Origin of the sequence: Ilumatobacter fluminis (genome assembly GCF_004364865.1) — a bacterium.
Classification (GTDB): domain Bacteria; phylum Actinomycetota; class Acidimicrobiia; order Acidimicrobiales; family Ilumatobacteraceae; genus Ilumatobacter; species Ilumatobacter fluminis.
Genome location: NZ_SOAU01000001.1, coordinates 2,070,884 through 2,126,770, shown reverse-complemented (window position 1 = coordinate 2,126,770; position 55,887 = coordinate 2,070,884). Strand labels below are relative to the sequence as shown.

At 68.9% G+C, this 55,887-nt stretch carries 62 protein-coding genes (2 of these 62 only partly in view); 16 read left to right on the top strand and 46 right to left on the bottom strand.

Going from position 1 to position 55,887, the window contains the following annotated elements; all coding sequences use genetic code 11:
• The 5 genes in view from BDK89_RS09645 to BDK89_RS09625 are tightly spaced (at most 29 nt apart) and all read left to right on the top strand, a layout consistent with a single transcriptional unit that may run on beyond the window.
• Positions 1–386 carry the 3' portion of a YqgE/AlgH family protein gene (locus BDK89_RS09645; RefSeq protein WP_208294019.1) on the top strand. Its footprint begins 184 nt before the window's first position, so 386 of the gene's 570 nt are visible here — the last part of the coding sequence; its start codon lies beyond the left edge, outside the window; its stop codon occupies positions 384–386.
• Between the two features lie 29 nt (positions 387–415).
• On the top strand, positions 416–1,036 hold the full coding sequence (locus BDK89_RS09640; protein ID WP_133868755.1) for an HD domain-containing protein: 621 nt from the start codon (positions 416–418) through the stop codon (positions 1,034–1,036).
• Between the two features lie 21 nt (positions 1,037–1,057).
• Complete coding sequence (locus BDK89_RS09635) at positions 1,058–1,471, top strand: YciI family protein (RefSeq protein ID WP_133868754.1); 414 nt, start codon at positions 1,058–1,060, stop codon at positions 1,469–1,471.
• Complete coding sequence (locus tag BDK89_RS09630) at positions 1,434–2,696, top strand: RNA polymerase sigma factor (RefSeq protein WP_133868753.1); 1,263 nt, start codon at positions 1,434–1,436, stop codon at positions 2,694–2,696. The genes BDK89_RS09635 and BDK89_RS09630 overlap by 38 nt, the downstream gene beginning before the upstream one ends.
• A 10-nt stretch (positions 2,697–2,706) precedes the next feature.
• Positions 2,707–3,105, top strand: coding sequence for a VOC family protein (locus BDK89_RS09625; RefSeq protein WP_133868752.1), 399 nt, complete (start codon positions 2,707–2,709; stop codon positions 3,103–3,105).
• A gap of 26 nt (positions 3,106–3,131) precedes the next feature.
• Here BDK89_RS09625 and BDK89_RS09620 read toward each other — a convergent pair whose 3' ends face one another.
• Positions 3,132–3,311 carry a hypothetical protein gene (locus BDK89_RS09620; protein ID WP_166657491.1) on the bottom strand — a complete coding sequence of 60 codons (180 nt, stop codon included), beginning with the start codon at positions 3,309–3,311 and terminating at the stop codon, positions 3,132–3,134.
• Between BDK89_RS09620 and BDK89_RS09615 the strand changes: the two genes are divergently transcribed.
• A complete protein-coding gene (locus BDK89_RS09615; RefSeq protein WP_133868750.1) occupies positions 3,310–4,113 on the top strand; it encodes a hypothetical protein in 804 nt (267 codons plus the stop codon). The two genes, BDK89_RS09620 and BDK89_RS09615, sit on opposite strands and share 2 nt — an antisense overlap.
• An 8-nt stretch (positions 4,114–4,121) precedes the next feature.
• Here BDK89_RS09615 and BDK89_RS09610 read toward each other — a convergent pair whose 3' ends face one another.
• Entirely contained in the window at positions 4,122–6,449 is a 2,328-nt protein-coding gene (locus tag BDK89_RS09610) for an ATP-binding protein (protein ID WP_166657490.1), read from the bottom strand.
• A 28-nt stretch (positions 6,450–6,477) separates the two neighbouring features.
• On the bottom strand, positions 6,478–7,434 hold the full coding sequence (locus BDK89_RS09605; RefSeq protein ID WP_166657489.1) for a phosphate/phosphite/phosphonate ABC transporter substrate-binding protein: 957 nt from the start codon (positions 7,432–7,434) through the stop codon (positions 6,478–6,480).
• A 106-nt stretch (positions 7,435–7,540) separates the two neighbouring features.
• Here BDK89_RS09605 and BDK89_RS09600 point away from each other — a divergent pair, with 106 nt between their 5' ends.
• Positions 7,541–7,945 (top strand): VOC family protein, encoded by a 405-nt coding sequence (locus BDK89_RS09600; protein WP_133868747.1) that lies wholly within the window; start codon positions 7,541–7,543, stop codon positions 7,943–7,945.
• 45 nt (positions 7,946–7,990) lie between these two features.
• Positions 7,991–9,160 carry a hypothetical protein gene (locus BDK89_RS09595; RefSeq protein WP_133868746.1) on the top strand — a complete coding sequence of 390 codons (1,170 nt, stop codon included), beginning with the start codon at positions 7,991–7,993 and terminating at the stop codon, positions 9,158–9,160.
• Here the strand turns inward: BDK89_RS09595 and BDK89_RS09590 are convergent.
• Genes BDK89_RS09590 through pheS form a run of 3 tightly spaced genes read right to left on the bottom strand, consistent with a single transcriptional unit; the run spans position 9,132 to position 12,915 of the window.
• A complete protein-coding gene (locus BDK89_RS09590; protein WP_133868745.1) occupies positions 9,132–9,518 on the bottom strand; it encodes an ACT domain-containing protein in 387 nt (128 codons plus the stop codon). The genes BDK89_RS09595 and BDK89_RS09590 overlap by 29 nt on opposite strands.
• A gap of 1 nt (position 9,519) precedes the next feature.
• Positions 9,520–11,886, bottom strand: coding sequence for a phenylalanine--tRNA ligase subunit beta (gene pheT, locus BDK89_RS09585; protein WP_133868744.1), 2,367 nt, complete (start codon positions 11,884–11,886; stop codon positions 9,520–9,522).
• A 15-nt stretch (positions 11,887–11,901) separates the two neighbouring features.
• A complete protein-coding gene (gene pheS, locus BDK89_RS09580; protein ID WP_133868743.1) occupies positions 11,902–12,915 on the bottom strand; it encodes a phenylalanine--tRNA ligase subunit alpha in 1,014 nt (337 codons plus the stop codon).
• 241 nt (positions 12,916–13,156) lie between these two features.
• Between pheS and BDK89_RS09575 the strand changes: the two genes are divergently transcribed.
• Complete coding sequence (locus tag BDK89_RS09575; RefSeq protein WP_133868742.1) at positions 13,157–14,662, top strand: peptidoglycan-binding protein; 1,506 nt, start codon at positions 13,157–13,159, stop codon at positions 14,660–14,662.
• Positions 14,663–14,670: 8 nt separating this feature from the next.
• Here the strand turns inward: BDK89_RS09575 and BDK89_RS09570 are convergent, their stop codons facing one another.
• Genes BDK89_RS09570 through infC form a run of 4 tightly spaced genes read right to left on the bottom strand, consistent with a single transcriptional unit; the run spans position 14,671 to position 16,636 of the window.
• Entirely contained in the window at positions 14,671–15,402 is a 732-nt protein-coding gene (locus tag BDK89_RS09570; protein ID WP_424955299.1) for a TrmH family RNA methyltransferase, read from the bottom strand.
• A gap of 10 nt (positions 15,403–15,412) precedes the next feature.
• The gene (gene rplT, locus BDK89_RS09565) at positions 15,413–15,766 is read right to left on the bottom strand and encodes a 50S ribosomal protein L20 (protein ID WP_133868740.1); all 354 of its coding nucleotides are present in this window, start codon (positions 15,764–15,766) and stop codon (positions 15,413–15,415) included.
• Positions 15,767–15,797: 31 nt separating this feature from the next.
• The gene (gene rpmI / locus BDK89_RS09560; RefSeq protein WP_424955285.1) at positions 15,798–15,986 is read right to left on the bottom strand and encodes a 50S ribosomal protein L35; all 189 of its coding nucleotides are present in this window, start codon (positions 15,984–15,986) and stop codon (positions 15,798–15,800) included.
• Positions 15,987–15,994: 8 nt separating this feature from the next.
• The gene (gene infC, locus BDK89_RS09555) at positions 15,995–16,636 is read right to left on the bottom strand and encodes a translation initiation factor IF-3 (RefSeq protein ID WP_133868738.1); all 642 of its coding nucleotides are present in this window, start codon (positions 16,634–16,636) and stop codon (positions 15,995–15,997) included.
• Positions 16,637–16,887: 251 nt separating this feature from the next.
• Between infC and BDK89_RS09550 the strand changes: the two genes are divergently transcribed.
• A complete protein-coding gene (locus BDK89_RS09550) occupies positions 16,888–17,232 on the top strand; it encodes a DUF1844 domain-containing protein (protein WP_133868737.1) in 345 nt (114 codons plus the stop codon).
• A 25-nt stretch (positions 17,233–17,257) separates the two neighbouring features.
• Here BDK89_RS09550 and BDK89_RS09545 read toward each other — a convergent pair whose 3' ends face one another.
• Genes BDK89_RS09545 through hisG form a run of 3 tightly spaced genes read right to left on the bottom strand, consistent with a single transcriptional unit; the run spans position 17,258 to position 18,658 of the window.
• Complete coding sequence (locus BDK89_RS09545; protein ID WP_208294018.1) at positions 17,258–17,581, bottom strand: MGMT family protein; 324 nt, start codon at positions 17,579–17,581, stop codon at positions 17,258–17,260.
• Positions 17,582–17,585: 4 nt separating this feature from the next.
• Positions 17,586–17,783, bottom strand: a complete 198-nt coding sequence (locus BDK89_RS09540) for a cold-shock protein (RefSeq protein ID WP_133868736.1) — start codon at positions 17,781–17,783, stop codon at positions 17,586–17,588.
• A 2-nt stretch (positions 17,784–17,785) separates the two neighbouring features.
• Complete coding sequence (gene hisG / locus BDK89_RS09535) at positions 17,786–18,658, bottom strand: ATP phosphoribosyltransferase (RefSeq protein WP_133868735.1); 873 nt, start codon at positions 18,656–18,658, stop codon at positions 17,786–17,788.
• Between the two features lie 102 nt (positions 18,659–18,760).
• Between hisG and BDK89_RS09530 the strand changes: the two genes are divergently transcribed.
• Entirely contained in the window at positions 18,761–19,174 is a 414-nt protein-coding gene (locus tag BDK89_RS09530; protein ID WP_133868734.1) for a cytidine deaminase, read from the top strand.
• Positions 19,175–19,186: 12 nt separating this feature from the next.
• Here BDK89_RS09530 and BDK89_RS09525 read toward each other — a convergent pair whose 3' ends face one another.
• Genes BDK89_RS09525 through def form a run of 4 tightly spaced genes read right to left on the bottom strand, consistent with a single transcriptional unit; the run spans position 19,187 to position 22,150 of the window.
• Positions 19,187–19,684 (bottom strand): MogA/MoaB family molybdenum cofactor biosynthesis protein, encoded by a 498-nt coding sequence (locus tag BDK89_RS09525; RefSeq protein ID WP_133868733.1) that lies wholly within the window; start codon positions 19,682–19,684, stop codon positions 19,187–19,189.
• Positions 19,681–20,793 carry a transcription antitermination factor NusB gene (locus tag BDK89_RS09520; RefSeq protein WP_166657488.1) on the bottom strand — a complete coding sequence of 371 codons (1,113 nt, stop codon included), beginning with the start codon at positions 20,791–20,793 and terminating at the stop codon, positions 19,681–19,683. The genes BDK89_RS09525 and BDK89_RS09520 overlap by 4 nt, the downstream gene beginning before the upstream one ends.
• The gene (locus BDK89_RS09515) at positions 20,790–21,605 is read right to left on the bottom strand and encodes a methionyl-tRNA formyltransferase (RefSeq protein WP_133868731.1); all 816 of its coding nucleotides are present in this window, start codon (positions 21,603–21,605) and stop codon (positions 20,790–20,792) included. The genes BDK89_RS09520 and BDK89_RS09515 overlap by 4 nt, the downstream gene beginning before the upstream one ends.
• Positions 21,602–22,150 carry a peptide deformylase gene (gene def / locus BDK89_RS09510; protein ID WP_133868730.1) on the bottom strand — a complete coding sequence of 183 codons (549 nt, stop codon included), beginning with the start codon at positions 22,148–22,150 and terminating at the stop codon, positions 21,602–21,604. Before def ends, BDK89_RS09515 begins: the two co-directional genes overlap by 4 nt.
• On the opposite strand from def, the gene BDK89_RS09505 reads away from it, so the two are divergent.
• Positions 22,149–22,763 (top strand): class I SAM-dependent methyltransferase, encoded by a 615-nt coding sequence (locus BDK89_RS09505; protein ID WP_133868729.1) that lies wholly within the window; start codon positions 22,149–22,151, stop codon positions 22,761–22,763. The two genes, def and BDK89_RS09505, sit on opposite strands and share 2 nt — an antisense overlap.
• Here the strand turns inward: BDK89_RS09505 and BDK89_RS09500 are convergent.
• The 15 genes from BDK89_RS09500 to BDK89_RS22100 form a co-directional block, all read right to left on the bottom strand.
• Entirely contained in the window at positions 22,740–23,096 is a 357-nt protein-coding gene (locus BDK89_RS09500; RefSeq protein ID WP_133868728.1) for an HNH endonuclease, read from the bottom strand. The genes BDK89_RS09505 and BDK89_RS09500 overlap by 24 nt on opposite strands.
• Positions 23,097–23,112: 16 nt before the next feature.
• Entirely contained in the window at positions 23,113–24,822 is a 1,710-nt protein-coding gene (locus BDK89_RS09495; RefSeq protein ID WP_133868727.1) for a primosomal protein N' family DNA-binding protein, read from the bottom strand.
• A 22-nt stretch (positions 24,823–24,844) separates the two neighbouring features.
• Positions 24,845–26,032, bottom strand: a complete 1,188-nt coding sequence (metK, locus tag BDK89_RS09490) for a methionine adenosyltransferase (protein ID WP_133868726.1) — start codon at positions 26,030–26,032, stop codon at positions 24,845–24,847.
• Between the two features lie 33 nt (positions 26,033–26,065).
• Positions 26,066–27,265: a bifunctional phosphopantothenoylcysteine decarboxylase/phosphopantothenate--cysteine ligase CoaBC gene (coaBC, locus tag BDK89_RS09485; protein WP_133868725.1), complete on the bottom strand. Its 1,200-nt coding sequence runs from the start codon at positions 27,263–27,265 to the stop codon at positions 26,066–26,068.
• A 21-nt stretch (positions 27,266–27,286) separates the two neighbouring features.
• A complete protein-coding gene (gene rpoZ / locus BDK89_RS09480; RefSeq protein ID WP_208294017.1) occupies positions 27,287–27,598 on the bottom strand; it encodes a DNA-directed RNA polymerase subunit omega in 312 nt (103 codons plus the stop codon).
• 43 nt (positions 27,599–27,641) lie between these two features.
• Positions 27,642–28,214, bottom strand: coding sequence for a guanylate kinase (gene gmk, locus BDK89_RS09475; protein WP_166657487.1), 573 nt, complete (start codon positions 28,212–28,214; stop codon positions 27,642–27,644).
• On the bottom strand, positions 28,207–28,515 hold the full coding sequence (gene mihF / locus BDK89_RS09470; protein ID WP_133868723.1) for an integration host factor, actinobacterial type: 309 nt from the start codon (positions 28,513–28,515) through the stop codon (positions 28,207–28,209). Before mihF ends, gmk begins: the two co-directional genes overlap by 8 nt.
• A gap of 4 nt (positions 28,516–28,519) precedes the next feature.
• Positions 28,520–29,440 (bottom strand): dihydroorotate dehydrogenase, encoded by a 921-nt coding sequence (locus BDK89_RS09465; RefSeq protein ID WP_133868722.1) that lies wholly within the window; start codon positions 29,438–29,440, stop codon positions 28,520–28,522.
• The gene (gene carB / locus BDK89_RS09460) at positions 29,437–32,724 is read right to left on the bottom strand and encodes a carbamoyl-phosphate synthase large subunit (protein ID WP_133868721.1); all 3,288 of its coding nucleotides are present in this window, start codon (positions 32,722–32,724) and stop codon (positions 29,437–29,439) included. The genes BDK89_RS09465 and carB overlap by 4 nt, the downstream gene beginning before the upstream one ends.
• Positions 32,724–33,845 carry a glutamine-hydrolyzing carbamoyl-phosphate synthase small subunit gene (gene carA / locus BDK89_RS09455; RefSeq protein ID WP_208294016.1) on the bottom strand — a complete coding sequence of 374 codons (1,122 nt, stop codon included), beginning with the start codon at positions 33,843–33,845 and terminating at the stop codon, positions 32,724–32,726. Before carA ends, carB begins: the two co-directional genes overlap by 1 nt.
• Before the next feature lie 730 nt (positions 33,846–34,575).
• On the bottom strand, positions 34,576–35,871 hold the full coding sequence (locus BDK89_RS09450) for a dihydroorotase (RefSeq protein WP_133868720.1): 1,296 nt from the start codon (positions 35,869–35,871) through the stop codon (positions 34,576–34,578).
• Positions 35,872–36,097: 226 nt separating this feature from the next.
• Entirely contained in the window at positions 36,098–37,036 is a 939-nt protein-coding gene (locus tag BDK89_RS09445) for an aspartate carbamoyltransferase catalytic subunit (RefSeq protein ID WP_133868719.1), read from the bottom strand.
• A gap of 11 nt (positions 37,037–37,047) precedes the next feature.
• Positions 37,048–37,497, bottom strand: a complete 450-nt coding sequence (gene pyrR / locus BDK89_RS22110) for a bifunctional pyr operon transcriptional regulator/uracil phosphoribosyltransferase PyrR (RefSeq protein WP_243839248.1) — start codon at positions 37,495–37,497, stop codon at positions 37,048–37,050.
• Between the two features lie 131 nt (positions 37,498–37,628).
• Positions 37,629–38,264: a histidine phosphatase family protein gene (locus tag BDK89_RS22105; protein WP_208294015.1), complete on the bottom strand. Its 636-nt coding sequence runs from the start codon at positions 38,262–38,264 to the stop codon at positions 37,629–37,631.
• Entirely contained in the window at positions 38,261–38,971 is a 711-nt protein-coding gene (locus BDK89_RS22100; protein ID WP_208294014.1) for a hypothetical protein, read from the bottom strand. Before BDK89_RS22100 ends, BDK89_RS22105 begins: the two co-directional genes overlap by 4 nt.
• Before the next feature lie 30 nt (positions 38,972–39,001).
• Between BDK89_RS22100 and BDK89_RS09430 the strand changes: the two genes are divergently transcribed.
• On the top strand, positions 39,002–40,711 hold the full coding sequence (locus BDK89_RS09430) for an N-acyl-D-amino-acid deacylase family protein (protein WP_133868717.1): 1,710 nt from the start codon (positions 39,002–39,004) through the stop codon (positions 40,709–40,711).
• Between the two features lie 15 nt (positions 40,712–40,726).
• Here BDK89_RS09430 and BDK89_RS09425 read toward each other — a convergent pair whose 3' ends face one another.
• From BDK89_RS09425 to BDK89_RS22665, 8 genes are all read right to left on the bottom strand, one after another.
• Positions 40,727–42,937 (bottom strand): hypothetical protein, encoded by a 2,211-nt coding sequence (locus BDK89_RS09425; RefSeq protein ID WP_133868716.1) that lies wholly within the window; start codon positions 42,935–42,937, stop codon positions 40,727–40,729.
• Positions 42,934–44,397 carry a hypothetical protein gene (locus tag BDK89_RS09420; RefSeq protein WP_133868715.1) on the bottom strand — a complete coding sequence of 488 codons (1,464 nt, stop codon included), beginning with the start codon at positions 44,395–44,397 and terminating at the stop codon, positions 42,934–42,936. Before BDK89_RS09420 ends, BDK89_RS09425 begins: the two co-directional genes overlap by 4 nt.
• 39 nt (positions 44,398–44,436) lie before the next feature.
• Positions 44,437–44,844 (bottom strand): transcription antitermination factor NusB, encoded by a 408-nt coding sequence (gene nusB, locus BDK89_RS09415; RefSeq protein WP_133868714.1) that lies wholly within the window; start codon positions 44,842–44,844, stop codon positions 44,437–44,439.
• Positions 44,845–44,857: 13 nt separating this feature from the next.
• Positions 44,858–45,421 (bottom strand): elongation factor P, encoded by a 564-nt coding sequence (gene efp / locus BDK89_RS09410; protein WP_133868713.1) that lies wholly within the window; start codon positions 45,419–45,421, stop codon positions 44,858–44,860.
• A complete protein-coding gene (locus BDK89_RS09405) occupies positions 45,394–46,518 on the bottom strand; it encodes a M24 family metallopeptidase (protein WP_133868712.1) in 1,125 nt (374 codons plus the stop codon). Before BDK89_RS09405 ends, efp begins: the two co-directional genes overlap by 28 nt.
• Positions 46,515–46,967, bottom strand: a complete 453-nt coding sequence (gene aroQ, locus BDK89_RS09400) for a type II 3-dehydroquinate dehydratase (protein WP_133868711.1) — start codon at positions 46,965–46,967, stop codon at positions 46,515–46,517. Before aroQ ends, BDK89_RS09405 begins: the two co-directional genes overlap by 4 nt.
• Positions 46,968–47,315: 348 nt before the next feature.
• Entirely contained in the window at positions 47,316–48,587 is a 1,272-nt protein-coding gene (locus BDK89_RS09395) for an HNH endonuclease signature motif containing protein (protein ID WP_133868710.1), read from the bottom strand.
• Positions 48,588–48,748: 161 nt separating this feature from the next.
• Positions 48,749–48,961: a type II toxin-antitoxin system prevent-host-death family antitoxin gene (locus tag BDK89_RS22665; protein ID WP_424955298.1), complete on the bottom strand. Its 213-nt coding sequence runs from the start codon at positions 48,959–48,961 to the stop codon at positions 48,749–48,751.
• A gap of 32 nt (positions 48,962–48,993) precedes the next feature.
• Here BDK89_RS22665 and BDK89_RS09385 point away from each other — a divergent pair, with 32 nt between their 5' ends.
• From BDK89_RS09385 to BDK89_RS09375, 3 genes are read left to right on the top strand one after another with little or no spacing between them, the layout of a single operon-like run.
• A complete protein-coding gene (locus BDK89_RS09385) occupies positions 48,994–49,938 on the top strand; it encodes an aldo/keto reductase (RefSeq protein WP_133868709.1) in 945 nt (314 codons plus the stop codon).
• Between the two features lie 40 nt (positions 49,939–49,978).
• The gene (locus BDK89_RS09380; RefSeq protein ID WP_133868708.1) at positions 49,979–50,644 is read left to right on the top strand and encodes a DUF2975 domain-containing protein; all 666 of its coding nucleotides are present in this window, start codon (positions 49,979–49,981) and stop codon (positions 50,642–50,644) included.
• A gap of 1 nt (position 50,645) precedes the next feature.
• On the top strand, positions 50,646–50,849 hold the full coding sequence (locus BDK89_RS09375; RefSeq protein WP_133868707.1) for a helix-turn-helix domain-containing protein: 204 nt from the start codon (positions 50,646–50,648) through the stop codon (positions 50,847–50,849).
• A gap of 34 nt (positions 50,850–50,883) precedes the next feature.
• Here BDK89_RS09375 and BDK89_RS09370 read toward each other — a convergent pair whose 3' ends face one another.
• From BDK89_RS09370 to ruvX, 6 genes are all read right to left on the bottom strand, one after another.
• Positions 50,884–51,438 carry a GNAT family N-acetyltransferase gene (locus BDK89_RS09370; protein ID WP_133868706.1) on the bottom strand — a complete coding sequence of 185 codons (555 nt, stop codon included), beginning with the start codon at positions 51,436–51,438 and terminating at the stop codon, positions 50,884–50,886.
• Positions 51,435–52,451, bottom strand: coding sequence for a 3-dehydroquinate synthase family protein (locus tag BDK89_RS09365; RefSeq protein WP_133868705.1), 1,017 nt, complete (start codon positions 52,449–52,451; stop codon positions 51,435–51,437). Before BDK89_RS09365 ends, BDK89_RS09370 begins: the two co-directional genes overlap by 4 nt.
• The gene (gene aroC, locus BDK89_RS09360; protein ID WP_133868704.1) at positions 52,448–53,617 is read right to left on the bottom strand and encodes a chorismate synthase; all 1,170 of its coding nucleotides are present in this window, start codon (positions 53,615–53,617) and stop codon (positions 52,448–52,450) included. The genes BDK89_RS09365 and aroC overlap by 4 nt, the downstream gene beginning before the upstream one ends.
• A gap of 129 nt (positions 53,618–53,746) precedes the next feature.
• Positions 53,747–54,562 (bottom strand): shikimate dehydrogenase, encoded by an 816-nt coding sequence (aroE, locus tag BDK89_RS09355; protein WP_133868703.1) that lies wholly within the window; start codon positions 54,560–54,562, stop codon positions 53,747–53,749.
• Entirely contained in the window at positions 54,562–55,773 is a 1,212-nt protein-coding gene (mltG, locus tag BDK89_RS09350) for an endolytic transglycosylase MltG (RefSeq protein WP_133868702.1), read from the bottom strand. The genes aroE and mltG overlap by 1 nt, the downstream gene beginning before the upstream one ends.
• A protein-coding gene (gene ruvX / locus BDK89_RS09345) for a Holliday junction resolvase RuvX (RefSeq protein WP_208294013.1) crosses the window boundary here: on the bottom strand, positions 55,737–55,887 show its 3' end. Its footprint extends 296 nt past the window's final position; the window shows 151 of its 447 coding nt (coding positions 297–447); its start codon lies off the right edge, out of view; it ends in the stop codon at positions 55,737–55,739. The genes mltG and ruvX overlap by 37 nt, the downstream gene beginning before the upstream one ends.

Genomic DNA, 55,887 nt, shown 5'->3' with positions numbered 1-55,887 from the left:
TCCAGTCCGACCCGGCGACCGTGTTCGACGGCGGCCCGGTCGAGCCCAACGCGCTGATCGCACTCGCGCTGTCGAACGAACCGCTCGACGAGCCGAACGACGAGCTCGCCCCGATCTCGGGCCGCGTCGCATCGGCCGACCTGTCGACCGACCCCGCGTTCGTCGCCGGCCAGGTCTCGGCAGTGCGCGTCTTCCGGGGCTACGCCGGCTGGGGCCCCGGGCAGCTCGAGGGCGAACTCGAAGCCGGCGCCTGGCTGATCCTCGATGCCGAACCCGACGATCTGTTCGACGATCACCCCGATCTGCTCTGGCGCACCGTGCTGCGCCGCCAGCCCGGTCGCCTCGCCTGGCTCGCCGAAGCCCCCGACGACCTCAGCGCCAACTGACCTCTCCCCCACCCGTGTAGGTTCGCAGGGTGCGATCGCAGGACTGGTTGGGCGGGCTCGACGAGCGGTTGCGGCGACAACTCGGGTTCTTGATCGAGATCGACCGGCTGAAGACGGTGCTCCGCGGCACCCGGATCGCCGACGAGTCACGGCGCGAGAACACCGCCGAGCACTCCTGGCACCTGGCGCTGTTCGCACTCGTCCTCGCCGAGCACGCCGATGACGCCGTCGACACACTGCGGGTCGTCCGGATGCTGCTGATCCACGACATCGTCGAGATCGACGCCGGGGACACGCCCGTGTTCGGCGGCACACCGGCCGCCGAACAGGCCGAGCGGGAGCAGCGGGCGGCCGATCGACTCTTCGGGCTGCTCCCCGACGACCAGGTCGACGAGTTCCGATCGTCGTGGGACGAGTTCGAGGCCGCCGAGACGCCCGACGCCCGGTTCGCAAAGGCGCTCGATCGGCTCCAGCCGAGTCTGCTGAACCACGTCGTCGGCGGCGGCACCTGGACCGACTACGGCGTCGACGAAGCAACCGAGCGTGCCACGACCCGCCGCGTCGCCGACGCCGCTCCCGCGCTGGGCGACGCGCTCGAGGCAGCGATCGCCGACGCGGTCGCCAACGGCTGGCTCCGCCCGAATTCCTGAACCGGCTGTCGAATCGGTGATGTGCTGCGCGTCATGCTGGTGTCGGCGACGGTCGCCGGCAACGAATCAAGGAGCCTCACCATGAAGTACTTCGTCTTGCTCGCCGGCTACGGCGAGATGCCCGACTGGGACACGTTGACACCGGACGAGCAAGAGGCCGGCATGGCCCAGCACGTCGCTTTCGACGAAGCCTGCGCCGCTCGGCCGGGCGTCGAGATCGTGAGCGCCGAGGCGCTCGGCGACGGTTCGACCGCCACCACACTGCGGACGCGCGACGGATCGATGACCGTCACCGATGGCCCGTTCGCCGAGGCTGCCGAACAGATCGGCGGGTACTACCTGCTCGATGCGCCCGACCTCGACACGGTGATCGACCTGTGCCGCATCCTGCCCGCGTATGACATCGACATCCGGCCGGTCCCCGATCTCGGCTGACGAAGCGCTCGCCGCGCTCCAGCGCGACGAGTGGGGACGTCTGCTGTCCCTCCTCGTCGCGCGCACGCGCCGCCTCGACCTCGTGGAGGACGCGCTGGCCGAGGCATTCGCCAGAGCCGCCGAACGATGGCCCGACCGGGGTATCCCCGAGTCGCCGATGGGGTGGCTGTACACCACCGCCCACCGACTGGTGATCGGTCGCCTCCGGTCGGAGGCGGTCGCCGGACGCAAGGCGCCACTCCTGGCGGTGCGGGCCGACTGGTCGCCGCCGACGGAGCCGGGCGACGACCTCCCCGACGAGCGACTCCACCTCATCCTGCTGTGCTGCCACCCGGCACTCGCACCGGAGTCCCGGTCGGCCCTGGCATTGCGGCTGGTGATCGGCACACCGACCGACGAGATCGCCCGCCTGTTCCTCGTTCCGACACCGACGATGGCGGCGCGCATCACGCGGGGCAAGAGGAAGATCGTCGCCGCCGGCATCCCACTCGGCGCGCCGGTCGCCGACGAGTTGGTCGCCCGCCTCGACGAGGTCTGCCGGACGATCTATCTCGCCTTCACCGCCGGGTACACGCCCGGCACGGGCCCTGATCTCCTCCGAGCCGATCTCGCAGGTGAAGCGGTCCATCTGGCCGCGGTGCTGGCCCACGTGTGCCCGGACGCAGCGCAGGTACGGGCGCTGCGAGCGTTGCTCCTCCTCCAGCACTCACGCCGCGACGCCCGGGTCGCCGACGGCCGCTTGGTCACCCTCGGCGAACAGGATCGATCACTCTGGCACCGGGACGACATCGCCACCGGCCTCGCAGTGCTCGACACCGTCGACGCGGCCGACGGCTACGCCGAGCAGCTCCGCCTCGAAGCCCGGATCGCGGCCGAACACTGCCGAGCAGCATCGCCCGACGACACCGACTGGTCGGCGATCGCCGCTCGGTACAGCCGACTCGAGGAACTCACGGGCTCGCCGATCGTCGGGCTGAACCGGGCGGTCGCGGTCGCCGAGGCCGACGGGGCCCGGGCGGGCCTGACGGTGCTCGCCGGGCTCGACGAGTCGCTGCGAGGTCATCATCGCTACGCCGCGGTGTGCGGCGAGCTCGCAGCACGCGCCGGCGACACGGCACTGGCCGTTGCGTCGTACGAGGCCGCCATCGAACGATGCGAGAACGAGGTCGAACTCGCCCACCTTCGCCGCCGACTCGCCGAACAGCGGCTCGACGACGTGCCGTAGTGTCCGCAGCGTGCACATCGCGAACACGACACTGATCGTCCGGGACTACGACGCTGCCATCCGGTTCTTCGTCGATGCGCTGGGGTTCGAGCTGGTCGAGGACGCACCGTCGACCACCGACGACGGTCGGCCGAAGCGTTGGGTCGTCGTGCGACCGCCGGGTGCCGAGACCGGTCTGCTGCTCGCACTGGCCGACGGCGACCAGCAAGAAGCTGCGGTCGGGCGACAGTGGTCGGGCCGCGTCGGTCTGTTCCTCCATGTCGACGACTTCGACGCCGCCCACCGACACATGCTCGAACACGGTGTGACGTTCGACGAAGCGCCGCGCGACGAGCCGTACGGACGCGTGGCGGTCTTCCGCGACCTGGAGGGCAACCCCTGGGATCTCCTCGGGCCGACGCCCACCTGACGTCTCGCAGCGGCGCCGTCGTGACATCATCGACGGATCGACACACACCGCAGCAGATCGACCACTCGCCGTCGCCGGATGGCGCTCGCCGCCGCCTCGACCCTGCTCATCGTGCCGGCCTGCAGCGACGACGCCGCCGAGCAGACGGGGCCGTCGTCCTCGGCCGACGCGACGACGGACGGACCTGCGACGAGCGAACCCGTCATGACCACGACGACCCCCACGACGACCAGCGACACCACGACCACGGCGCCGACGGCATCGACGTCACCGGGCACGATCGTTGCGCCCACCAGCGTCCAGGTCGACACGACGGGTCCGCCCGACCAACGACCGATCGCCGCAGTCGTGGCGGTCGGTGCCGGCGGCTGCCGCGTCGCGACCGCCATCGGTGAACTCCGCAACGCCGACCTCGTCATCCCGGACGACGTCGGCGCCGAGGTCGGCGACCTGATTCTCGGCTCGGGCACCCTGACGGATGGGGTGATGCCGGGCGGCTGCACCGGGGTCAGCGAGACACTGACCTTCGAGACGATCGACGTCGTACGGAGCATGGACGAGCAGGCCGAGCCGGATGTCGCCGAGCTGCTGGCGGTCGAGTTCGATCGTCCGTGGGAATGTGGACGCGGCTTCGCGATGTCCGACGAGCAGCAGCGCTGGGCGATCGGAATCGAGCCGGTCGCCGGCAACGTCACCGAGTCGCGCGGCACGGTCATCACCCTCCCGAGCGAACAGTTCGGCGTCAGCGTGCTCTACGGCGTGGACCTCGCAGCGGGCAACTGCGACACCGGTCGCGAGCCGTTCGCCCGTTCGCCGCTCTGGCTGGCGATCTGGCCGGTCACGTCCGGCTCGTTCCTGTATCCGGAAGCGACGATCATCTGCGACGGATCGAGCGTTTCCACCGAACTCGTCGATGCCGTGGTCGAGACACCGGACGGACCGGTCGAACTCCCGCCGATCGAGATGACGAACCCCGCCTTCGCCTGCGGCCCCGGCTGGGACGACTGAACCGGCGGTCAGCCCGAGGTGGACGATGCCACCACGTCGCCGACGCGGATGAGTTCTCGCTCGATCGACGCGATCAGATCGTCGGCGCCGGCGCAATCCCCGGCGCGACCCATCGCCTCGAGTCGAGCAGCGTCGTCCCCGATCGTGGTGATGGCGATGGCACGGGCTCCGCCTTTGAGGGCGTGTGCCTCCAACCGCAACGACTCGGCGTCGCCACCGCCGACCGCAAGCCGGATTGCAGCGAGACGTTCGACGGCATCGGCCTGGAAGACCGGCAGGAGCAGAGCGAGGAGCGGCTCCGCGTCCTCGCCCAGCAGTCGCACGAGTTCTTCCCGGTCGATGACCGAGCAGTCGTCGATCTCCGCCCGGTCATCGATCGGCAACGATGCAATGTCGTCCATCGGTCGATCGAGTTCGTCGTTGATCGTCGGTGGCGTCGGGCCGCGCGAATCGACGGCGATCGCGAGCGGCGGAGTCGACTCGATGATCGCTGCGACCCGTGCCAGCTCGATCGGCTTACTGAGATAGTCGTCGAGGCCGGCGGTCAGGTATCGCTCGCGGTCGCCCTCGAGGGCGTGCGCGGTGCATGCGACGATCCGAGGGCACTGCTCGGCGGGAAGCAACGACTTGATGCGCTGCGTGGCTTGGACCCCGTCGAGTCGTGGCATCTGGACGTCCATCAGCACCAGGTCGTACCCGCCGGCGAGCACCATGTCGATGGCTTCGACGCCGTCAGCGGCGACGTCGACCGAGTAGCCGAGGCGAGCGAACATGCGGGTCGCCACGAGCTGGTTCACGGTGTTGTCCTCGGCCACGAGGACCCGGATGGGATGGCGACGTGCGAGCCCGCGGTCGATCTCGGCGACCGAAGGCGCCGTTCGATCGGTCGCAGTGTTCGCCGCCGGGAGCGCCACGTCGAACGAGAAGCTCGCCCCGTCGCCGATCGCACCGGTGGCTCGGATCTCGCCGTCCATCATCTCGACGAGACGTTGGCTGATGGCCAGACCCAGCCCGGTGCCTCCGAACTGTCGGGTCGTCGTGCTGTCGGCCTGTCGGAACGGTTCGAACAGCGAGTCTGCCTGGTCGGGGTCGAGCCCGATTCCGGTGTCGGTGACCACGAAGCGCAACCGGTCACCGGCGGTCTCGACGGAGATGCGGACACTGCCGCGATCGGTGAACTTGACGGCGTTCCCGACCAGGTTGACGAGTACCTGGCGGGTGCGACCCTCGTCTCCCAACACCACACGAGGAACGTCTGCAGCCACGTCGGTCTCGACCGACACCCCCTTCTCTCGCGCTGCAGCGACGAACAGATCGGTCGTACTGTCGACCAGTTCGCGCACGTCGAATGGCTCGACGTCCAGTTCGAGCCGATTGTTCTCGAGCTTGGAATAGTCGAGGATCTCGTTGAGCATCTCCAGCAGGGCTTCGCCGCTGCGATGCATCGTGGTCACGAGTTCGCGCTGATCAGCCGTCAGGTTCGAGTCGAGCAGCAGCTCGCTCAACCCGAGCAGTGCGTTCAACGGCGTCCTGATCTCATGGCTCATGTTGGCGAGAAAGTCGGACTTGACCCGGTCGGCACGCTCGGCGTCGTCGCGGGCGCGTTCGAGACCGACGAGGGTGCCCTGCAACTCGCGGGCCATTTCGTTGAACGCACTCTGCAGCACGCCGATCTCGTCGCGTCGGTCGACGCCGATGCCCTCGTGGAACTCGCCGGCGGCGAGCGCCTGCGTCTTGTGCGTGAGGTCGCGAAGCGGGTGGCGGATCTTGCGACGGAAGATGACCGTGGTGGCGATGAGGACCAGTGCCAGGACGATCCCCGCGGCGACCGATGCGTCGCGGACGAAACGGCGTGCGTTCTCTCGAGCCGGTTCGATCGAGTACAGCACACGAACCTCGCCGAGCTGCGCTCCCTGGCTGACGACCGGTTGCACCACCTCGCGAACGTCGGCATCGACGACGAGGGCGTCTGCCAGCGTATTGCTGTCGGGACCGGCACCCGCATCGAGCATGTCGACGATCCGCTGATCGTCGCGATCGATGAACCTGGTCATCGTTGTGCCGTCGTTGTCGGTGAAGACGACGTGAACGGTCGACGGGTCCTCGATCGCGTTGCGAACGAGTGTCTCCAGCGTCAGGAAGTCGCGGAAGAAGATCGCTTCAGCGCTGACCGACGCGAGAAATCGGGCCTGCGATGCGGAGCGCTCGCCGAGCAGATCGGTCTCGTGGTCGTAGTTCCGAGCTCCGATGAACGCGACGGCGCTCGCCATCACGACGACGAGCAAGGCCGCCAGGAGCAGGAACGACCTGACGCCGACGCTTCGAGTGATCGGCACACCGTCGAAGGACAGGCGTGAAGGCTGTTCAGTCGGCGGCATCCCACGACCGCAGTTCGAGTTCGACGACGAGCCGGTCGAGCGGCCCGTAGTCCGGCGGTGCGACGAAACCGGCAGCGTTCGCGTTCGCGAGCGCCGGATGGCCGGCTTCAATGGTCAACAGCGCGTCGGCGACGGCGGCCGCTACGTCGCCGTCGGTCTCGGCGAGGGCCGCGACGGGCCACTCCGGGTAGAGCGGGGTCGTGTGCGGGTACGGATAGTCGCCTTCGTGCCGGTCGAGGATTCGCACGTCATCGAGCGAGGCGAGCGTCCCCTCGGCGACCATCCGTTCGAGCTGCCCGGTCCGGACGAATCCGGCGTCGACGTCTCCGGTCAGTACGGCGAGCACGATGTTGTCCTGCGATGGAGTCTCCGTGAAGCGTGCGAACTCCGACGTGTCGATGCCGGCTTCGCGCAGGTGCATCACCTGGAAGTTGCACCCGGCCGCTGCGGTCTCGAAGGCCACGCACGTCACGTCGGCACCCCGCAGGTCGTCGAGCGTCTCCATGTCGCTGTCGGCCCGCACGATGATCAGCCCGCCGAACTCCGGGCCGGTGCCGACCCGATCGATCGTGGCGAGGAACTCCGTGTCATACAGGCGTTGCACCTGGACCGACGACAGTGGGTTCGAGAGGACGAAGTCGATCTCGCCATCGGCCACGGCCTCGAACAACTCGTCCTGGGCGAGCGGCACCAGCTCGAACGGTCGCTGGAGTTCGTCTTCCAGATAGTCGACGATCGGCCCGTACTGCCCGTTGGCGGCGACGGCGCTCCGGATGGCGAGCACACCCACGCGCACGGCATGGTCGTCACGGACGCTCGAGACGGAAAAGACGGTGGTCGCCGGAGCCGAATCGGCGACGTCGCCGTCGCCGGTCCCGCATGCGCCCGTCAGCGCGATCGAGGCGCCGACGGCCACCGCGAGCACAAACGTCCGACCGATCATGCACGCGAAGGTACGGACCATTTCTCAAGCCCGCCTCAAGGCGGGTTCATGCCGACGGCAACCGGCGTCACGACCGCCCGACTACGGTCGGGCGATCGTCGCGTTCTTGTACCTGCACTGCTCCGACCTCGGCGAGGTTCGTCGCTGCTACACCGACGTCGTCGGCCTGTCGGAGATCTTCGTCTCGATCGAGGACGGCGTCGTGGGGTACCGGGTCGGCGACCTCCAGATCACGATCGAGGAGCGATCCGACGTCGAGCCGGCGGCGTCGGGCTGGGCCAAGCAACTCGGGTGGGACGGCGGCACGGCGACAGCCCCGTCGTGGGGCATCGAACTCGACGCGGCGTCGTTCGTTCGCGCCGTCGACGCTGCGACCGCGGCGGGGATGCCATGCCACCGGGCGGAGCCGCAATGGGTCGGGTACTGGAGCTTCCCGGTGCGAGACCCGATGGGCAACACCGTCGAACTCAGCACGACGGACCGCAACGCCTGGTCGGCCGATACCGAGTAGCCCGGAACCGCTCCGCGTCGGATGCCGTCGACCAGACTGTGGCCGATGGAGTCACCCGAGGCGCTGATCGAGCGGACCAACCGCTGGTTCATTCGACGCGGGCTCCCCCACGCGATCGACGGCTACTCGTCGACCGAGGACGTCCTGACCCGTACCTGGCCGTTCCAGCTCTTCGTGATGTTCGTGGAGCTGTTCACCGCCTTCAACGATCGGGTGTCCGGCTGGGCGCAGTTCGCCGTGTTCGTCGCCGGACTCGGCGTGCTCATCGGCGGGTTCGTCGCCGTCAACCTCGTTCGTCGGCGACCACCGCTCGCGCTTCCCGACGACATCGGCGCCTGGGAGGTCGCGGTCTACCTGTTCGGGCCGGCCGTGCTGGTGACGGTCGTCGCCGACAACGGCTGGCAGGAAGGGCTCACGGTGATCGCCCTCAACGCCGCACTGCTGCTGATCGCCTATGCGATCACCTCGTACGGCCTCGTCCCGGCGCTGCGGGTGGGAGCGGTCCAGGCGGCACAGCAGGTCGGGACCATCACGGCGCTGTTCGCTCGGGGTCTGCCGATCATGCTCCTGATCACGGCGTTCGTGTTCCTGAACGCCGAGGTGTGGCAGGTCGCCCACGACTTCGTGCCCGCGTACTTCGTGATCGTGATCGTGCTGCTGGTCGGCCTGGCGGCGCTGTTCCTCGGGCTGCAGGTTCCGGGCGAGGTCGGCGCGCTCGCCCGCTTCGGCGACTGGAACGAGGTGTTCGGGCTCGTCGGCCAGACGAGCGCGCCCATCGACCAGCTCCCGTTCGACGACCTCGACCGCACCACGCCGGTCGACGCTCCGCCGCTCACCCGGACCGAGGTCGTGAACGCCGGGCTGCTCCTCATGATCTCGCAGCTGGTGCAGGCGGTGCTCGTGGGCCTCGTGTCGGCGGTGTTCTACGTCGGGTTCGGTCTGCTGGCCGTCCGGGAGACGACGATTCTCCAGTGGACCACCACCGACGAGCTCGATCCGATCGTGCGGTTCGACTTCCTCGGCGGCGAGATGGTGCTCACGTGGGAGCACCTTGCGGTCGCGGCGTTCATCGGGGCCTTCGCCACCTTGCAGTTCGCGGTGTCGAGCATCAACGACGCCGCCTACCGAGAGCAGTTCCGCGGCGACACCGAGAACGACGTCCGTGAGGTGTTCGCCGCCCGGGCACTCACCCGGCGAGCGATCGCAACACGCTGACCGCCTCGTCGGCCCGGTCGGCGGGCACGAGGAGATGGTCGTGGTGGTAGCCCGCGAGCACGTTGCACGGGATGCCCGCCTCGCCGAGCACGGCCGAGAAGGCCGCCGTCAGTCCGACCGCTTCGAGCGCCGAATGGACGGTGAGCGTGAGCCAGGCCGCCTCGAAGTCGACCGGCGCCCCGGCGGCGTCGGCCTGTTCGGTGGTGACGACGTAGGTCGGTCCTTCGTCCTCGTGGATCGTGGCAGCAGCGTCGGCGGCGAGGGTCGGCCACTCCCCCGTCACGAACGCGAACCGGCCCGGGCGCTGCACGACGTCGAGCGTCGCCAGCATCCGGGCCAGATCGGTCTCTCCGGGCATCTCAGCCGCGCAGTTCGGCGCCCAACTTGGTGGCCGCAGCCACCGCGCCGCGTCGGACCTCGGCGATGTCGGCGTCGGTGAGGTTGCGGTCGTCGGCCTGCAGCCGCACCCGGTACGCCAGACTGCGTCGACCGTCGCCGAGCGACTCACCTCGGAACACGTCGAACAACTCGATGTCGACGAGCAACGCGCCGGCGCCCTGCCGGATCGCCTTCTCGAGCTTCTCGGCCGGCACGTCGTCGGACAGGATGAAGGCCAGGTCGAGGTCGCTCGACGGGTACTTGCTCACCGGCTTCCACTGGGCCGGCTTCGGCTCGCGACCGAGCACCTCGTCGAGGTCGAGCTCGAGGATGGCGACCCGCTCGGTCACCTCGAAGCGCTGGAGCACCGCCGGGTCGACCTCGCCGACGGCGCCGGTCGGGTCCTTGCCCGCCTGCAGCGTCGCCGAGCGGGTGGCGTGGAGTCCGGCCGGGACGCGTCCCTGGTCGACGCGGGCGCCCACACCGAGGGCCGTCGCGATCTCGCGCCACACCGCCATCGCTGCCGGGGCTTCTTCGCCGGCGAGCACCACGCACAGCGCTTCGTACTCGTCGGGCAACTCGCCCGAACCGGGCGGGTAGACGTGGCCGATCTCGAACAGCTTCACGCCGGTCGCACGGTGCGACTCGTTGTAGGCGATCGCCTCCAGGAGACCCGGCCGGAGCGAGGTGCGTAGGACGCTCTCTTCGACGACGAGCGGGTTCGTGATGCTGATCGTCGGGCCGTCGAGGCCGGCCTTCGCCAGCGTGTCGGGCGCGAGGAACGGGTTCGGCATCGCCTCGGAGATCCCCAATCCGAGGAGCACTTCTCGCAGGAGCCGCCGACGCTGCTGCTTGACCGACAGGGCGCCGTGCACGGTCGACTTCGGAACGGTCTTGCCGACCCGCTCGTAGCCGTAGTGGCGTGCCACCTCCTCGATCACGTCGATCTCCTCGGTGGAGTCGGGCCGCCACGACGGGATCGCAACGGTCCGGGTGTCGCCCGAGCCCGACACCGTGAACCCGATCGGGTCGAGCAGCGGTGGCAGGTCGTCGGCGGTCAGTTCGGTGCCGAGCACTCGGTTGACCTCGCTGATGCGCAGCTCGGTCGAACGCTCCTGCGGCGGGAGCCCGGGGCCGCGCTCGTCGGCTTTGCCGGCGTGCACCACGAGGTTCGGGCACGTTTCACCCAACAGTTCGGCGAAGCGAGCGTGCGCGGTGTCGATGATGTACGGGTCGCAGCCGCGCTCGTATCGGGCCGAGGCCTCGGTGCGCAGACCGAGACGGCTCGACGTCTGCAGCACCGTGAGCGGGGTGAACCAGGCGATCTCGTGCGCCACGACCGTGGTCGTGTCGGAGATCTCGGAGTCGAGGCCGCCCATCACACCGCCGATACCGATCGGAACATCATCGGCGTCGCAGATCAGCACGTCGGCCTCGGTGAGCGTGCGGGTCTCTCCGTCGAGTGTGACCATCTGTTCGCCTTCGCTCGCGACACGGATGCGGAACCCGCCGCCGCCCAAGGTCTCGAGGTCGTAGGCGTGGGTCGGCTGGTTCAGCTCGAGCGTCACGTAGTTGGAGGCGTCGACGACGTTGCTGATCGGTCGCATGCCGGCCGCCAGCAGCCGGCGCTGCATCCAGTCCGGGCTCGGTCCGACCTCGACGCCGCTCATGACCACGCTCGTGAAGCGACCACAGCGGTCGCCGGACACGAGCTCGACCGGCGCGGTCCGCTCGGGTCCCCACTCGGGTTCGGGCGGGGTGGGCGGTCGGAACTCGATACCCATCTGGGCGGCGACGTCGCGGGCGATGCCCACGTAGCCCCAGCAGTCGGGTCGGTTGCGCGTGAGGTCGAGGTCGAACAGCACGTCGGGTCGGATCCCGAGCACCTCGCCGTACGGCACACCGAGTTCGGTGTCGGCGGGGAGGATCAGGATGCCCGAGTGATCGGTGCCGAGACCGAGCTCGTCGGCTGCGCAGAGCATGCCCTCGGAGTCGATCCCGAGGATGCCGCGTCGTTCGATCGTCATCCCGTTCGGCATGGTGGTGCCGAGGGTGGCGAGCGGGACGACATCGCCGACCTGCATGTTGAACGCACCGCACCACACGTGGCGCTCGGAGCCGTCACCGGCGTCGACGTACACGCGCTGGACCTTCGCCGCGTCGGGATGTTGCTCGAGTCGGAGCACGCGTGCCGAGACGACCCCGTCGACGGTGGCGCCGACGCGATCGATGTCTTCGACCGCCAGCCCGAGCGCGGTCATCGTGTCGGCGAGACGCTGCACGGCGTCGTCGTCGGTCGGGTCGGCGAAGTCGCCGTACTCGTTGAGCCAGGAGAGAAGAACCTTCATGTCGCTGTCGTCTCCTCAGAACTGCGCGGCGAAGCGGATGTCATCGGCGTACATGTCTCGCAGGTCGGCGACCTGGTGGCGCATGACCGCCATGCGGTCGATGCCGAACCCGAACGCGAACCCGCTCCACTCGGTGGGGTCGAGTCCACCGGCTCGCAGCACGTTCGGGTGCACCATGCCGCACCCTCCGAGTTCGAGCCACGATCCGTCGGGGCGCTGCACGTCGAACTCGGCCGAGGGTTCGGTGAACGGGAAGTAGCTCGGGCGCAGGCGCGACGAGAATCCGGGTCCGAAGAACGCATGGGTGAACGCCTCGATGGTGCCGGCGAGGTCGGCGAGGGTGATGTTGCGATCGATGACCAGGCCCTCGATCTGGTGGAACACCGGCATGTGAGTGGCGTCGGGCGTGTCGCGGCGGAACACACGACCGGGCGCCACGATGTAGATCGGCGGCTCCTGCTCGAGCATCGTGCGGATCTGGACCGGTGAGGTGTGCGTGCGCAGCACGGTCCGCCCCTCGGAGCCTCCCTCGGGTGCGTAGTCGACGAACAAGGTGTCGAACTCGCCGCGGGCGGGGTGCCCTTCGCCCATGTTGAGTGCTTCGAAGTTGTGCCAGTCGGTCTCGACCTCGGGACCTTCGGCGACCTGGAAGCCGAGTCCGATGAACACATCCTCGAGTCGTTCCCATGCCTGGGTGACGAGGTGTGCATGCCCACGGGTCGGCGCGGTGACGTACTCGGTGAGGTCGAGTCGCTCGGCGGCGACCTTCGCCTGGAGAGCAGCGACGCCCAGTTCACGCTGGCGCGTCTCGAGCGCAGCGGCGACGGCCTGCAACGCCTCGTTGACCGCCTGACCGGCCGCCTTCTTCTCGTCGACGGTCTCGAGCGAGCCGAGTTGCCGCTTGAACGCGGCGATCTCGCCCTGCTTGCCGAGCAGTGAGCTGTCGAGCGCGGCGATCGCTTCCAGCGAATCGGCCTGCTCGACCTGGGAGAGCGCCGCTGCTTGGGCGGCGCGGATGTCGTCGATCACGGGAGTCCTTTCAAACACGACGAACGAACGGTCTGGGCAGTGGTCATCCCCGGCCGGACTCGGGTGGGCGCGCGTTCGTGAAGCGTCACCGTCCCCAGGCGGTCCGCCCGGGGCACGGAAATCGCAGCGCTGCCATCACGCCGGACAGGCTACGCGACGGCGCCCCCCGTGACCAACCGTTTCGCGCCGCGCGCCCCGACGTGCCGTGGTGGACCCCGCCCGAGGTCGTATCGTCGCAGGCGTGCGGTGGATCTCGGGGCTCGACGCCAGGCAGCGCGTCATCGGCGCAGTCGGCGTCGTCGCCGCGCTGATCCTGACGATCGGGGTCGTCGTCGCAACGAGCAGCGACTCCGGCGACACGATCGCCGCCGACGACGGCGTGCCGGCCACGTCGAGCACACCGTCGACCACCCAGCCGATCGTCCAACCGACGTCGCCCACCGTCACGGCTCCGGTCACCACCCGAGCGACCACGACGACCAGGCCGACCGTGCCCGTCGTGAGCGCCACACCGGCATCGAGCACGACGTCGACGTCGTCGACCACCACGACGACGATCGACCCGGCGCTGCTCCTGCCGACCCTGCGCGAGGGCGACACGGGGCCCGAGGTCGTCCTGCTCCAGCGGATGCTGATCACCACGACCGGCGCCGCCATCGCACCCGACGGCACCTACGGCCCCGACACCGTCGTCGCGATCACGAACTTCCAGAAGCTCTTCGGTCTTCCCGAGACCGGCGAAGCCGACCACGAGACCCGGCAGCTGTTGCGATACGTCGACGGTGGCCGCTCCAACGCCCTCCCCTCCTGGCCGATCCCGTCGCTGGGTAACGGCGGCGCCGACGGCTGCCAGGTGACGGTGGTCGGCGACTCGTTGATGGCGGGCGCCGAATCGCTCCACGAGCGGGCGCTCGGCGCGATCGGCTGCGCATCGGCGGTCGACGGCGAGGGCGGGCGCTCGCTCGCCTACGGGTGGCAGTGTCGTGAGCGTCAGACCGACGGCAGTCGCCCACTCCTGATGTACCCGGAGCCGATTCCGGGCAACGACACGTGCGCTCCGTCTGGCCTCACCCTGTTGGCGCTGTGGGGGCAGGCCAACGCCCTCGGCGACATCGTGGTCGTCGCGCTCGGCACCAACGACGCCGGCCTGTACTCGCCGACTTCGTGGGAGCGGCACTGGAACGAAGCGCTCCGCCTCACGGGGAACCGACCGGTGATCTTCGTCAGCACCCGAGCCCGTGCCGGGACGTCGAACGTCGCCGGGCAGGATGCTTACTCGGCGGCGTTGCGGACCTGGTGCAACCGGCAGCCCCGCTGCCACCTGGCCGACTGGGCGCTCACCATGTCGGCGAACGATTGGTCGAACTACTACGACCACGTCCACCTCCGTACCGCGGGCACCCAGGCTCGAGCCGACTTCATCGCCGCGGCCGCACGGGCCTTGTTCGCCGGCGATCCGATCCCGAACCCGAGCCCGATCAACGTGCCGACCCCGAACCTGCCACCGGCGACCACGACGACGACCACTGCGCCGCGCACGACGACCACGATTCCGGCACGGACGACCACGACGACGACCGCTCCGGCCACGACGACCACGGTCGCACGAGCTACGACGACCACCACCACGACCACGGCGGCGCCGACGACCACGCGACCGCCAGTCACCACCTCGACGACGGTGGCGCCGACGACGATCGTCACGACGACGACGCTCGCACCGACGACCACGCTGCCGCCGGGCTGATCGGGCCGCTAGCGCCGGCGGGTCGCCTCGAAAGCGAGCAGCGTCGTCGCCATGGCGACGTTCAGACTCTCGGCGCGACCCCGGTGTTCGATCCGCACCCACTGATCGATCGGAGCGTCGTCGGGCAACCCGTGCGCCTCCGAACCCATCACGATCGCAACACGCCCGCTCCAGTCGGTATCGGTGTGCGGTTCACCCTGGTGCGACGAGGTGCCGACGAGGCGCAGACCGGCGTCTCGGACGGCGGCCAGGTCGGCCTCGACCACCGGAATGTGGAACAGCGCGCCGGCTGCGGCGCGCACCACCTTCGGGTTGAACGGGTCGACCGAACCGGGTGTGAGCACGACGGCGTCGACGCCGGCCGCCTCGGCCGAACGCACGATGGTGCCGAGGTTGCCGGGGTCGTTCAGGCGGTCGGCGACGATCACGGTCCGGGCGTCGGCCAGCGACGCCGCACGATCGGGCATCTTGACGACGGCGACGTTGGGCTGGGGTCGCTCGGTGGAGGCGACGCGTTCGAGCACGCCGTCGGCCAGCTCGAACGCCGTTGCGCCACTGACCGGTCCGGCGTCGGGCGCCACGAACTCGACGAGGACCTCCCATCCGGCGTCGAGCGCCTCACGGATCAGGACCTCGCCCTCGACCGCGAACGCACCGGCGTCGGAACGCGAACTGCGGCGCCCGATCAGGCGCCGCAGTTCTTGGACCTTCTGGTTCTTGAAGGTGAGTTGTTCGCGCAGGACGCGTTCCTTACAACGCAGCCTTGGCCTGGGCGACGAGGCCCGAGAATGCGGCCGGGTCGGTGACGGCGAGATCGGCGAGGATCTTGCGGTCGACCTCGATGCCGGCGGCGTTGAGGCCGGCGATGAAGCGGCTGTAGCTCATGTCGTTCTGGCGGCAAGCGGCGTTGATCCGCTGGATCCAGAGACGACGGAACTCGCCCTTCTTCGCACGCCGGTCACGGAATGCGTACTGGCCGCTGTGGAGCAGCTGCTCGTTGGCCGCACGGTACGAACGGCTCTTGTTGCCGTAGTAGCCGCGGGCCTGCTTCAGAACCTTCTTGTGGCGCTTCTTGGCAGCCACACCGCGCTTGACGCGTGCCATCGTGGATCAGTCTCCTTCTCGGGTCTCGGTATCAGCGCTCACCCAGGAGGCGCTTGATCTTCTTCTCGTCGGCCACGTGCACGTCGGCGTCGCGGTCGAGGCGGTGCTTCCGGCTCGAGGACTTGCCCTCGAACTTGTGCTGGTTGTTCTGCTGCTCGTGGCGCAGCTTGCCCTTGCCGGTCTTCTTGAACCGCTTCGCAGCGGTCTTCGAGGTCTTCATCTTCGGCATCATTCGTCTCCTGATTGTGCGGGGGGCTCGGCCGCCTCGTCGGCTGCCGATTCCTGGGCGGCTTCCTCGGCCGCTGCTTCCTTGGCAGCCTCCTCGGCCGCCTTGCGCTGGGCGTCGATCGCCTTCTTGTCGGGTGACAGCACCATCGACATGCTGCGACCTTCCATCCGGGCCTGGTTCTCGACCTTCGCGATCGGGCCGACGCCCTGGATCACGTCGTCGAGGATCTTGCGACCCAGTTCGGGGTGGGCCATCTCGCGGCCACGGAACTGGAGGGTGACCTTCACCTTGTGTCCCTCTTCGATGAACTCGACGAGGTGACGCATCTTGGTGTCGAAATCACCCTTGCCGATCTTCGGACGGAACTTGACTTCCTTGATCGAGATGTTCGTCGACTTCTTGCGCGCCTCTTTGGCCTTCTGCGCTTCTTCGTACCGGAACTTCCCGTAGTCCATGATCCGGCACACGGGCGGATTCGCCTGTGGTGCCACCTCGACGAGATCGAGGTCGAGGCCACGCGCCATGCGCAGTGCCTCGGGGACCGGCTTGATACCGAGCTGATCGCCGTCGGGGCCGATCAGGCGGACCTCACGGGCCCGGATTCGATCGTTGACTCGGTGTTGATCGCTCTTGCCAGCTATGACTGATCACTCCTGCGCAATGGGTTCCTCCCAATGTTGTCGGTCGTTTGGTCGTGCTCGACGCGAAGTCGCTTCGGATCGTTGCGGAGCAGACCAGCCAGGAGACCTGGAGGGTCGTGATCGTCATCGACCCGGACGCACCTGATGATCGCCTCGAGGGTGATCTGGTGGCCGGGTGGGAGCCCGAGGGCCCCACTTCGCCTCAATTGTGGCCGGTCGCCGAAACGACCGACCTCGGTAGGGTATCGCAGGTGACCGACGAAACCGACCTCTCCCCCGACGGCGCCGAATCGACCGCCGAGATCGAAGCCGCGATGGCCGAAGCCCGGGCCCGCCTCGCCGAGGTGCCCGCCGAGGTCGTCGTCGTCAACCACATCATGGGGCTCTACGAGCTGGGCGCCATCCATCTGTCGTCGCAAACACCCGATCTGGTCGCCGCTCAGCTGGCGATCGACTCGATGGCACTCCTGGTCGAGGGTCTGGGCGAGCGTCTCGGTGACGACGCCCAGACGATGGCCGACGCGCTCGCCAACATCCGCATGGCGTTCGTGAGCGTCAAGGCCCAGACGGGCCAGTCGGCGACGAACGACGACTGAGTGTCGCGGCGTCAGCGGCGCCGGGTCAGGCGCCGAACCGTCCGTGTGGGGCCGACACCACCCGCCCGTTGCGGGTGATGACGTCTTCCTCACGCAACAACTCGATCTGTTCGGCTTCGTGGCCGGGCACAAGTCGTCCCGCGGCGTTGACCACCCGCCACCACGGCACCTCGTGGTCGGTGGTCTGGAGGATGCGACCGACGAGACGTGACTGCTTCGGGTAACCAGCGACGGCGGCGACGTCGCCGTAGGTGGTGACCTCGCCCTGCTGGAGCGCCATCAGCACGTCGACGATCCGACGCTCCCGCACGACGACCGGGTCGGGTTCGGTGTCGTCGTCGGCGTTCACGACGTCAGAGCTTGGCGACGTGGCCGGCCTGCAGGGTGCCGAACTTCGGGAGCGGCTGGAAGCTGACCGGCTGGCCGACGTCGATCGTGCGGGTGCCGTCGGCGATCTCGATCACGTGGAACAAGAAGGGGGCGCCGTCGTCGGACGTGACGGTGCCGAGCCCCTTGGCCTCGTCGAACTCGGTGACGGTGCCGCGCAACATCGCTACTTGACGATCTTCGTGATCGGGATCTCGAGCAGGTCGGAGGCACCGGCCGCACGCAGATCGGGGATCAGGAGGTTGATGCCGCGCTTTTCGACGACGGTCTCGATCGCGTAGTCGCCGTTGGCGAGCTGGTTGACCGTCGGCGACTTGGCCGACGGCAGCACGTCGAGCACGGCGTCACGGTCGGCGGCCGACACGTTGACCTTCAACAGCACCTTGCCGCGGGCGTCGAGCGCGCCGTTCAGCAGGGTCATGATGTCGTCCATCGCCGCCCGCTTCTCGGGGTCGGCGAAGGCGGCCGGGTTGGCGACGACCTCGGTGTAGCTCGTGAGGATCGTGTCGATCACCTTGAGGCCGGCCGCGCGGAGCGCACGGCCCGTCTCGGTGATGTCGACGACGCAGTCGGCGATGTCGGGGATCTTGGCCTCGCTGGCGCCGTACGACAGGCGCACGTCGGCGTCGACGCCGCGGTCGGCGAAGAAGCGGCGCGTCAGCTCGGGGTACTCCGACGTGACCCGAACGCCGTCGGGCAGGTCGGCGACGCTGGTGACCTCGCTGTCGCCGGCCACGGCGACGACGACCCGGACCGGCTTGGAGGTCGCCTTGGAGTACTTCAGTTCGCCGAGGCTCTCGACCTGCGCTCCGGTCTCTTCGACCCAGTCACGACCGGTGATCCCGATGTCGAACAGTCCTTCGGCGACGTAGGTCGGGATCTCCTGCGGCCGCAGGATTCGGACCTCGTCGACCCGGGGATCTTCGATGATCGCCTTGTAGTCGACCGACGAGTTCCGGGACACGTTCAGGTCGGCGGCGTCGAACAGCTCGAAGGTCGCCTTCTCGAGCGACCCCTTCGGGAGGACCAGCTTCAGCACGTGGACCGAGGCTAGCGACGCCCGCACGACTTCTCCCATGAGGTTTGGTCGACGGCGGTCTCCGACCGTTTCCGTCCCGGCGCCCCGGGGTACCGTCGAGCCGTGTCCGACAACGATGGCTCCCAGTCGCTCGACGCCGAACTGATCGACGTCGCCCGAACCGCCCGGGAGCGTGCGTACGCCCCCTACAGCAAGTTCCGGATGGGTGCCGCCGTGCGCACCTACGACGACGAGATCATCCCGGGAGCGCTCGTCGAGAACGTGTCGCTCGGTCTGGCGATGTGTGCGGAACGGGTGGCGCTGTTCGGCACCGTCACCACCGGACACAAACCGGTCCGCCTGGCACTCGTGTCACCGCGGACCGACGGCACGCTCACGCACCCGTGTGGTGCCTGCCTCCAGGTCGCGCTCGAACTGGGCGGGCCGGGTGTCGAGGTCGTCGTGGTCGACCCCGACGGCGAGTCGGCGACGTCGACCGTCGGTGAACTCCTCCCCTGCGGTCCGCACCGCTCGTGAGACCGCCCGGGCTCAGTGCTCGGTCGGATCGCTCGCCAGCAGTCTGAGCGCGTGCGGCAACACGTCGATGACGGCATCGATCTGCTCGATCGTCCCCTTCGGGCTGCCCGGCGTGTTGCAGACGATCGTTCGACCCCGGATGCCGGCGACACCACGTGACAGCCGGCCGAACGGGCTGACGAGACGCATCGCCTCGGCGAGTCCGGGTGCGTCGCGCTCGATCACCCGTGCCGTGCCCTCGGGTGTCTGATCGCGCGGCGCGAAGCCGGTACCGCCGGTGGTGACGATCAGCCCGGCGAATCCGTCGCTCATCTCGGTCAACGTCGACGCGACGGCGTCGGCGCCGTCGGCCGTCACCCGATGGTCGACGACCTCGAACCCGTTCGCAGCGAGATGGGCTGCGAGGCCACGTCCGCCGGTGTCGTCACGGCTGCCGTGGAACACCCCGTCGCTGACGGTGAGCACCTTGGCGCGGAGGGGCGTCGAGTCGGTGTCGTGAGCGTGGCTCATGCCGGGCGACGGTACCGGACGAGCACCATGCCGTCGGTGTCGGCATCGTGTGGCAGGACGCGCCAGCCGTGACCGAACGGTCGCCACGAACCGACCGGCGGGGGTCGGTCGTCGACCTCGAAGCCGTCGGGCGTCGCATGGTCGATCGACTCGGCTGCGGTGAGCGTGCAGACGCTGTACACCAGCCGGCCGCCGGGGCGGACCAGCCGTGCCGACGCGGCGAGGATGCGGTGCTGCAGCTCGACCAGATCGTCCACGTCGGACGGCTGCAGCCGCCAGCGCGCGTCGGGTCGTCGGCGAAGCGCGCCGAGCCCGCTGCAGGGAGCGTCGATCAGGACGGCGTCGAACGAGGCGGGTGCGAACGACGGCTGCGTCGCGTCCTCGACCACACAGTCGATGTCGAGGCCGAGCCGTTCGGCGTTCGCTGCCACGAGTGACACCCGGTTCGCCCGGACATCGGCGGCGGTGACGACCGCGCCGGCGCCAGCCAGGGCGGTTGCCTTGCCGCCCGGAGCAGCACAGGTGTCGAGCACCCGCTCCCCTGGCGCGACCTCGACGGCTGCCGCGACCCACTGTGACGACGGGTCCTGGACGTAGCCGTCGTCGCGCACGCTGACGGTCGCCGGCTCGTTCATCCGGATCAACGACGCGAGCGCGTCGTCGCGGCCGAGTTCGTCGGTGAGGCGATCGACGATCCAGTCGGGATAGCTCAGCCGCGCCGCTTCGGAGGGCCACACCATGTCGGTCGACGACACCTTGCGCAACACGGCGTTGACGAAGCCGCGAGTCCGACGCGGCGCGAGGCCGACGGTCTCCGACACGGCCGCATGGGGCGCGACGTCGCCGAACACCAACTGGTACGCGCCGAGGCGCAGGAGCGTGCGGGTCGCGTCGTCGGGCGGGCTCGTGATGAAGCGGTCGACGAGGGCGTCGCACGCCCGACGCATCCGCGTGGTGCCGTAGACGAGGTCGGTGGCGAAGCGTCGATCCTGCTCGTGGAGTTCGGAGCGGTCGAGCATCGCCCCGAGCACGATGTTGGCGTAGGCGCCGTCGCCGTCGATCCGGCGGAGCGCGTCGAACGCGACGCGACGTGCGCTGGGCGCGCTCACTCGAACCACTCGCCGTCGGCCGGGCGGGCACCGTTGCGCCACGCCTCGTAGTCCATCCGCGGCTTGCCTTCGGGTTGCACCGTCACCGGGACGAGTTCGCCGTCGACGATGTTCGCCGCGTGGATCTTGAAACGGGCACCGCGGAACGTCGTCCACGCACCACCGAGGCGGATCAGCCGGTGCGTCTGCTCGACCGGTGCGCTCCAGTCGATGCGGAGCTCGGCGGGGTCGATCTTGGCGGCGTATGTCGTCTCGCCCGTCTGCGGCTCGGGCTCACCGAGTCCGGAGGCGAGGCGATCGACGAGGAGCCGGGTACCGACGTCGACCAACTCGTGCCGGAGTTCGTCCGCGGTGGTGTCGGCGCCGATCGGCACCTCGACGCAGTCGTAGACGCCTCCGGTGTCGAGCCCTTCTTCGAGCTGCATCAGGCAGACGCCGGTGACGTCGTCGCCCTCCAGCAGCGCTCGCTCGACGGGCGCCGCACCGCGCCAGCGGGGCAGCAACGAGAAGTGCAGGTTCACGAAGTCGAGTTCGGAGAGCACGTGCGGCTTGATCAGTCGGCCGTACGCCACCACGACGCCGAGGTCGACGGGGTGCTCGGCGTGGACGGCGAGGAGGTCGTCGACGGCGTGAGCGACCGGGATCCCGAGCCGTTCCGCCGCTTCCTTGACCGGGCTCGGTGACAGCGTCCCCCCGCGGCCGCGTCGGCGGTCGGGGTTGGTGACGACGAGAGCGACCTCGTGTCCGGCCTCGACCAGGGCTTCGAGCGGCGGCACCGCCATCTGCGGCGTGCCGAGGTACACGAGCCTCACTTGAGGCGGAGGCGTCGGAACCGGGAGTCGGCCGGCTTGAGCGCCTCGGCCTGCTCGGCTTCCTTGATGCGACGGAACTCGGCCATCGCTTCCTTGCGCTGGTCGGATGTCATCCGGTCGAACATGAGCACACCGTGGAGGTGGTCGAGTTCGTGCTGGTACATCCGGGCCTCGAGCTCGTCGGCCTCGCGCTCGACGACCTCGCCGTTGATGTCGACGCCGCGCATCAGCACGGTCTTCGGCCGGACCATCTCGACGTACAGGCCGGGGATCGACAGGCATCCCTCGTCGTACACCCACTCGCCGTCGGACTCGACGATCTCGGGGTTGAAGATCACCTGCTGATCGCCTTCGCCGAGATCCCAGACGAAGATCTGCTTCTGAACGCCGATCTGGGGTGCGGCGAGCGCGATGCCGTTGCCGCTGTCGTACAGCGTCGTGAACATGTCGTCCACCAGCCGCACCAGTTTGCCGTCGACGTCGGTGATGGGCGCGGCCTTCGACTTGAGCACCGGGTCGCCGAAGGTGCGGATCGAGTAGGCCATGGATGGCATGCTACCGACGGTGTCGCACTACTGGTCGGAGAACCCCGAGGTCGCCTCGTCGACGGAGACCGTCGACGTCGCCCTGCCCGACGTCGCGTTCAGCATGCTGACCGACCGTGGCGTGTTCAGTCACGGTCACCTCGACACCGGGACGTCGCTGCTGCTCCGAGAGGCCCCTGCTCCCCCACACGTCGGGCATCTGCTCGATCTCGGTTGCGGCGCCGGGCCGATCGCGCTCGCCATGGCCAAGCGATCGCCCGGCGCCACGGTCTGGGCCGTCGACACGAACGAGCGGGCACGGGCGCTCACCTCCGCCAACGCCGAACGCAACGGCGTCGCCAACCTCCGGACGGCAGCGCCGGACGACGTGGCCGACGACCTGGAGTTCACGGCGATCTGGTCGAATCCGCCGATCCGCATCGGCAAGGCGGCGCTCCACGAACTCCTGCTCACGTGGCTGCCGCGACTCGCGCCCGACGGGCAGGCGGTGCTCGTCGTGCAGAAGCACCTGGGGGCCGACTCGCTGCAACGCTGGCTCGGCGAACAGGGCTTTCCGACCGACCGAATCGCCAGCAAGGCCGGCTTCCGGCTACTCCGGACGGTTCGCGGCTGAGAGCGCGGCGCTGATCTCGGCGTACCGCACGAGGAACCGGCCCTCGTCGAGCTTCTTGCGACGGAGCCAACCCGTCACCTCGTCGTTGCACTTGCTGGCGTTGCAGGAACGGCATGCCGGCACCACGTTGTCGAGCGTGTAGCGACCGCCACGGGAGATCGGCTGCACGGTGTCACGTTGGAGCGCGACGTCGGTCGCACCGCAGTACGCGCACCCGGCCCAGTGCTCGACGATCGACGCCCACTGCTCGTCGGTCAGATCGTTGTCACGGGCAGCGACCCGGCGACGTCGCTTGCGTGCCAAACGTGCCTTGCGTGCTCCGGTCGCCGCCATCGGCCCGACAGTACCGTCAGCGCGGCGGGTCGACGGCGATCCTCAGACGGCTGCCGGAAGGGCGCTCACCGGCGACGAGCACCTGGCCGAGCGTCATCCACGACGACGCTCGTGCCACGTACTCGTCGTCGGAGCCGACCACCATCACGTCGTCGACCGGCTCGAGCGACGCGACGAACTCGTCGGCACCCTTGCCCGACACCTCGGCGTACGCACCGAAGGGTGGGAGGCCGAGCATCTGTCTGCGTTCTCGCTCGGGTCCGATCATCCGCCCCGGGTCGGCCAGGAGCGCCGCCTGCACGACGTCGTGGTTCGGCAGGAACGTCTGCACGAGCACCCGCCCGCCACGTCCTCGTGGACCGGCGAGACGCGCCGCTCGCACGAGGAGCGCCATCGCCTGCTCGCCGGACCGGTAGCGCGGTGACAGGAGTTCGCGGTCGAAGTCGAGGAACGCGACCGTGTCGGCGCGGTCGACACGATGCAACGCAGCTTCGGTGCCGACGACGATGTGCGCGTCGGCCGGCCCCTCCCACCCGTTGCCGGTCACCGTGGCCACCGGTCGAGCGGCAGCGGCCTCCAGCTCTTCCTGCAGTCGGGTGATTCCGGGCCGGAGGTTGGCGAACGTGCCGGCGCCACAGTTGCTGCACACCGGCGGACGATCGGTGCCGCATCGTCGGCAGTGCAACGTGCCGTCGTCGAGTTGCACGACGGCGGCGTCGCAGCGTTCGCAGCGTGTGAGTTCTCGACACGAGCGACAGGCCAGGAGCGCAGCGCGCCCCGTCGTGTTGCTGACGCAGACGACCCGCCGGTCGGGATCGCGCAGGTGCCGGATCAGTTCGGAGGTCACCAGCGATCGCTTCCAAGGCTCGTCGTCGGAGCGGTCGATCACGTCGACGATGGGCCAGCCGTCGCGTTCGCGCTGGTGCGGCGGTCGGGTGAGCTCGCCCCATTCGAGCGCCGTCAGGGTCGGGCACGGCGAGACGAGCAGCAGCGGCGCGCCGGCCCGTCGGCATCGCTCGATCATCACGTCGCGGGCGTGCCACGTCGGCGATCCCTCGTCTTGCAGGGCTTCGTCGTGTTCGTCGACGATCACAGCGGCGGCGAGTCCCGGGCACGGCGCCCACGCGGCCGTGCGGCTACCAACGACGACGTCGACACCGCCGGCGGCCGAGGCCCAGTCGTCGGGCGCCAACGCAACCGACAGCCCGGACCGTCGCAGCCGGGCAGCGAGCAGCATCGCGTCGTCGAGAGCCGGCACGATCGCGATCGTCGGTCCGATGGCAGCGGCACTGAGCACCGCCGGCATCGGGTCGCTGGTCGGTGGCAGCCGCAGGACGCCGCCGCCGCGCTGGAGGATGCCGGTCGACGCGGGCGAACGTGGCTCGACGATGGCGCCCGTTCTGCGCGACGACGGCACACGGTCGACGTTGCGATCGGGCGACGCCGCGCCGAGGAAGTGACGCTGGCGACCGGCCCAGCGGACGGCCGCCCACTCCGCGAGCTCGATGAGCTCCGCAGTGGGTCCGCGGCCCGACCATTTGGCAATCGGCTTCAGCCCGTCGACGTGGGCGTCGGGCGGGTCGAGGTCGACGATCCAGCCGCCGATGCGCCGCCCGTGCAGTTCGACGCGCACGCGATCGCCGACCGACACGACCATCGTGTCGGGAACGGCGTAGTCGAATCGCTTGTCGAGCCCCGTGACGTTCGGGACGACCCGGGCGATCACGGCCGGAGCCCCGTGTCGGCGATCAGAGGCCGACGGCAGCCTTGAACTGGTCGAGGCGCGAGACCTCTTCCCAGCTGAAGCCCGAGCGGCCGAAGTGGCCGTAAGCGGCGGTGCGGCGGTAGCCGGGCTGCTTCAGTTCGAGATCGCGGACGATGGCGCCCGGGCGCAGGTCGAAGACCTCACGCACGGCCGACTCGATCGTGGCCGGGTCGACCTTGGCGGTGCCGAACGTCTCGACGAAGATCGACATCGGGTGGGCGACACCGATCGCGTAGGCGACCTGGATCTCGCAGCGCTCGGCGGCACCGGAGGCGACGACGTGCTTGGCGACCCAGCGCGATGCGTAGGCAGCCGAGCGGTCGACTTTCGACGGGTCCTTGCCCGAGAAGGCGCCGCCGCCGTGGCGGCCCATGCCGCCGTAGGTGTCAACGATGATCTTGCGACCCGTGAGGCCACAGTCGCCGTGCGGACCACCGATGACGAAGTTGCCGGTCGGGTTGATCCAGATCGTGTAGTCGTCGTCGGCGAACTGCTCGGGGATCACCGGACGGATGACCTGCTCGATCAGGTCGGGGCGGATGACCGAGTCGCGGTCGATCCCGTCCTGGTGCTGGGTCGAGATGAGCACGGTGTCGACGCCGACCGGCTTGCCGTCCTCGTACCGGTACGTGACCTGGGTCTTGCCGTCGGGACGCAGGTACGGGAGCGCACCCGACTTGCGGACCTCGGTCAGGCGCTCCGAGAGACGGTGCGCCGTCCAGATCGGCAGCGGCATCAGGTCGTCGGTCTCGTCGCAGGCGTAGCCGAACATCATGCCCTGGTCGCCGGCGCCCTGGAGATCGAGCGCATCCTCACCGGCGGTGCCGGAGCGGACCTCTTCCGACGAGTCGACACCCTGCGCGATATCGGGGCTCTGCTCGTCGATCGACACGATCACCCCGCAGGTGTTGCCGTCGAAGCCCTTGCGGGCGTCGTCGTAACCGATGTCGATGATCGTCTCGCGAGCGATCTTGGGGATCTCGACGTACGCGTCGGTCGTGATCTCACCGGCGATGACGCACAGGCCGGTCGTCACCATCGTCTCGCAGGCGACGCGACCGTCGGGGTCCTTCTCCAGGATCGCGTCGAGGACCGAGTCGCTGATCTGGTCGGCCATCTTGTCGGGGTGACCCTCGGTCACGCTCTCGGAGGTAAAGGTCCACTGAGCCACGGTTGTCTCCTGTGTAGTCGGCGAATGGATTGTCTAGTCGGTGGCGGCCCGTCGGAGGGCGACCACCCGGTCGATGACGGCGGCGGCGATCTGCCGCTTGTCGGCGAGGGGGACCTCGACCGGCGACTGATCGGGCGAGAACAGCGTCACGGCATTGGTGTCGTGCTGGAAGCCGGTCGCGTCGGCGGCGACGTCGTTGGCGACGATCAGGTCGAGGTGCTTGGCGACGAGCTTGCGCTGCGCGTTCGCGGCCATGTCGTCGGTCTCGGCGGCGAAGCCCACGAGCACCTGACCGGCCGGCTTGTTCGCGCCGAGCCCGGCGAGGATGTCGGGCGTCGGTTCGAGGACGATCTCGGGAACGCCGTCGTGCTTCTTGATCTTGCGGTCGACCGCTGCAGCGGGGCGGAAGTCGGCCACGGCGGCGGCCATGACGACCACGCCGGCGCTCGGCGCGAGGCGCTCCATGGCCGACTGCATCTGGGCGGCGGTCTCGACGCGCTCGACGGCGGCACCGACCGGAGCCGGGCGGTCGACGGTCGACACGATCGTGACCGACGCGCCGCGTGCTGCCGCTTCGGCGGCGACGGCGTAGCCCTGCTTGCCCGACGAGCGGTTCGCGATGACGCGGACGGCGTCGATCGGCTCGCGGGTGCCGCCGGCACTGACGACGACGTGCACGCCGTCGAGGTCGCGAGGGCCGAGCAGCCGCTCGACGGCGGCGACGATGGTCTCGGGCGCAGCGAGGCGGCCGGCGCCCGAGTCGCCACCGGCCAGCCGGCCGCTCTCGGGATCGACGATGTGGACGCCCCACGAACGAAGCGTTGCGATGTTGTCGACGACGGCGGGGTGCTCCCACATCTCGGTGTGCATCGCCGGGCACAGCATCACCGGTGCCCGCGTGGCGAGCAGCACGTTCGTGAGCAGATCGGTCGACAGGCCGGAGCGGTAGGCGCCGATCAACCGTGCGGTCGCCGGGGCGACGAGGATCAGATCGGCACCCTGACCGAGCTTGGTGTGCGGGATCGGCGTCTCGGGGTCGTCCCAGAGCCGGGTCTTGACGGTTTCGCTGGCGAGCGCGGACAGCGTCGTCGGGCCGAGGAATCGCTCGGCGCCTTTCGTCATCACCGGCACGACGTGGGCGCCGGCGTCGACGAGGCGACGGCTCAGTTCGACGGCCTTGTACGCGGCGATGCCCCCGGTGACGCCGAGAACGATCCGCTTACCGGCCAGCATGACCGTGTCGACCGAGATGGGTCAGCTGTCGCCGTCGGCGAGTTCGGCGTCGCCCTCGGGCAGGTCGAGCGTCGCCTCGGGCTCCTCGGGAGCGTCGGTCAGCACGATCTTGTCGGCCGCAATCTCCTCGAAGGCGATGCTGATCGGCTTGCGAGCGGTCGACGACACCTGCGGCGGCACCATGTGACCGAGGCCCTCACCGAGCTGGTTGAAGTACGAGTTGATGTTGCGCGCCCGACGAGCGGCCAGCGTGACCAGGCTGAACTTGGAGTCCACCCGGCCGAGCAGGCCCTCGATCGAGGGGTTCATCATCGTGTCGTGGCTCTGCGCCATGCATCAACTCCAGTACGAGGGTGTTCGAACAGCGTCGGCCAGCCTACCGGCCGCAGCGCCGAGACCGTTCGACCGCGATGATCGACTGCATCTCGTCGAGGGTCCGGTCGAGTTCGTCGTTGATGACGATGTGATCGGCGATCGCCCGTCCGACCGGTTCTTCCTTCTCGGCCTTGCGGAGTCGGGCGTGCACCTTGTCGTCGGGGTCGCCACGGCCGCGCAGGCGACGCTCCTGTTCGTCGCGACTCGGCGGCGTCACGAAGATGAGGATCGCCTCGGGATACTGCTGTTTCACCTGCTGAGCGCCGTCGACCTCGATCTCGAGCACGATGTCGGGCGACTCGGGGTCGTCGAGCTGATCGGGACGCGGGGTGCCGTAGTAGTTGCCCAGGAACTCGGTCCACTCGAGGAACCCGTCGTTGCTGATGTGCTCCTCGAACCGTTCACCGGTCGTGAACACGTACGCGTCGTCCGCCTCGCCCGGCCGCTGGTCGCGGGTGGTCCACGACCGACTGAGCCACAGGCCAGGGTCGCGTTTCACGAGGGCATCGACGATCGTGCCCTTGCCCACGCCTCCGGGGCCGGAGACGACGATGATGAGCCGACGGTCAGCCAAGTTGCTGGAGCAGTGCCGCACGCTGCTGCGCGCCGAGACCCTGGACGCGACGGTTGTCGGCGATGCCGATCTCCTCCATCACGCGGCGGGCCTTCACCTTGCCCACACCGGGCAGGGATTCCAGCATCGAGACGACCTTCAGCTTGCCGACGTTCTGGTCGTCCGAGTCGAGGGCTTCCTGCAGGCTCATCGACCCCATCTTGAGGCGGGCCTTGATGTCGGCTCGGGCGGCGCGTGCCTCGGCGGCCTTCGCAAGGGCCGCAGCCCGCTGCTCCGGAGTCAACTGAGGAGGTGTTGCCATGCGTTCAAACTACCGCGTGCACGTCGATCACGCGGTGGATACCGCGCTTTGCGAGAGTCGCGGCGATCTCGTCGCGAACGCGCGGGCACGTGCGCGGGTCGGCGAAGTTGGCCGTGCCGACCTGGACCGCGCTCGCTCCGGCGAGGAGGAACTCGATCGCGTCCCAGCCGCCGGCGACACCGCCGACGCCGATGATCGGCAGATCGGGCAACGCCTGGTGGACGTCGTGGACGGCGCGAACGGCGACCGGATGGACCGCTCGTCCGGACAGGCCTCCCCCGCCGTTGCCGAGTGCGGGCTGCCACGTGTCGGGGTCGTACACCAGGCCGAGCAGGGTGTTCGCCACGGTGGCCGCCTCGGCGCCGGCATCGGCGACCGCTCGGGCCACGTCGACGATCCGGTCGGTGTTCGGGCTGAGCTTCGCCCACCGCGGACGGCCGCACCCGGCGGTGGCGGCCATCACCTCGGCCGACAGCTCGGCGTCGTGGGCGAAGATGCTGCCCCGCCCTTCGAGGTTGGGACACGACAGGTTGACCTCGACGGCGACGACACCCTCGGGGGCGTCGGCGAGGCGATCGGCGGCTTGCCGGTAGTCGTCCACCGAGCGGCCCCAGATGCTGCACACCACGGTCGCGCCCGTGGCGAGGAGCGCCGGGAGGTGGTCGGTGAGCCAGACGTCGATCCCCGGGCCCTGCAGGCCGACGGCGTTGATCATGCCCTGCGGGGTCGAGTGCACGCGCGGCGCCGGGTTGCCGGCCCACTCGAACGCGGCGATCGACTTGGTGACGATCGCGCCGATCGTCGACAGGTCGAAGAACGGCGCGAACTCGTCGCCGTACCCGGCGGTGCCCGACGCCGCCATCACCGGCGACCCGAGCTCGACCGAGCCGATCGAGACCGACAGATCGACGCCGTCGACGATCATCGCTGGTGGAACTCCTGCAGGCTCTTGACCGGCAGCGTCGACGGGGTCTCGTCGACGCCCTGGGCGGCGGCGAGTGCCGCGCTGACCGTCGTCAGGTAGCTGACCCGGTGCATGCTCGCCGCCTTGCGGATGTGCTCGCCGTCGCTACGGCCGACCGAACCACGCGGCGTGTTCACCACGAACTGGATCGTGCCGTCGGCGATGAGGTCGACCGCCGTCGGCTCGGCCGAACCGTCCGGCGTCACGTCTTGGACCTTGCCGAGCACCCGGTCGACCTCGACCCCGAACTTGCGGAGGTAGTCGGCGGTGCCCTCGGTGGCGACGAGGCCGAGGCCCCGCTCGCGGAGTTGGCGGGCGACGACGAGGCCGGCCGGCTTGTCGGTGTCGTTCAGCGAGAGGAACACCGTGCCGTCGCTCGGCAGACCGTTCCCGGCTGCGAGTTCGGCCTTGAAGAAGGCCCGACCGAACGTGTCGTCGATGCCCATCACCTCACCGGTCGAACGCATCTCGGGTCCGAGCGCCGGGTCGACCTCCGGGAACCGGTTGAACGGCAGCACGGCTTCCTTGACGGCGACGTGGCCGGTGACCGGCTCACGCAGCAGCCCTTCGTCGCGCAGCTCGGCGAGCGTCGCTCCGAGCATGACCCGGGTGGCGATCTTGGCGAGCGGCAGCCCCTTCGCCTTGGCGACGAACGGCACGGTGCGGCTGGCCCGGGGGTTGGCCTCGATCACGTACACCGTGGTGCCCGCCACGGCGTACTGGACGTTGATGAGGCCGCGGACGTCGAGACGGTGGGCGATGGCCGTCGTGTACGCCTTGATGACCTCGACCACCCAGTCGGGCAGGGTCTGGGGCGGGATCGCACACGCCGAGTCGCCGGAGTGCACGCCGGCCTCTTCCACGTGTTCCATCACGCCGCCGATCAGCACCTCACCGGTGTGGTCGCGGATGGCGTCGACGTCGACCTCGGTCGCGCTGGCGAGGAAGCGGTCGATGAGCACCGGCCGTTCGGCCGACAGGCCGCCTTCCTTGCCGAGGCTGCCGAACCCGGAGAGTTCGTCCATCGCCCGAGCGAGATGGTTGCGGTCGTGGACGATCTGCATCGCCCGCCCACCGAGCACGTAGCTGGGGCGGACCAGGACCGGGAAGCCGATCTCGTCCGTGATCGAGAGCGCCTGCTCGAGATCGACGGCCGTACCACCCGGAGGCTGCGGGATGTTGAGCTCGTCGCAGAGGGCGTTCCACTTCTCGCGGTCTTCGGCGTCGTCGATCGACTGCGCCGACGTACCCGCCACCAGCTCGGTCGGGATCTCCCCCGACAGCTTGAGCGGCGTCTGCCCGCCGAGCGACACGATCACCTTGTGCGGCTGCTCGGCGGCGATGACGTTGAGCACGTCTTCCTTGGTGAGCGGTTCGAAGTAGAGCCGGTCGCTCGTGTCGTAGTCGGTCGACACGGTCTCGGGGTTGCAGTTGACCATCACCGTCTCGTAGCCGGCGTCGCGCAGCGAGAAGCTGGCGTGCACGCAGCAGTAGTCGAACTCGATGCCCTGGCCGATCCGGTTCGGGCCCGACCCGAGGATGACGACCTTCTGGCGGTCGCTCGGACGGACCTCGGTCTCGTCCTCCCAGGTCGAGTAGTGGTACGGCGTCTCGGCGTCGAACTCGGCGGCACAGGTGTCGACCGTCTTGTACGTCGGGATCACCCCGAGCGCTTCGCGGGCCGCCCGCACGGTCATCTCGTCGGTCGCCCACAGCCACGCGAGTTGGGCGTCGGAGAAGCCGAGCCGCTTGGCGCGGCGGAAGCTGCGCTTCGTCATGGCCTCGAGGCCGGTCTCGGCGAGGACGGCCTGCTCCTCGACGATGATCGACATCTGGTCGAGGAACCACGGGTCGAAGTGGTTCGTCTCGTTGATCCGCTCGATCGACACGCCGCGTCGCAGCAGCTCACCGATGTGGAAGATGCGTTCGGGCGTCGGGGTGACGGTGCTCTGCAGCAGATCGTCGTCGGAGATCGACGCGTACTGCTCGCTGACCGGATCGCAGTTCAGGCCGAGGCGGCCCTGTTCGAGCGACCGCAGGCCCTTCTGCAGCGATTCGGGGAAGGTGCGCCCGATCGACATCGCCTCGCCGACCGACTGCATCTGGGTGCCGAGCACGCCCGATGTGCCGGGCAGTTTCTCGAACGCCCAGCGCGGGATCTTCGTGACGACGTAGTCGATCGTCGGCTCGAAGCTGGCGGGCGTCGACATCGTCTCGGTCTGGGTGATGTCGTTCGGGATCTCGTCGAGGGTGTAGCCGACGGCGAGCTTGGCGGCGATCTTCGCGATCGGGAAGCCGGTCGCCTTCGACGCCAGTGCCGACGAACGCGACACACGCGGGTTCATCTCGATCACGACCTGGCGTCCGGTCGCCGGGTCGACGGCGAACTGGACGTTCGATCCGCCGGTCTCGACACCGACACGGCGGATGCATGCGATCGCAGCGTCGCGCATCTCCTGGTACTCGACGTCGGTGAGGGTTTGCTGCGGCGCAACGGTGATCGAGTCGCCGGTGTGGACACCCATCGGGTCGACGTTCTCGATCGAGCAGATGATCACGCAGTTGTCGGCGCGGTCACGCATCACCTCGAGCTCGTATTCCTTCCACCCGGCGATCGATTCCTCGATGAGGATCTCGCTGATCGGGCTGGCGTCGAGACCGTTTTTCGCCATCTTCTCGAACTGTTCGACGGTGTGGGCGATGCCCGTGCCGCGGCCACCGAGGATGTAGGCGGGGCGGATCATGATCGGCAGACCGATCTCGTCCATGGCGCTGCGCGCCTGATCCATGTCGTGGGCGATCGCCGAGCGGGGTGACTCGAGACCGATCTCGGTCATCGCGACCTTGAACCGCTCCCGATCTTCCGCCGTGGCGATCGCCTCGGCGTTCGCACCGATCATCTCCGGCGTGCCGGGCACGCCGATCAGGCCGCGCTCGTAGAGCTCCATCGCCGTGTTGAGTCCGGTCTGGCCGCCGAGTGTCGGCAGCACTGCGTCGGGCTGCTCGCGTTCGATGATCGACGCGACCACCTCCCACGTGATCGGTTCGACGTACGTGGCATCGGCGAAGTCCGGATCGGTCATGATCGTCGCCGGGTTCGAGTTGACGAGGATGACGCGGTAGCCCTCCTCACGCAGCACACGGCACGCCTGCGTGCCCGAGTAGTCGAACTCGCACGCCTGGCCGATCACGATCGGGCCGGAGCCGATGATGAGGATGCTGTCGATGTCGTCGCGGCGCGGCATCAGGCGGAGACCTTTCCGTTCGTGTTCCCGGCCATGAGCTCGTCGAACTGGGTGAAGAGGTAGCGGGCGTCGTGCGGCCCTGGTCCGGCTTCGGGGTGGTGCTGCACGCTGAAGCAGCGTTCGCCCACCACCTCCAGGCCCTGGCAGACACCGTCGTTGAGGTTGACGTGGGTCATGCGCACGGCGCGGTCGAGCGAGGCGAACGAGTCGGGGTCGACGGCGAAGTTGTGGTTCTGGCTCGTGATCTCGACCCGGCCGGTGTCGACGTTCTGGACCGGATGGTTGCCGCCGTGATGCCCGAACGGCAGCTTGACGGTGCCGGCGCCGAGCGCCAGGCCGAGCAGCTGGTGACCGAGGCAGATCCCGAAGATCGGGACCCTGCCGATCAGCTGCGCGATCGCCTCGGCGGCGTAGCCGACCTCGGCGGGGTCGCCGGGTCCGTTCGAGAGGAACACGCCGTCGGGGTTCCGGGCCATGACGTCGTCGGCGCTGGTGTCCGCCGGGACGACCTCGACGCGGCCGAGCTGAGCGAGCTGGCGGACGATCGTGGTCTTGATGCCGAAGTCGTAGGCGACGATCGTCCGGTCCGGCGCCCCGTCGAGTTCGACCGTGTACGGCTCGGCCGTGGTGACGGTGGCGACGAGGTCGATGCCGTCGGTACCGGGCTCGGCCTCGGCAGCGGCCCGCAGGTCGGATTCGCTCGCGTCGCCGAATGCACCGGGCATCGAACCCGAGTCACGGATGATGCGCGTGAGGCGACGGGTGTCGATCCCGGCGATGCCCGGGATGCCGTGCTGCTCGAGCAGGTCGGCGAGGTGGCCCTCGGACCGGTGGTTGCTGGCGCGGCGGGCGAGGTCGCGGACGATCACGCCGCGGGCGAAGGCGCCGCGCGACTCGACGTCGTGGGCGTTCACGCCGTAGTTCCCGATGTGCGGGTAGGTGAACGTGACCATCTGGCCCGCATAGCTCGGGTCGGTGATGATCTCCTGGTAGCCGGACAGGGCCGTGTTGAACACGACCTCCCCGGTGGCGATGCGCGCCGTGCCGGCGGGATCGGGGCCGATCAGCTCGCCCTCGAAAACACTGCCGTCGGCGAGGACGAGGGCTCCTTCACGAATCACTTCGCCACGCTCCAGGGCTCGCTGCGCTCGCCGTCGCTTCGACCAACTCGAGTGGCCGGGCAGAACCGGGGGCGCAGACTCGGGTGGAAACCGTCTACGAAGTCGATGGTCATGGGTGTTGCTCCTGGGGTGGGTGCGGGAGGGGCGTCGAGGAGGGTCCCGGTTACCGGTGGGTGGCACCGGCTCGTGGTGGTCGCAGGTGCTGCTGCCGGGTCGGGCCGGGATGCGTGGTGGACGTCGAGCAGGGTCCGGGATACCGGTGGGCGGTGGACGTCGAGCAGGGTCCGGGATACCGGTGGGCGGCACCGGCGGCTGAGGCTCGCAGGTGCTGTTGCGGGGTCGGGTCGGGATGCGTGATGGACGTCGAGCAGGGTCCGGGACACCGGTGGGTGATGGACGCCGAGCAGGGTCCGGGACACCGGTGGGTGATGGACGCCGAGCAGGGTCCGGGACACCGGTGGGTGGTGGACGTCGAGCAGGGTCCGGGATACCGGTGGGTGGCACCGGCGGCTGAGGCTCGCAGATGCTGTTGCTCGGTCAGGTCGACCTGTGCCCTCAGAGACGTCATGGTGAACGCTCCAAGGCTCACTCCGTTCGTCGTCGCTACCACGGGGATGCGTTGATACGCAGGACGTGGGCCTGGCGTCTTGCGCCGTGCGGTTCGCGTCGTGGTGGGTCCGAGCTGACTGATCGATACGCATGATCATACAGCTCACTGCATGTTCTTGCATCAGCGTTGGGGGTTCCCGTCCAGGACCGTAGGGGCTCCGTGGAGGAGGGTGTGCTTGGTCTTGCCCTTCAGTTCGACTCCGACGAAGGGGGTGTTCTTGGACTTGCTGGCGAGGGTTGCCGGGATCACTTCCCAGGTCTCGTTCGGGTCGAAGATCGTGAGGTTGGCGGGTTCTCCCGGGGCGATCGGGCGGCCGTGGGTGTCGGCGACGCCGGCGATGGCGGCGGGTTTCCAGCTGAGGGCGGCGACGACCTCCGCAACCGACATCTCGAGGCTGGCCAGGCCGACACCGAGCGCGGTCTCGAGGCCGAGCATGCCCGGAGGCGCCTGGTCGAGCGGCTGCTCCTTCGTTTCCGGTGCGTGCGGCGCGTGGTCGGTGGCGATCGCGTCGATCGTGCCGTCGGCCAGTCCGCCGCGGACCGCCTCGACGTCGGCCATCGTCCGCAGGGGCGGGTTGACCTTGTAGAGCGCCGAGTACCCGGCGAGCAGTTCGTCGGTGAGGCTGATGTGGTGCGGCGTCGCCTCGGCGGTGACCGGCAGGCCATCGGCCTTCGCCCGACGCACCAACTCGACGCTGCCGGCGGTCGACAGGTGCAGGATGTGCACCGGGGCACCCGTGAGGCGGACCAGTTCGATGTCGCGGTACACCATCAGCTCCTCGGCGATCGACGGCCATCCGGGCAGACCGAACGTCGAGCAGCAGTGCCCCTCGTGCATCACGGCACCCTCGGTCAGCCGGGCGACCTCGCAGTGCTGGGCGAGCACGATGTCGAGATCGAGCGCGTACTCGAACGCCCGACGCATCAGGAGCGGGTCCTGTACCCCCGAGCCGTCGTCGGTGAAGATCCGCACACCCGCCTCGGCCAACTCGGCGAACGGGGTGAGCTGGGTGCCGGCGCGGCCCACGGTGATCGAGCCGGAGGGCCGCACGTCGCACAGCCCGGCCGCCTCGCCCTGCTTGCGGACGAACTCGACGACGCTGACGCAGTCCTGCGTCGGGTCGGTGTTCGGCATCGCAACCACGCACGTGTAGCCACCCTTGGCGGCGGCACGTGAACCGGTCTCGATCGTCTCGGCCTCTTCCTTGCCGGGCTCCCGGAGGTGGGTGTGCAGGTCGACGAACCCGGGCGACACCACGCAGCCGGCGGCGTCGATCACGGTCGCACCACCGGCGTCGGGTGACTCGCCGAGGTGCTCGTCGACGGCGGCGACCACACCGTCACGGACGAGGACGTCGGCACGCCGCTCCCCCGTCGGGTCGATCACGGTGCCACCCTGGATCAGGTACTGGTTCATCGCTGTCGCTCCTCATCTCCGGCCCGGACACCCGGGCGATTCCAACCACTCCACGTCCGGAGCCCCGTTGCCGCCCCCGACCGGACACCCAGGCGATTGAATCCACCAGGCGTCCACCCGTGGACACCCAGGCGATTGAATCGACTGCACGTCCGGGGCGTCGGTCGGGCGGGCATGGTGGTACTCGCGGGCATGGTGGTACTCGCGGCCATGGTGGTCATCTCGGTCATGACGATGCCTCCGGCAGGGTGCCGCTGCCGAGGAGGTCGAACAGGACCGCCATGCGGACGGCGATGCCGTTGGTGACCTGCTGGGTGATGACCGAACCGGGCAGTTCGGCCGGGTCGACGGCGATCTCGACGCCACGGTTCATCGGGCCGGGGTGCATCACCAGGGCGTGGTCGGCGAGCCGCGGCACCCGCTCGGGCGTCAGGCCGAACCGGGTGGTGTACTCACGCAGGTCGGGCACCAGGGCCTCGGTCATGCGCTCGGTCTGCATGCGCAGCAGGTAGAGCACGTCGAGGTCGGGCAGGACCGCGTCGAGGTCGGTCGTGACGGTGACCGGCATGCCGTCGGTCTCGGGAGGCAGCAGTGTCTTCGGCGCGACGAGGGTGACGTCGGCGCCGAGCATCGCGAACGCCTCGATGTCGGAGCGGGCGACCCGGCTGTGCTTGACGTCGCCGACGATCGCGATCCGCAACCCGTCGAATCCATCGGGGCGATTGAACGCGGTCCGGATCGTGTAGCAGTCGAGCAGGGCCTGGGTCGGGTGGGCGTGCCAGCCGTCACCGGCGTTGACGATCGCAGCGTTCGTCCACTGGGCGATCTGCCAGGGTGTGCCGGTCGACTTGTGCCGGATCACGAAGGCGTCGACGCCCATCGCGGCGATCGTCTCGATCGTGTCGCGGAGGCTCTCCCCCTTGTTGAGGCTCGACGACGACACGGCGAAGTTCATCGTGTCGGCCGACAGCCGCTTGGCGGCGGTCTCGAAGCTGAGCCGGGTGCGGGTCGAGTCCTCGAAGAACACGTTGCACACGGTCTTGCCTCGCAGGGCCGGCACCTTCGGGTTCGGGCGGCGGTTGACCTCGGCCATGTGATCGGCGAGGTCGAGCAGACGACGGACGGCGTCGGGGCCGGCCTCGTCGATCGAGCGGAAGTGCTGCACGGGCGGGTTCCTCAGGCGATCGTGACGCCGTCGGCGGTGGCGGCGACTTGTTCGTCGGACGAGGTCGGCAGGTTCTTGCCGACGAAGTCGGGCCGGATCGGCAGTTCGCGGTGGCCGCGGTCGACGAGCACGGCGAGTTGGACCGCCGTCGGTCGGCCGTAGTCGGTGATCGCGTCGAGGGCCGCTTTCACGGTTCGTCCGGTGTACAGCACGTCGTCGACGAGAACGATCGTGGCACCGTCGACGTCGAAGTCGATCTGGCTGACGCTGCCGGGTGAGACGGGTCGCAGGCCGATGTCGTCGCGGTAGAGCGAGCAGTCGACGGAACCGACCGGAACAGTGGTGCCGATGCGGGCGATCGCCTCGCCCAACGCCTCGGCGAGCCAGACGCCGCCTCGCTGCAACCCGACGAGGGCGATGCCCGAGGTGCCCTGGTTGCGCTCGATGATCTCGTGCGCCATGCGCGTGACCGCGCGTCGCACGTCGTCAGGTCCGAGGACCTGTTTGGGGTGACTCACGTTGTACTCCTGCCGTTCGGGCCTCACGGGACCCGCCTTAACGGTCAGGCGTGCAACCTAGCGCGAAAACCGGGTCAGGTTCGGAACGGCGGGTCGAGAACTCGGCCGACACGATGGTTGAGGGCGCGGATCACACGATCCTCCCGATGCCAGCCCAGCAGGCTCACCGTCGCGGTCGCCAAGGCGAACCGGCGACCCTCGATGGCAGGCAGGCCGCACCAGCGGGCGATCAGGATCGCCAGGAAGTGGCCGTGGGCGAACACCACGCCGTTCCCGGTGGGGACCTCGTCGTCGAACCGGGCGAGGAACCGGTCGGCCCGCTCCCCCACCTCGTCGTACGACTCGCCGCCGGTGATCTCGTGCGTCCACACCGACCAGTCGGGGATGCGCTTGCGCGATTCGGGGGTGGTCTCGCCCTCGAAGTCGCCGTAGTCCCACTCGACGAGGTCGGGATCGGTGACGAGTCCGCACGCCGGGCTCACGATCTCGGCGGTCTCGCGTGCCCGCTGGAGCGGGCTGCAGTACGCCCGCACGAGGTTCCAGCCTTCGAGGGTGAGTGCGGCGTCGCTCGCCTCGGCCCGACCGACGTCGGTGAGCGGGATGTCGGTGCGGCCGGTGTGCTTGCCGACCTTCGACCACTCGGTCTGGCCGTGCCGGATCACCAACAACTGCGGCACGTCGGTGTGGCGGGTGTCGAATCGTTGCGTCACAGGAACTCCGGTGGCCGGGTCAGGTCGATGACGGTGATGCGGTTGCCCTCGTCGTCGTACAGGTCGAGTTCGACCGGACCGTTGAGCAGCTCGCCCGTCTCGACGTCGGGATCGGTGATCGACGCCGGCAGGACGGCCACGAACCAGCCGCCCTCGTTGCGGGTCACGAAGCTGTACTCGCCGCCGTCGCCGAGATGAGCGGTCACCCGCACGACCTGAGGGCTGACGGCGCCGGCGAGCACGTTGGTCCAGGTGCCGTCGCCGTCGGCGACCACGACCTCGTCGAGGAAGCCGAAGTAGTCGCTCAGGACGGTCGCTTGCGCCTGCGGATCGTCCCACCGGTTGATGAACCCGTCGAGACCGCACCGAACGGGGGCCGGCTCGTCGCCCGGGTCGGTTCGGATGCCGACGCATCGTGCGTCGTCACCGCCGACGGCCAGCACCATGTCGGCGCCCACGCCGTCGTGCTCGTCGCCGGCGACCACCACGCCGGTCGACCAATCGATCTCGTCGAGACCGGCGAGCGGATCGGGCGGATCGTCACCGCCGAACAACGATCCGAGGTCGAACCCGGTGCCGACGAGCAACCCCGCCATCGCCACGGCGAGCACGGCCACACCGAACCACGCCCGGCGAAGCGCTCGGGACGATCCGTCGTCGTCGGACGCGTCGTCGGCCTGCTCGGCGCCGTGGTGCTCCGTCGTCACGCCTTCATGATGGTCCACTACCGTGGTTCCATGCATGATCTGGTGATCCGCAGGGGGAACGTGATCGACGGGTCGGGCGGCCCCGCTCGCAACGCCGACATCGCGATCGACGGCGATCGCGTCGTCGAAGTCGGAAGCGACGTCGGCGCCGGCACGCGCGAGATCGATGCCGACGGCCTGCTCGTCACCCCCGGCTTCGTCGACGTGCACACGCACTACGACGCCCAGGCCACCTGGGACCCGTACCTCACCCCGTCGTCGTGGCACGGGGTCACCACGGCGGTCATGGGCAACTGCGGCGTCGGCTTCGCACCCGCTCAGCCCGACAAGCACGAGTGGCTGATCGAGGTGATGGAGGGCGTCGAGGACATCCCCGGCACCGCGTTGACCGAAGGCATCCAGTGGGAGTGGGAGTCGTTCACCGAGTATCTCGACGCGCTCGATCGCCGCCACTACGTACTCGACCTCGGCGCCCAGGTACCACACAGCGCCGTGCGCGGCTACGTCATGGGCGACCGCAGCGGCGTCAACAACCCGGCGACGGCCGACGACCTCGAGCGGATGGCGTCGATCGTCGCCGACGGTCTGCGCGCCGGCGCGCTGGGCTTCTCCACGAGCCGCACCCCGCTGCACAAGTCGAAGTCGGGCGAACTGGTGCCGGGCACGATGGTCGAATCCGACGAACTGTTCGCCATCGCCGCAGCGATGCAGGACGTCGGTCACGGGGTGTTCCAGTTCGCCCCGGAACACGCGATCCTGCCCGAGCGCGAGTGGCCGTGGATGAGAGAGCTGGCCAGCCGCTTCGGACGCACCGTCAGCGTCAACTTCAGCCAGTTCGACCAGGCGCCCGACCTGTGGCGCGAGGTGCTCGACAAGCTCGACGAGGCGATCGCCGACGGCATCCCGATCGTCGCCCAGGTGCACGGTCGTACCGTCGGTCTGCTGATGTGCCTGGAGGGCAGCTATCACCCGCTGATGTTCCACCCGGCCTACGGCGAGATCGCCGACCTGCCCCTCGCCGAGCGGTGTGCCGCACTCCGGTCGGGTCCGGTCCGCGACCGGCTGATCGCCGAGACGCCCGACGACGACGGCTTCTTCGAGAAGGTCGTGCTCGGCACGATGTGGAAGACGTGGGCGGTCGCGGACGGCGACATCGACTACGAGCCGCACCCCGACGATTCGATCGGCTCGGTCGCCGGGCGCACCGGGGTCTCCCCCATCGAGCTGGTCATCGATCATCTGCTGTCCGCCGACGGTCACGGGATGCTCTATTCGCCGTTCTTCAACTACAGCTACGGCGACCTGTCGTTCAACTACGAGGCGCACATGCATCCCGGCACCCGAATGGGTCTCGCCGATGCCGGCGCCCACGTGCGGGTGATCTGCGACGGCGGCTGCCCGACGTTCATGCTGACCCACTGGACGCGCGATCGCACCCGCGGCCCGAAGATGCCGCTCGAGTACGTCGTGCATCGTCAGACCCGCCAGACCGCCGAGCTGTACGGGCTCGGCGATCGTGGGCTGCTGGCGCCCGGGATGCGGGCCGACATCAACGTGATCGACTACGACGCCCTCACGTTCGGCAAGCCGCGCATGGCCTGGGACCTCCCCGGCGGTGCTCCCCGCCTCGTGCAGAAGGCGAGCGGCTACCGCCACACGTTCTGCGCCGGCGTCGAGACCGTGACCGACGACGAGTTCACCGGGGAGCTGCCGGGCCGACTCGTCCGCGGTCCCCGCTGAGCGTCACGTCGGGTCTCAGCCGCCGGAACCTGGCGGCTCGGCCGACGACTCGACCGGATCGAGGAGGGCGTCGGCTCCCGTCGTGATCCACACGGCGGTGACGGGCTCGCGAGACACCGCACCGGCGACGACGCCGTCGATCGCCATGAGCACGGCGTCGTCGGCGACGATGATCGTCACGCCGGCGTCGGGCGGGGCCGGCACGTTGCGGACCCAGTTCGCGACACCGCTGCGCCACGAGTCGACGTCGACGCTGCCGTTGGTGCGGTTGATGGTGAGCGAGGCGTCGACGCCCCCCGTTCCGGTCAGCCCGATCTCGACGACCGGCACGACCGGGTCGAGCCCGGCGTCGAGGCGGACCGGTTCGTCGGTCGCGATGAGGTCGCCGTCGGCCAGGTCGACCGGCGTGCCCGCAGTGTTCGGTTCGAGCCACTCGGCGACGTCGTTGCGGAACGACAGGGTGCCGTCGCCGTCTTCCCACACCGGCGTGAAGTCCGACTCCACGACATCGGCGAACGGTGTCGACTCGTCGACGGGGTTCCCCGACTCGACCACGAACGCGACCGGGTCGCTCTCGGCGAGGTCGTCGGCGAAGCGATCCCAGGTGCCGTCGAGCACGAACTCCTCGCTCGTCCGACCGAGATAGATCTCGCCGAGCAGGAACGTCTTCCAGATGTAGCGGGTGGCCGAGGTGCGGTGCAGGTCGATGTAGGTCCACGGATAACTGGTCCACGCGAGGATCGGATCCTGCTCGTCGGAGACGGCGTCGAGTGTGGCCCGCATCGTGTGGCTCCGGCCGCTGTATCCCGACTCCCGCCGCTCGGTGAACTCCTCCGTCGACTGCACCGCCCACATCGACTCGACCCCGACGCGGAGACCTTCGAGTGCGCCGATCTGTAGCGACAGCACGATCGCGAGCGCCGGCATCCACGCCAAGATCGGATGCGTCGCCCCGGTCCGAGCCAAGCGGGCCGTCGCCTGCCCGACGAGGTCGGCGAGCATCAGCAGTGTCGGCACGGCGAGCACCGCGAAGTAGTGCGAGGAGTAGCGCTGGCTCAGGATCAGCTCGACCCACGCCGCAGCGAACCAGGCGCCGATCATGAGGCGGAGCGCCCGCTGCGCGCCGTCGAGGCGATGCCAGCGGACGAGCGTGACGACACCCCACAGCACGACGAACACGACCACTTCGGGCCGTTCGCGGTAGTACTCGAACAGCGAGTCCCAACCGAGCCGGCCCTGGTCGGCGAGGGAGCGGTCGGTGGCTTCGCTCATGAATCGGGCGTAGACCCACCATCCGTCGACGAAGTCACGCCACGAACCACGCAGTAGGTACCAGATCGGTGCCGAGACCAGGCCGACGGCACCGCCGATGACGATCCACACACCGGCCCGAGAGCGGGGCGTCTCGAGTCGGCCGCGCCGCCACACGACCCAGAGCAGGACCACCGACCCGGCGAACACGGTGGTCAGCAGCGTCTGCACGGCGAGACCGGCCAGCACGCCGCACCCGGCCGCCGAGGCGATGCGACGTCGGCCGGTGGTCCAGCAGGCATCGGTGCCGGCGATCACGACGATGACGCAGAGCAGGGCGACGGTGATGTTGCGGGCGTAGAGGACCCCTGCGTAGTCGGCACCCGACAGGGTGAAGTGGACGATCGTTCCTGCGGCCACGGAGGCACCGATCACGGCCGGGCCACCGGCCAGACGCGTCACGACGTGAGCGGCCGCGCCGACGCAACACGCCGCGGCGAGGCTCAGCAAGGCGATCATGAACCAGAAGCCGTCGAATCCACCGACCCGGCGCGCGATCTCGTACAGGAACGGTTCGAGCGGGCCCTTGTTGTGGACGGCGTTCTCGTAGTAGCTGCCACCGAATCGGATGGTTCGCTCGACGACGGTGCGCATGTACTGCGGGTCGAAGTCGGCGCCGCGGGCTTCCATCCAGAACAACGATGCAGCGGCGACCAGCACCATCAGGGTGCAGCTGACCGCAACGCCCCAAGCCCCCCACGGCCCCCACGCCGCGGCGGCACCGGCGAAGCTGGTGTCCGACTCGCCTCCCGTCGGGTGATGGCCGCCCGTCGGTTCCTGCTCGGTCGATCCACCGTTCGACCGCTCGGCGAGCGACTCGTCGGTGAGCCGCCGCGCGGCTGCGCTGCCCGCGTCGCGCTCGTTCACGACCTCGTCCACGCCGTCCACGGCCGTCTCGTCGTCGAGGTCGCTCACGTCGTCACCGCGCCGCCGGGCGAGTCGGTCATCGGGCGGGCTCCGGACTCGGCCGTGTCGTGCCGATCGTCGCGGTGGTCGTCGCCGGGGTCGTCGCCGGGGCCATCGTCGGGATCGTGCTCGTGGCTGTCGGGCGGGTCGCTGTCGTGGTGCTCGTTGCCGTCCGTGCGTCGTGCGAGGAGTGCGTCGGCCGTCAGGCCGGCGGCGACGATGCAGACGATCGACATCCGGAACATCGGCCCGGCGAGGTGACGACCCACCTCGATCGCGTCGGCGACGTAGACGAGATAGAGATCGACGGCGATCGGCACCACGAGGAAGGTGATGAGCACGCCGAGCCATCGTCGGACGGCGAACGCCGCTGCGATCGCACCGATCGCAGCGAGCCCCCACAGCGCCATCGACCATCGGGATCCGGTCGGGTCGAGCGGGCCCAGCACGGTGTCGGGGAACTGCTCGCCGACCCGGTGGGCGTCGTAGGCCGCGAAACCCGAGTCGGTGTGGATCGGCAACTCGTCGACGAACCGGTCGATGTACCAGGGGCTGCGGGCGACGAACGACCATCCGGCGGCGATACGGCCCGGGCCCGATGCCCAGTCCCGATACTCCTCGAGACGAGGGTCTCGCAGGAACGCCTCACCGTCGGCCCAGGCGTCGCCCCCGGTGCGTTCGGCGAGGGCTTCGTCGAACGGCATGCCGTGGTCGATCATCCACTCCCGCATCGACTCGTCGGGCAACCAGCGCAGCCCGACGTTGTTGTGGAACGTCACCTCGCCTCGCGAGGTGTGCCACTGCCCGATGCCGGAGAACACCCCGACCAGGATCAGGATCACCGAGGCGGTCACCAGACCCCGAACCCGCTCCCCCGGACGACGTCGCTCCCACACGAACCCGGCCACCACGAGCGGGATCAGCGACGCCGTCAACGTCACGGCGTTGGAGTCGCGCAGCAGCATCCACGCTGCCGTGAGGACGACCGCACCGGCGAGGCGGCGGCCACTCGGTGCGGCGAACCATCGGATCCATGCCGCGAGCCATGCCAGGACGAGCGAGTTCGAGAGTGACTCGGTGAGTACGAGGGTGTGCCAGAACATCCAGCGCGTCTCGATGAGCACGGCGCCGACAGCCACGATCGTCACGAGCCGGACGATCCGGTTCGACAGTTGCTGCCACAGGGTGACGGCGAGGTAGGTCGACGCAGCCACCCAGATCAGCGTCTGCGCGAGGACGATCGCCCGGGCCGACGGCCCGACGAGCCAGACGAGGAGTGGGTACGTGGGTGGCCGCTCGGCGAACCAGAAGTCGATCGAGAACGGCCCGATGTCGGCAACGGCGACGTACGACGAGGAGTCGGGGAACGGCGACTCGAACCCGGACGACCAGCCGGGGCCGAGCAGGACGAACAACAGCAGCCCGACGCCGAGGCAGACGAAGTATCGCCACGACTCCTCGGCCCGCATGGTCAGCGACCCTACCCCTCTCGTCGGGGCAGAACCGGTTCAGTCGGCGGTCGGGCGGGCGTCGGTCGCGATCGCCGCGAGGACGCCGTTCACGAACCGGCCGGAGTCGTCGGTCGAGAAGCGCTTGGCGAGTTCGACCGCCTCGTTGAGGACGACGGCGGTCGGCACGTGGGGCCGCTCGAGCAGTTCGTAGGCACCGAGGCGCATCACGTTGAGGTCGAGTACGGGCATGCGGGCGAGCGTCCAGCCGTGGGCCCGTTCGTCGATCATCCCGTCGAGCCGTTCGAGGTGGTCGCCGACACCGCGAACGAGTTCCTGGGTGAGTTCGTCGGGTTCGATCACCTGGAGGTCGATCGTGTCGACCGGGGCGATGCCCTTCGAGTGGGCTTCGTAGAGCAGGTACAACGCACGTTCGCGCGCGTCGGACCGCTCGTCGGGGCGTTCCATCAGGCTCGTCCGATCAGACGCGGGTCATGTACTCGCCGCTGCGAGTGTCGACCCGGATCTTCTCGCCCTGCTCGATGAACAGCGGGACGTTGACGATCTTGCCGGTCTCGAGGGTGGCGGGCTTGGTGGCGCCCGTCTTGCGGTCGCCCTGCAGGCCGGGCTCGGTCTCGGTGATCGTCAGTTCGACCGAGGCGGGGATCTCGACGCCGATGATCTCGCCCTCGTGGAACGCGACCTGGGCGGTCATGCCCTCGATCAGGTAGTCGGCGGCGTCGCCGAGGGCGACCGGGGCGACGTTCATCTGCTCGTACGACTCGTTGTTCATGAACACGTAGTCGTCGCCGTCGCGGTAGAGGAACTGCATGTCTTCGCGGCGGATGATCGCCTGCTCGACGCGGATACCCGCGTTGAACGTGCGGTCGAAGACGTTGCCGGACTTGACGTTGCGCAGCTTGGTGCGCACGAAGGCGCCACCCTTGCCGGGCTTGACGTGCTGAAACTCGACGACCTGGAACAGGCCGTTGTCGAGCTCGAGGGTGATCCCGGTCTTCAGGTCGTTGGTGGTGATGGCAGGCATGGGGTGTCCTTGGGCGACTGAGTCAATACGCGGCAGCCGTCGCTCTCGACCTCGACGAGGTCTTCGACGCGGAAGCCACCGAATCCGACACGATAGAGGCCTGGCTCCACAGTCACGACGTCCCCGGCGACGAGGGTCTGTTCGGAGACGGGCGATTCGTACGGATCTTCGTGGATCTGGAGGCCCACGCCGTGCCCGGTCGAGTGCAGGTACCAGTCGCGATACCCGGCTCCCTCGAACAGGGTTCGGCAGGCGGTGTCGACGGCGGCGGCCCGTCGGCCGGCGGTGACTGCAGAGAGCCCTGCGAGCTGTGCGGTGAGCACCAGATCGTAGATCTCCCGCTGTTGGGCCGTCGGCTCGCCGATCACGTAGCTGCGGGTCATGTCGGAGTGGTAACCGTCGACCAGGGCGCCGACGTCGATCACGACGGTGTCGCCCTCGACGATCAGGCGGTCGGTCGGCTCGTGGTGTGGCCGGGCGGCGTTGGTCGGCCCGCTGGCGACGATGGTGTCGTAGCTCGGGCCGTCGGCACCGTGGCGACGCATGCGGTACTCGAGCTCGGTACGAACGTCGGCTTCGGTGAGACCGTAACCGAGCAGCGGAGCCACTTCGGCGAGGGCTGCATCCGCGAACTCGGCGGCCAGTTCGATCCGCGCGACCTCGCCTTCGTCCTTGGCGCGGCGTTCGTCGGCGACGATCGTCGTGATCGGCGCGATCGGGAGACGGGTCGCGAGCCGGGTCCACGACTCGTGGTCGATCGACGCGGCCGAGGCGCCGATCTTGCTCAGGTTGTGGGCGGCGTCGTCGAGTCGTTGTTGCTGTTCGAGCTTGGTGAACCCGGCGACGATGTCGGCCTCGGCGCCCGACGCCGCGAACTCGTCGGCGGCGCGGTCGCGGTAACGGCCGTCGGTCACGAAGACGGCCCGGTCGGGTGTGATCAGGAGGGTGCCGGACGAGCCGGTGAAGCCGGTCAGCCAGCGGATGTCGATCAGGTCGGTGACGAGCACTCCGTCGAAGCCGAGGTCGGTCGCCCGGTGACGGACTCGACCGATACGGCCGGCGTATCCGATGGGCGGCAGGTGCTCCCGCACACTCATCGGGCTGCCAACGATGCGGCGACCGCCCGGACCGCCAGGTCGTAGCCCTGCTTGCCGAACCCGGTGATGGAACCGGTCGCCACCGGTGCGACGACGCTGGTGTGTCGCCACGGCTCGCGTGAGTTCGGGTTCGAGATGTGGACCTCGACGATCGGGCCGTCGAACGCCGCGAGGGCGTCGTGGATCGCCCAGGCGTAGTGCGTGAATGCTCCCGGGTTGATCACGATCGCCGCGCAACGATTGCGTGCTGCGTGGATGTGTTGGATCAGTTCGCCTTCGAAGTTGGACTGATGGGCCTCGACGTCGAGCCCGTGCTCGGCGGCGGACGCGGTCGCGAACGCGACGTAGTCGTCGAGGGTGTCGGTGCCGTAGATGTGCGGCTCGCGCTCCCCCAACAGGTTCAGGTTCGGGCCGTGCAAGAGCAAGAGGGTGTCAGCTGTGTCAGCCACGCCACCGAGCGTAGCTGCGAGCGCGCGAACGACCCTCCACCATCCGGGTCGGGTGTCGTACGGGACGGCGACGGAGTCGACGTTCTGGGAGATCACCCGACCCGAGCCCGGTGCGCGCACCAGCCACAGCCGTCGACGCAGTATTTGTCACCTCCGGTCGGCCGCCGACCGGATCGGCGACCAACCCCGCGGGTTGGCTGTCGTACGAACGGCACGGGTTGCTTCGGGTCGGGTGTCGTACGGGACGGCACGGGTTGCTTCGGGTCGGGTGTCGTACGGGACGGCGACGGAGTCGACGTTCTGGGAGATCACCCGACCCGGGTCCGGTGCGCTAGCTGGCGGCTGGGTTCAGGCGGCGGGGTGGGTTCGGTCGTTGGTGGGGCCGGTCCAGTAGATGGTGCCGTCGGGTCGGGTCCAGGTGGCGGTGCGGTCGTGTTCGATGGTGAGTTCCCAGCCGCCTTCGTGGACGAGGTGGTGGTGGGTCTCGCAGACCGGGGCCAGGTCGGCGAGGTCGGTTCGGCCGCCGTATTGCCATGGGGTCGTGTGGTGGATCCGGCAGTCGTCGATCGACACCGAACAGTCGGGGTGGACGCACGTGGCGTGCATCGCTTCGATCGCGGTGCGCTGCTCGGGTGTCGCAAGCCGTTTGGCTCGTCCTTGGTCGAGTGCGACACCGTCGCCGTCCAGCACGACCGGGATGATGTCGGCGTCACAGGCGAGGCGCCGCATGGTCGAGATCGGCACCGGCACCCCCGAATCGGTCTCGCACAACCCGACCGCAGCGGTCATCGATCCGTTCATGGTGTCGGTCAGGCCGTCGAGGCCGACGTGCACGACCAGGGTGCCGTTGGCGCCGTGGCCGTTCGTGACGGCGTCGACGACGGCATCGACCGTGAGGCGGTCCCAGCTCGTGCGGGCGCCGCCGGTCTGCTGGTCGCGGCGCCGGAGCCGACCTCGAGCGGTCTGGATCGCCGCCCAAATCGCTCGGTCGGTGACCGGGTCGCACTCGATCAACGTCTTGTGCATCCCGGTGTCCTTGTCGACCCAGCGCGTCACCTTCGACTGCTTGCGCTGCTGCTCCAGCTCGTCTTCGGCGGCCCTGGCGTTGTGTCGTGCCCGGATGCTCTTGGCCAAGCCCCGGCAGTTCTTCGCGAACTGGTCGACACCTTGGTCGTGGGCGTCATCGAGCAGGTTCTCTGCTTCGCCCACGAACTCGGCTCGTTCTGCCTCGTCGAGGTTTCGGGTCGCCGATGCGATGGCGTCGACGTGGCCGGCCGTGACGGTGCCCTGATCGAGGGCGTCCTCGAACACGGGCATCGAGGTGCACACTTCTTCGCGCTCCGCGGCCGTCTTGGCGTCTTTCGATGACTGGCGGCCATGGTTCGACAACGCGTGTTCAGGTTGGGTCGCCCGGCCTTCGGCAGCGAGCTGTCGTTGACGGCGTGTGGCACGCACCTGACGGGCGTCGCACCAGGCACGAACCTGGGACACCGCATCCAGATACGCCGACAGCTCATCGCTGTCGAGCACATCAGGATCCGAATCACGCACGACCGCGAACGCCGCAGCGATCGGCGACTCGGCCGGCGAGTCGTTCGAGATGGTTCCATCTCGTGGCATGTCATCCTCCTTTCGATGATGGGGAAAGAAGGGGAAGTCGGTGCAGGCATCTTACCCGAACTCCAGTTCGTCAGGCAAGGGAAATCCAGGTGAAATGCAACAATCGGGTGGATCGATAGTCGACTGCCGAGATCCCGATAAGCCCCTCGAAGGCATGCCGGTCAGCACTCACCACCGTGCGACCGGACGCCGCTGCGTCGCAGCCCAGCAGATCCTTGACGTCCGCCCCCTCCCCGCGTCACCGGCTCGATGAACGCTACGGCCCTGCCGCGTCGGGTGATCGTGTACCGCTCACCGTCGTGCTCGACGGCATCGAGCAGATCAGCAAACTTCCGTGCCGCATCGGTGCCGAGATCTCGGACACGCCGGACTATCAGATCGAACCGAACCCGGTAGGTTCCGGCGGATGGAACATCGGTCGTTGGGGGTGCTCGAGGTCGGGGTCGTCGGGTTGGGGTGCAACAACTTCGGCGGGCGGATCGACGCCGATCAGACGCAGGCGGTCGTCGACGCGGCGATCGCCGCCGGCATCGACTACTTCGACACCGCCGAGTCGTACGGGTCCGGCACATCCGAGGAGCTGCTGGGTCGGGCGCTCGGTGCTCGGCGGAGCGAGGTCCTGATCGCCACCAAGTGGGGGCACACCGCCTCACTCACCGACGGCGAGCGTGGGGGCGACCCGGTCCAGATCCGCCGACGGCTGGAAGCCAGCCTGACCCGTCTCGACACCGACTACGTCGACCACTTCCAGCTCCACCGACCCGACCCCGACACCCCGATCGCCGACACCCTCGGGTGCCTCGCCGAACTGCGCAACGAGGGCAAGATCCGCGAGATCGGAATCACGGCCGCCACCGCCCAACAGCTCCGGGAAGCGTTCGACGTCGGCGCCGAGCTCGGCCTGCGCTCGTGGCCGTCGGTGCAGAACCACTACAGCGTGCTCACCCGCGACCCCGAGCACGACGGTGTGTTCGACGCCTGCGCCGAACTGGGCATCGCCTTCGTTCCCTACTTCCCGCTCGAATCCGGCCTCCTCACGGGCAAGTACCGAGCCGGCAGCGAGCGTCCGGAAGGCGCGCGCCTGACCGTGTGGGGTGACCGCGCCGCCAACTTCATCGACGACGACAAGCTCGCCGTCGTCGAGCGGCTGATCGAGTTCGCCGCCGATCACGGCCGCACCCTGCTCGATCTCGCCATCAGCTGGCACACCTCGCACCCACTGGTCGCCACCGTGATCGCCGGCGCCACGACGGCCGGGCAGATCGACGCCAACGTCGCCGCCGCCGGGTGGCACCTCACCGACGCCGACCGAGCCGACGTCGACGCCATCGTCGCAACAGGACCCGAATAGGACTCGACACCACGACCAGCGATGCATATCGTTTATCGATATGGACTCCACGAGCGAACGCCCCGGCATCAGGTTGCTCGACCGGGCGACGTCGGTCGCCATGGTCGTGCTCGTGGTGCTCTCGTGTCTCGTCGCCGTGCTGGGCATCGTGGTGATCAGTGGACGGGGTTCGGCATCGGTCGGTGTCACGATCGAGCCGCCCTACACGATCGGCTTCGATGACGATCGTTCGGTCGTCGTCAGCGGCGACGGTGCATCGCTCACCTCTGTCGGCTTCGAACGCGACCTCGGTCTGGGCACCTTCCAGCGTGAGCCAGAGATCGAAGCCGCGGTCACGGTCGATCCGGACGACCTCGATTCCCGCCTCGCCATCGTCGTCGGTGGAGCCGTCCTCCTGGGGCTGTCGTGGGCCGCGCTCGTCATTCTCCGCCGCATCGTTCGCTCAGCACGAGTCGCCGATCCGTTCGACCCGGTCAACGTCCGCCGGATCCGATGGCTCGCCGCGATCGTCCTCATGTGGCAGCTGGTCCTCGAGATCGGAGATCGAGTGCTCACACGGACGCTCGAGAGTGAGCTCGCAGTAAACGTCTCCCTGCCCAGGCTCGGCTGGATCAGTGCGGGAGTGGTGGCGCTGCTCATCGTCGCCCTGGCCGAGGTCTTCAGCACCGGCAGTGAACTCCGGTCGTTCGAACGGGAGACGATCTGACGTGCCCATCGATGTCCGACTCGAGGAGATCCTCGACGAGCGGGGACTGACCCTGACCGAACTGTCGGACGCCGTCGGCATCACGGTGGCCAACCTGTCGATTCTCAAGACCGGGAAGGCTCGCGCGATCAGATTCACGACGCTGGATGCCATCTGCGAGGCGTTGGACTGCCGACCTGGTGATCTGCTCGACTACCGACCCTGAGCCGATCTGTGCCCGAGTCACCGCTTCGGAGTAGTCAGCGGGTCGACCACTCCGTCGCGGTCATGCGGTAGAGCACGTGGGGGCGCAGGGGGTTGCCTTCGGCGACGCCGGGGTGGTCGAAGTCGCCGTCGGGATCGCGCGTGAAGCCCAGCTTCTCCATCACCCGGATCGACTTGTCGTTCGACCTGGCGGTGAACGTGATCACCTCGTCGAAGCCGATCCCGCCATCGTCACGTGGCCGGAACCCCAGGTCGAGACACGCCCTCGCCGCCTCGGGCGCGTATCCACGACCCCAGGCGTGCGACATGATGCGCCAGCCGATCTCGACGCCGTCACGGAACCACGGCTTCATGTAGCCGGTGAACCCGATCGGCTCGCCGTCCGCCTCGACGCACCACAGGCCGTAGCCCTGGAGCTCGAACGCCTCGGTGATGCGGTTCATGAACGCGTCCGACTCGCTGCGCCGCATGACCGGGCCGAGCGTCGCCATCACCGCCGGATCGCTGTTCATGGCGTGGAACGCCGGCCGGTCGGCGTCGGTCCACCGACGCAGCACCAGCCGGTCGGTCTCGAGCCGGTCGAAGCTCACGGCAGCATGCGGTCGAGCGCTTCGCGCACGGGTGCCTCGTCGACACCGGCGACGACCTCGACACCGTTCGGCCCGTCGAGCACGAACGTCAGCCCGTCGAGCGCCTTCTTGTCTCGGTGCATCAGGCTGACGAGGGTGTCGGCGTCGAGGCCGGCCGGGATGTCGGTGGCGAGCCCGTACTCCTCCCCCACGACGGCGAAGTGCTCGTCGACCCGCTCGACCGGGATGCGACCCATCACGTTCGCCAGGTGCGCGGCGAAGATCAGCCCGATCGCCACCGCTTCGCCGTGGGCGAGGCGGTGCTCGGTCGAGATCTCGAGCGCGTGCGCCAGCGTGTGTCCGTAGTTGAGGATCGCCCGACGGCCACCCTCGCGTTCGTCGCTCGCCACGACCTCGGCCTTGATCTCGACACATCGGGCGACCCGATCGGTGAGGTCGAGCGCGAGCAGGTCGTCACCGGTGAGGAAGTGATACTTCGCCATCTCCCCCAGCCCGCAGCGCCGCTCCCGGTCCGGCAGACTCTCGAGCGCGTCGAGATCACAGATCACGCCGCTCGGCTGCCAGAACGCGCCGACCAGGTTCTTGCCCTCGGGCAGGTTGACGCCGGTCTTGCCGCCGATCGCCGCGTCGACCATGCCGAGCAGCGTCGTCGACACGTGCACCACGGGAACGCCCCGGTGGTACGACGCCGCCGCGAACCCGGCGACGTCGGTGACCATGCCGCCGCCGACACCGATCACCACGTCGTTGCGGGTGAGCCCCATCCGGGCGAAGCCACGGCACAGCTCACCGATCGTCTCGAGCGACTTGTGCTGCTCACCCTCGCCGATCACGAACCGCTCGTACGGCAGATCGGTGTGCACCTCGACCGGGATCGAGTCTTGCGTGACGATCGCCGCTCGGCGGGCACTCGCCGGCAACACGGAACCGAGATACGAGGCAGCGCCCGGTCCGACGACGACCTCGTACGAGCGATCGTCGAGGGGAACCGTCAGGTGGCGCAGGCCGGTCATGACTCCAGGTTCGCGCTGAACGACTCGGCGTTCCGCACGAATTCGCTCATCGAGTCGCCGCCGAACTTCCGCAGCGCCTCCTGAGCGAGGACCAGGGCGACCATCGTCTCGGCCACGACGCCCATGGCGGGCACGGCGGTGACATCGGTGCGCTCCTTGAACGAGACGCCCGACTCCTTGGTGACCACGTCGACCGTTTCGAGCGTGGGCCGGTTCAGGGTGGCCAGCGGCTTCATGGCGGCGCGGGCCACGACCAACTCGCCGTTCGAGATGCCGCCCTCGAGGCCACCGGCCAGCGTCGACAGCCGCGTGTAGCGCTTCTGGTCACTGTCCCAGCGGATCGGGTCGTGGGCGGCGCTGCCGAGCCGGCCGGCCACCTCGAACCCATCGCCGATCTCGACGCCCTTCACGGCCTGGATCGACATGAGCGCCTGGGCGAGCATGCCGTCGAGCTTGCGATCCCAGTGGACGTGCGAGCCGAGGCCGATCGGCACGTTGAAGCCGAGCACCTCGACGACGCCTCCGAGGGAGTCGCCTTCCTTCGCGGCGGCCTTGATCTCGTCGATCATCGCCGCGCTGGCGGCGGGATCGAAGCAGCGCACCTCGTCGCCGTCGACCGCTTCGAGGTCGGCGGGCGTCGGGCGGGCGGCGTCGTCGGCGATCTTGGCCTGACCCATCTGGATCACGTGCGAGATGACTTCGACGTCGAGCGACGACAGCAGCTTCTTGGCGATCGCTCCCCCGGCCACTCGGGCGGCCGTTTCGCGGGCCGACGCCCGTTCGAGCACGTCGCGAGCGTCGGTGAAGCCGTACTTCTGCATGCCGGCCAGGTCGGCGTGGCCGGGGCGGACGAGCGTGAGCGGGTCTTTCGTCTCTCCGGGGGCCGGCGACATCTCCTCGTGCCACTTGTCGCTGCGGAACCACTCGGTGTTCTTGATCTCGATCGCGACGGGCGAACCGAGCGTGCGGCCGTGGCGGACACCGCCGATCAGCGTCAGCTCGTCGACCTCGAACCGCTGGCGGGGGCCGCGGCCGTAGCCGAGTCGGCGCCGGGCCATCTCGGCCTGGATCTCCTCCACCGTGATCTCGAGCCCGGCGGGCAGTCCTTCGAGCACCACGACGAGCGCTTGCCCGTGTGATTCACCGGCCGTGAGGAAACGAAGCATCGCAGCGAGGCTACCGGCGCAGCCCTCCGAGCTACCGCATGCGTACAGAAGGGGTCAGGCACCTTCTGTTCACGACAGCCTGCCGGGCTCTTCCGATCCAGCGAACAGAAGGTGCCTGACCCCTTCTGTTCATGGGGTGGCGAGTTGGTGCTCGGCGGCTCGGCGGAGGGTGGCGGGGTCGGGGCGTTGGCCGGTCCAGATCACCTGTTGGAGCACCGCTTGATGGGCGAGCATGCCGAGACCGTCGACGGTCGTGGCGCCGACCGCTCGAGCGGCCCGCAGCAACGCCGTCTCGAGGGGGTGGTACACGATGTCGGCAACCGCCAGGTCGGGTCGCAGCAGGTGGGCCTCGATCGGGAGATCGTCGGTGCCCATGCCGACCGACGTCGCATTCACCAGCACGTCGGCGTCCGCCACGTCGTCGACCGTGCCCGCCCGAGCGGCCTCGGCCAGTTCGGCGGCCGACTCGGCGCTCGCCCTGGTGCGGTTCACGATCACGATGTCCGCGGCACCGGCCCGTCCCAACGCGTCGACGATCGACCGTGCGGCACCCCCGGCGCCGATCACGGCCACGCGACGGTCGGCGACGACCACCCCCTCGGCGAGCAGCGACTCGACGAACCCGTTGCCGTCGGTGCTGGCACCGTACGTCGATCCGTCGTCCCTCAACACGACGGTGTTGACCGCGCCCAGCGCTCGGGCAGCCGGATCGACCTCGTCGACGCACTCGAACGCCTGCTGCTTGTGCGGCATCGTAACGGCGTACCCGCCGATGCCGAGCACCGCCATGGCGTCGATCGCCGCCTCCGCTCCCCCACGGACGACCTCGAACCGGGTGAAGCTCCAGTCGAGCCCGCCCTCGGCGAACACGGCGTTGTGCATGGCCGGCGACAGCGAGTGCCGCACGGGCGCGCCGATGACGGCGGCGAGACGAGGCAGCGCCATCAGTCGAGCAGTCCCAGTTCGGCTGCTCGGTCGACGTTGGCCTGGTGCTGTTCGCCGGTCGCGGCAAACGCGTGTCCGCCCTGCTCGTTCGCGAGCACATAGAACAGGTAGCGGCAATCCTGGGTCGGGTCCGCGAGCTCCTGGCAGATCGGATCGCCCGGCGGCGGGTCGGGCGCCGGATTGATCGCCGCTCGGATCGACGCCCGCCCCGGGTTCGCGATCGGCGTCGGCGGCAACCCCGTGTTGAGGTACGAGTTGTACGGACCCGGCGTCTGACGGAGCACCGGGAACGGCGTGTCCCGGTCGCCCTCGTAGTACAGCGTGGCGTCGATCTGGAGCGGCATGCCCAGCTCGAGGCGGTTGTAGATCACCCGGGCGATCTTCGCACGGTCCTCGTCGAGCTTGGCTTCCTTCTCGATCATCGACGCGATGATCATCAGGTCGTAGGCCGACCGGCCCTTCACGTAGGCGCCGACCTCGATCTCCTCCTGATCGTTGGCGACCCGCTCCATCAGCGCCGACATGCGCTCGACCACCTGGGCCTCGTTGTCGGCGTTCGACACCTGGTACGTGTCGGGGAAGAGCAGTCCTTCCAGCGACGACTCACCCTCGGGCGCGAAACGCGACTCGATCGTGCCGCTGGTGGCCGCCTCCACGAACGCGTCACGGTCGAGCCGTGGGATCTCCTCCGCCAGCCGATCGGCCATCTGCTCGATCGTGAACCCCTCCGGGAACGTCACCCGCTGGTACGTCTGGTCGGGCGGCGTGCGCAGTCGGGCCAGCACGTTGCCCATGTGGTCGCCCTGGCGGATCTGATAGAAGCCGGGCGTCACCTCGAGCCCGCCCTTGCGTTCGACGTACCACTCGAACACCGACGCGTCGTCGACGAACCCTTCCAGCTCGAGCCGCACGGCCAACGTCTCGACGGAATCGCCCTCGACCACCGTGAACGCGATCGGGTCGGTGAGCTCACCGTCGGGGCGGACCCGGTCGAGGTACCACCAACCGACGTAGCCGGCCACGATGATCAGCACGGTGACGAGCACCAGTGCGAGCCACATCACCCACTTCACGATCCGGTTCTGGCGCCGGAGCGGCTCGACGGCGGGAACCTCGCCGACCTCGTCCCACTCGTCGGGAACCCAGTCGGAACGGCCGAGGTCGCGCTCGTCGATCACGACGACAGCCGGTTCGCTCGGGCGTCGAGCCACGACTGGAGCATGATCGCCGCCGCCACCTTGTCGACCCGTTGCCGCCGCTGCACCGCGTCGAGTCCGGCCGCCATCATCGACTCGTCGGCCGTCACAGTGGTGCGGCGCTCGTCG

Excerpts from the sequence above, each read along its gene's own strand:
- BDK89_RS09630 (WP_133868753.1), top strand. The coding sequence starts at position 1,434 with ATGACATCGACATCCGGCCGGTCCCCGATCTCGGCTGACGAAGCGCTC.
- BDK89_RS09605 (WP_166657489.1), bottom strand. The coding sequence starts at position 7,434 with ATGATCGGTCGGACGTTTGTGCTCGCGGTGGCCGTCGGCGCCTCGATC.
- BDK89_RS09525 (WP_133868733.1), bottom strand. The coding sequence starts at position 19,684 with ATGAGCCACGCTCACGACACCGACTCGACGCCCCTCCGCGCCAAGGTG.
- BDK89_RS09540 (WP_133868736.1), bottom strand. The coding sequence starts at position 17,783 with ATGTTGCGCGGCACCGTCACCGAGTTCGACGAGGCCAAGGGGCTCGGC.
- BDK89_RS09505 (WP_133868729.1), top strand. The coding sequence starts at position 22,149 with ATGGATGGCATGCTACCGACGGTGTCGCACTACTGGTCGGAGAACCCC.
- BDK89_RS09405 (WP_133868712.1), bottom strand. The coding sequence starts at position 46,518 with ATGAGTGTGCGGGAGCACCTGCCGCCCATCGGATACGCCGGCCGTATC.
- efp (WP_133868713.1), bottom strand. The coding sequence starts at position 45,421 with ATGCCTGCCATCACCACCAACGACCTGAAGACCGGGATCACCCTCGAG.
- BDK89_RS09465 (WP_133868722.1), bottom strand. The coding sequence starts at position 29,440 with ATGATCGTCGACGGCGTCGATCTGTCGGTCTCGATCGGCTCGGTCGAG.
- BDK89_RS09500 (WP_133868728.1), bottom strand. The coding sequence starts at position 23,096 with ATGGCGGCGACCGGAGCACGCAAGGCACGTTTGGCACGCAAGCGACGT.
- rplT (WP_133868740.1), bottom strand. The coding sequence starts at position 15,766 with ATGGCACGCGTCAAGCGCGGTGTGGCTGCCAAGAAGCGCCACAAGAAG.
- BDK89_RS09395 (WP_133868710.1), bottom strand. The coding sequence starts at position 48,587 with ATGCCACGAGATGGAACCATCTCGAACGACTCGCCGGCCGAGTCGCCG.
- def (WP_133868730.1), bottom strand. The coding sequence starts at position 22,150 with ATGGCCTACTCGATCCGCACCTTCGGCGACCCGGTGCTCAAGTCGAAG.
- BDK89_RS09595 (WP_133868746.1), top strand. The coding sequence starts at position 7,991 with ATGGAGTCACCCGAGGCGCTGATCGAGCGGACCAACCGCTGGTTCATT.
- BDK89_RS09365 (WP_133868705.1), bottom strand. The coding sequence starts at position 52,451 with ATGACCGGCCTGCGCCACCTGACGGTTCCCCTCGACGATCGCTCGTAC.
- BDK89_RS09620 (WP_166657491.1), bottom strand. The coding sequence starts at position 3,311 with ATGACGGGTTCGCTCGTCGCAGGTCCGTCCGTCGTCGCGTCGGCCGAG.
- BDK89_RS09450 (WP_133868720.1), bottom strand. The coding sequence starts at position 35,871 with ATGAACCAGTACCTGATCCAGGGTGGCACCGTGATCGACCCGACGGGG.
- pheT (WP_133868744.1), bottom strand. The coding sequence starts at position 11,886 with ATGAAGGTTCTTCTCTCCTGGCTCAACGAGTACGGCGACTTCGCCGAC.
- nusB (WP_133868714.1), bottom strand. The coding sequence starts at position 44,844 with ATGGAACGCCCCGACGAGCGGTCCGACGCGCGCGAACGTGCGTTGTAC.
- coaBC (WP_133868725.1), bottom strand. The coding sequence starts at position 27,265 with ATGCTGGCCGGTAAGCGGATCGTTCTCGGCGTCACCGGGGGCATCGCC.
- rpmI (WP_424955285.1), bottom strand. The coding sequence starts at position 15,986 with ATGAAGACCTCGAAGACCGCTGCGAAGCGGTTCAAGAAGACCGGCAAG.
- BDK89_RS09590 (WP_133868745.1), bottom strand. The coding sequence starts at position 9,518 with ATGCCCGGAGAGACCGATCTGGCCCGGATGCTGGCGACGCTCGACGTC.
- carB (WP_133868721.1), bottom strand. The coding sequence starts at position 32,724 with ATGCCGCGCCGCGACGACATCGACAGCATCCTCATCATCGGCTCCGGC.
- BDK89_RS09420 (WP_133868715.1), bottom strand. The coding sequence starts at position 44,397 with ATGCGGGCCGAGGAGTCGTGGCGATACTTCGTCTGCCTCGGCGTCGGG.
- aroE (WP_133868703.1), bottom strand. The coding sequence starts at position 54,562 with ATGGCGCTGCCTCGTCTCGCCGCCGTCATCGGCGCGCCCGTGCGGCAC.
- rpoZ (WP_208294017.1), bottom strand. The coding sequence starts at position 27,598 with ATGGCGCAGAGCCACGACACGATGATGAACCCCTCGATCGAGGGCCTG.
- BDK89_RS09615 (WP_133868750.1), top strand. The coding sequence starts at position 3,310 with ATGACCACGACGACCCCCACGACGACCAGCGACACCACGACCACGGCG.
- BDK89_RS09385 (WP_133868709.1), top strand. The coding sequence starts at position 48,994 with ATGGAACATCGGTCGTTGGGGGTGCTCGAGGTCGGGGTCGTCGGGTTG.
- aroC (WP_133868704.1), bottom strand. The coding sequence starts at position 53,617 with ATGCTTCGTTTCCTCACGGCCGGTGAATCACACGGGCAAGCGCTCGTC.
- mihF (WP_133868723.1), bottom strand. The coding sequence starts at position 28,515 with ATGGCAACACCTCCTCAGTTGACTCCGGAGCAGCGGGCTGCGGCCCTT.
- BDK89_RS09380 (WP_133868708.1), top strand. The coding sequence starts at position 49,979 with ATGGACTCCACGAGCGAACGCCCCGGCATCAGGTTGCTCGACCGGGCG.
- BDK89_RS09430 (WP_133868717.1), top strand. The coding sequence starts at position 39,002 with ATGCATGATCTGGTGATCCGCAGGGGGAACGTGATCGACGGGTCGGGC.
- pyrR (WP_243839248.1), bottom strand. The coding sequence starts at position 37,497 with ATGGCGCACGAGATCATCGAGCGCAACCAGGGCACCTCGGGCATCGCC.